This is a genomic window from Sphingomonas sp. (assembly GCF_039594485.1).
Classification (GTDB): Bacteria; Pseudomonadota; Alphaproteobacteria; order Sphingomonadales; family Sphingomonadaceae; genus Sphingomonas.
On record NZ_JBCNNI010000013.1, the window covers coordinates 1 to 55,273 of the forward strand.

At 67.8% G+C, this 55,273-nt stretch carries 63 protein-coding genes and 1 CRISPR repeat array (1 of these 64 cut by a window edge); of the genes, 29 read left to right on the plus strand and 34 right to left on the minus strand.

Annotation, left to right across the window (positions count from 1 at the left end; genetic code table 11):
* The 3 genes from ABDV78_RS08295 to ABDV78_RS08305 form a co-directional block, all read right to left on the minus strand.
* On the minus strand, window positions 1-663 hold a 663-nt coding region (locus tag ABDV78_RS08295), incomplete at its 3' end, for a hypothetical protein (protein ID WP_343526905.1).
* The gene (locus tag ABDV78_RS08300) at window positions 660-1,103 is read right to left on the minus strand and encodes a hypothetical protein (RefSeq protein WP_343526906.1); all 444 of its coding nucleotides are present in this window, start codon (window positions 1,101-1,103) and stop codon (window positions 660-662) included. The genes ABDV78_RS08295 and ABDV78_RS08300, both read right to left, overlap by 4 nt.
* A gap of 221 nt (window positions 1,104-1,324) precedes the next feature.
* On the minus strand, window positions 1,325-3,112 hold the full coding sequence (locus ABDV78_RS08305; RefSeq protein WP_343526907.1) for a phage minor head protein: 1,788 nt from the start codon (window positions 3,110-3,112) through the stop codon (window positions 1,325-1,327).
* Between the two features lie 38 nt (window positions 3,113-3,150).
* Between ABDV78_RS08305 and ABDV78_RS08310 the strand changes: the two genes are divergently transcribed.
* On the plus strand, window positions 3,151-3,693 hold the full coding sequence (locus ABDV78_RS08310; protein ID WP_343526908.1) for a hypothetical protein: 543 nt from the start codon (window positions 3,151-3,153) through the stop codon (window positions 3,691-3,693).
* Here ABDV78_RS08310 and ABDV78_RS08315 read toward each other — a convergent pair.
* From ABDV78_RS08315 to ABDV78_RS08410, 20 genes are all read right to left on the minus strand, one after another.
* Window positions 3,675-3,854 (minus strand): hypothetical protein, encoded by a 180-nt coding sequence (locus ABDV78_RS08315; RefSeq protein WP_343526909.1) that lies wholly within the window; start codon window positions 3,852-3,854, stop codon window positions 3,675-3,677. The two genes, ABDV78_RS08310 and ABDV78_RS08315, sit on opposite strands and share 19 nt — an antisense overlap.
* Entirely contained in the window at window positions 3,851-4,309 is a 459-nt protein-coding gene (locus ABDV78_RS08320) for a hypothetical protein (protein WP_343526910.1), read from the minus strand. Before ABDV78_RS08320 ends, ABDV78_RS08315 begins: the two co-directional genes overlap by 4 nt.
* Window positions 4,306-4,650 carry a hypothetical protein gene (locus ABDV78_RS08325; protein WP_343526911.1) on the minus strand — a complete coding sequence of 115 codons (345 nt, stop codon included), beginning with the start codon at window positions 4,648-4,650 and terminating at the stop codon, window positions 4,306-4,308. The genes ABDV78_RS08320 and ABDV78_RS08325 overlap by 4 nt, the downstream gene beginning before the upstream one ends.
* A gap of 2 nt (window positions 4,651-4,652) precedes the next feature.
* On the minus strand, window positions 4,653-4,826 hold the full coding sequence (locus ABDV78_RS08330) for a conjugal transfer protein TraR (protein WP_343526912.1): 174 nt from the start codon (window positions 4,824-4,826) through the stop codon (window positions 4,653-4,655).
* The gene (locus tag ABDV78_RS08335; RefSeq protein WP_343526913.1) at window positions 4,826-6,394 is read right to left on the minus strand and encodes a DUF935 family protein; all 1,569 of its coding nucleotides are present in this window, start codon (window positions 6,392-6,394) and stop codon (window positions 4,826-4,828) included. Before ABDV78_RS08335 ends, ABDV78_RS08330 begins: the two co-directional genes overlap by 1 nt.
* Window positions 6,394-8,028: a terminase family protein gene (locus tag ABDV78_RS08340; RefSeq protein ID WP_343526915.1), complete on the minus strand. Its 1,635-nt coding sequence runs from the start codon at window positions 8,026-8,028 to the stop codon at window positions 6,394-6,396. The genes ABDV78_RS08335 and ABDV78_RS08340 overlap by 1 nt, the downstream gene beginning before the upstream one ends.
* On the minus strand, window positions 8,025-8,600 hold the full coding sequence (locus tag ABDV78_RS08345) for a phage protein Gp27 family protein (protein ID WP_343526917.1): 576 nt from the start codon (window positions 8,598-8,600) through the stop codon (window positions 8,025-8,027). The genes ABDV78_RS08340 and ABDV78_RS08345 overlap by 4 nt, the downstream gene beginning before the upstream one ends.
* Window positions 8,600-8,890 carry a hypothetical protein gene (locus ABDV78_RS08350; RefSeq protein WP_343526918.1) on the minus strand — a complete coding sequence of 97 codons (291 nt, stop codon included), beginning with the start codon at window positions 8,888-8,890 and terminating at the stop codon, window positions 8,600-8,602. The genes ABDV78_RS08345 and ABDV78_RS08350 overlap by 1 nt, the downstream gene beginning before the upstream one ends.
* Window positions 8,887-9,171, minus strand: coding sequence for a hypothetical protein (locus tag ABDV78_RS08355; RefSeq protein ID WP_343526919.1), 285 nt, complete (start codon window positions 9,169-9,171; stop codon window positions 8,887-8,889). The genes ABDV78_RS08350 and ABDV78_RS08355 overlap by 4 nt, the downstream gene beginning before the upstream one ends.
* Window positions 9,172-9,309: 138 nt before the next feature.
* The gene (locus ABDV78_RS08360; protein ID WP_343526920.1) at window positions 9,310-9,819 is read right to left on the minus strand and encodes a hypothetical protein; all 510 of its coding nucleotides are present in this window, start codon (window positions 9,817-9,819) and stop codon (window positions 9,310-9,312) included.
* A complete protein-coding gene (locus tag ABDV78_RS08365; RefSeq protein ID WP_343526921.1) occupies window positions 9,812-10,435 on the minus strand; it encodes a regulatory protein GemA in 624 nt (207 codons plus the stop codon). Before ABDV78_RS08365 ends, ABDV78_RS08360 begins: the two co-directional genes overlap by 8 nt.
* Window positions 10,432-10,863 carry a hypothetical protein gene (locus ABDV78_RS08370; RefSeq protein WP_343526922.1) on the minus strand — a complete coding sequence of 144 codons (432 nt, stop codon included), beginning with the start codon at window positions 10,861-10,863 and terminating at the stop codon, window positions 10,432-10,434. The genes ABDV78_RS08365 and ABDV78_RS08370 overlap by 4 nt, the downstream gene beginning before the upstream one ends.
* Window positions 10,856-11,164, minus strand: a complete 309-nt coding sequence (locus ABDV78_RS08375) for a helix-turn-helix domain-containing protein (protein ID WP_343526923.1) — start codon at window positions 11,162-11,164, stop codon at window positions 10,856-10,858. Before ABDV78_RS08375 ends, ABDV78_RS08370 begins: the two co-directional genes overlap by 8 nt.
* Entirely contained in the window at window positions 11,161-11,433 is a 273-nt protein-coding gene (locus ABDV78_RS08380) for a hypothetical protein (RefSeq protein WP_343526925.1), read from the minus strand. The genes ABDV78_RS08375 and ABDV78_RS08380 overlap by 4 nt, the downstream gene beginning before the upstream one ends.
* Window positions 11,426-11,638, minus strand: coding sequence for a hypothetical protein (locus tag ABDV78_RS08385; RefSeq protein WP_343526926.1), 213 nt, complete (start codon window positions 11,636-11,638; stop codon window positions 11,426-11,428). Before ABDV78_RS08385 ends, ABDV78_RS08380 begins: the two co-directional genes overlap by 8 nt.
* A complete protein-coding gene (locus tag ABDV78_RS08390; protein WP_343526927.1) occupies window positions 11,635-11,922 on the minus strand; it encodes a hypothetical protein in 288 nt (95 codons plus the stop codon). Before ABDV78_RS08390 ends, ABDV78_RS08385 begins: the two co-directional genes overlap by 4 nt.
* On the minus strand, window positions 11,923-12,270 hold the full coding sequence (locus ABDV78_RS08395) for a hypothetical protein (RefSeq protein WP_343526928.1): 348 nt from the start codon (window positions 12,268-12,270) through the stop codon (window positions 11,923-11,925).
* A 38-nt stretch (window positions 12,271-12,308) separates the two neighbouring features.
* On the minus strand, window positions 12,309-12,950 hold the full coding sequence (locus tag ABDV78_RS08400; protein ID WP_343526929.1) for a hypothetical protein: 642 nt from the start codon (window positions 12,948-12,950) through the stop codon (window positions 12,309-12,311).
* A complete protein-coding gene (locus ABDV78_RS08405; RefSeq protein ID WP_343526930.1) occupies window positions 12,947-13,675 on the minus strand; it encodes an ATP-binding protein in 729 nt (242 codons plus the stop codon). Before ABDV78_RS08405 ends, ABDV78_RS08400 begins: the two co-directional genes overlap by 4 nt.
* Window positions 13,672-15,483 (minus strand): DDE-type integrase/transposase/recombinase, encoded by a 1,812-nt coding sequence (locus ABDV78_RS08410; RefSeq protein ID WP_343526931.1) that lies wholly within the window; start codon window positions 15,481-15,483, stop codon window positions 13,672-13,674. Before ABDV78_RS08410 ends, ABDV78_RS08405 begins: the two co-directional genes overlap by 4 nt.
* 398 nt (window positions 15,484-15,881) lie before the next feature.
* On the opposite strand from ABDV78_RS08410, the gene ABDV78_RS08415 reads away from it, so the two are divergent.
* The 14 genes from ABDV78_RS08415 (at window position 15,882) to ABDV78_RS08480 (ending at window position 24,305) form a co-directional block, all read left to right on the plus strand.
* Window positions 15,882-16,514 (plus strand): XRE family transcriptional regulator, encoded by a 633-nt coding sequence (locus ABDV78_RS08415; RefSeq protein ID WP_343526932.1) that lies wholly within the window; start codon window positions 15,882-15,884, stop codon window positions 16,512-16,514.
* Window positions 16,515-16,551: 37 nt separating this feature from the next.
* Window positions 16,552-17,868 carry a DUF6161 domain-containing protein gene (locus tag ABDV78_RS08420; protein WP_343526933.1) on the plus strand — a complete coding sequence of 439 codons (1,317 nt, stop codon included), beginning with the start codon at window positions 16,552-16,554 and terminating at the stop codon, window positions 17,866-17,868.
* Window positions 17,865-18,377: a hypothetical protein gene (locus tag ABDV78_RS08425; protein ID WP_343526934.1), complete on the plus strand. Its 513-nt coding sequence runs from the start codon at window positions 17,865-17,867 to the stop codon at window positions 18,375-18,377. Before ABDV78_RS08420 ends, ABDV78_RS08425 begins: the two co-directional genes overlap by 4 nt.
* On the plus strand, window positions 18,365-18,739 hold the full coding sequence (locus ABDV78_RS08430) for a thermonuclease family protein (RefSeq protein ID WP_343526935.1): 375 nt from the start codon (window positions 18,365-18,367) through the stop codon (window positions 18,737-18,739). The genes ABDV78_RS08425 and ABDV78_RS08430 overlap by 13 nt, the downstream gene beginning before the upstream one ends.
* Before the next feature lie 290 nt (window positions 18,740-19,029).
* Complete coding sequence (locus tag ABDV78_RS08435; RefSeq protein ID WP_343526936.1) at window positions 19,030-19,236, plus strand: hypothetical protein; 207 nt, start codon at window positions 19,030-19,032, stop codon at window positions 19,234-19,236.
* Complete coding sequence (locus ABDV78_RS08440) at window positions 19,236-19,523, plus strand: hypothetical protein (RefSeq protein ID WP_343526937.1); 288 nt, start codon at window positions 19,236-19,238, stop codon at window positions 19,521-19,523. The genes ABDV78_RS08435 and ABDV78_RS08440 overlap by 1 nt, the downstream gene beginning before the upstream one ends.
* Window positions 19,496-19,795, plus strand: a complete 300-nt coding sequence (locus tag ABDV78_RS08445) for a hypothetical protein (protein WP_343526939.1) — start codon at window positions 19,496-19,498, stop codon at window positions 19,793-19,795. The genes ABDV78_RS08440 and ABDV78_RS08445 overlap by 28 nt, the downstream gene beginning before the upstream one ends.
* Before the next feature lie 117 nt (window positions 19,796-19,912).
* Window positions 19,913-20,851 (plus strand): hypothetical protein, encoded by a 939-nt coding sequence (locus ABDV78_RS08450; RefSeq protein WP_343526940.1) that lies wholly within the window; start codon window positions 19,913-19,915, stop codon window positions 20,849-20,851.
* A gap of 44 nt (window positions 20,852-20,895) precedes the next feature.
* Complete coding sequence (locus ABDV78_RS08455) at window positions 20,896-21,276, plus strand: hypothetical protein (protein WP_343526941.1); 381 nt, start codon at window positions 20,896-20,898, stop codon at window positions 21,274-21,276.
* A gap of 46 nt (window positions 21,277-21,322) precedes the next feature.
* On the plus strand, window positions 21,323-22,255 hold the full coding sequence (locus ABDV78_RS08460) for a capsid protein (RefSeq protein WP_343526942.1): 933 nt from the start codon (window positions 21,323-21,325) through the stop codon (window positions 22,253-22,255).
* 54 nt (window positions 22,256-22,309) lie between these two features.
* Complete coding sequence (locus ABDV78_RS08465; protein ID WP_343526943.1) at window positions 22,310-22,684, plus strand: hypothetical protein; 375 nt, start codon at window positions 22,310-22,312, stop codon at window positions 22,682-22,684.
* Window positions 22,681-23,409, plus strand: coding sequence for a DUF1320 domain-containing protein (locus ABDV78_RS08470; RefSeq protein WP_343526944.1), 729 nt, complete (start codon window positions 22,681-22,683; stop codon window positions 23,407-23,409). The genes ABDV78_RS08465 and ABDV78_RS08470 overlap by 4 nt, the downstream gene beginning before the upstream one ends.
* The gene (locus tag ABDV78_RS08475) at window positions 23,409-23,894 is read left to right on the plus strand and encodes a phage virion morphogenesis protein (protein ID WP_343526945.1); all 486 of its coding nucleotides are present in this window, start codon (window positions 23,409-23,411) and stop codon (window positions 23,892-23,894) included. The genes ABDV78_RS08470 and ABDV78_RS08475 overlap by 1 nt, the downstream gene beginning before the upstream one ends.
* Window positions 23,895-24,305 (plus strand): hypothetical protein, encoded by a 411-nt coding sequence (locus ABDV78_RS08480; protein WP_343526946.1) that lies wholly within the window; start codon window positions 23,895-23,897, stop codon window positions 24,303-24,305.
* A gap of 11 nt (window positions 24,306-24,316) precedes the next feature.
* Here ABDV78_RS08480 and ABDV78_RS08485 read toward each other — a convergent pair whose 3' ends face one another.
* Window positions 24,317-25,714 carry an ATP-binding protein gene (locus tag ABDV78_RS08485; protein ID WP_343526947.1) on the minus strand — a complete coding sequence of 466 codons (1,398 nt, stop codon included), beginning with the start codon at window positions 25,712-25,714 and terminating at the stop codon, window positions 24,317-24,319.
* Window positions 25,715-25,841: 127 nt separating this feature from the next.
* Between ABDV78_RS08485 and ABDV78_RS08490 the strand changes: the two genes are divergently transcribed.
* From ABDV78_RS08490 to ABDV78_RS08555, 14 genes are all read left to right on the plus strand, one after another.
* Window positions 25,842-26,048, plus strand: coding sequence for a hypothetical protein (locus ABDV78_RS08490; protein WP_343526948.1), 207 nt, complete (start codon window positions 25,842-25,844; stop codon window positions 26,046-26,048).
* Window positions 26,049-26,051: 3 nt separating this feature from the next.
* A complete protein-coding gene (locus ABDV78_RS08495; RefSeq protein WP_343526949.1) occupies window positions 26,052-26,996 on the plus strand; it encodes a hypothetical protein in 945 nt (314 codons plus the stop codon).
* A 1-nt stretch (window position 26,997) separates the two neighbouring features.
* Window positions 26,998-27,450 carry a histidine kinase gene (locus ABDV78_RS08500; RefSeq protein WP_343526950.1) on the plus strand — a complete coding sequence of 151 codons (453 nt, stop codon included), beginning with the start codon at window positions 26,998-27,000 and terminating at the stop codon, window positions 27,448-27,450.
* Window positions 27,451-27,578: 128 nt separating this feature from the next.
* Entirely contained in the window at window positions 27,579-27,788 is a 210-nt protein-coding gene (locus ABDV78_RS08505; RefSeq protein WP_343526951.1) for a DUF1799 domain-containing protein, read from the plus strand.
* Between the two features lies 1 nt (window position 27,789).
* Window positions 27,790-31,884 (plus strand): hypothetical protein, encoded by a 4,095-nt coding sequence (locus ABDV78_RS08510; RefSeq protein WP_343526952.1) that lies wholly within the window; start codon window positions 27,790-27,792, stop codon window positions 31,882-31,884.
* Window positions 31,881-37,157 (plus strand): hypothetical protein, encoded by a 5,277-nt coding sequence (locus ABDV78_RS08515; RefSeq protein ID WP_343526953.1) that lies wholly within the window; start codon window positions 31,881-31,883, stop codon window positions 37,155-37,157. Before ABDV78_RS08510 ends, ABDV78_RS08515 begins: the two co-directional genes overlap by 4 nt.
* A 10-nt stretch (window positions 37,158-37,167) precedes the next feature.
* Window positions 37,168-37,707, plus strand: a complete 540-nt coding sequence (locus tag ABDV78_RS08520) for a hypothetical protein (protein WP_343526954.1) — start codon at window positions 37,168-37,170, stop codon at window positions 37,705-37,707.
* On the plus strand, window positions 37,700-37,960 hold the full coding sequence (locus ABDV78_RS08525; protein ID WP_343526955.1) for a hypothetical protein: 261 nt from the start codon (window positions 37,700-37,702) through the stop codon (window positions 37,958-37,960). Before ABDV78_RS08520 ends, ABDV78_RS08525 begins: the two co-directional genes overlap by 8 nt.
* Window positions 37,957-38,322: a hypothetical protein gene (locus ABDV78_RS08530; protein ID WP_343526956.1), complete on the plus strand. Its 366-nt coding sequence runs from the start codon at window positions 37,957-37,959 to the stop codon at window positions 38,320-38,322. Before ABDV78_RS08525 ends, ABDV78_RS08530 begins: the two co-directional genes overlap by 4 nt.
* A complete protein-coding gene (locus tag ABDV78_RS08535; protein ID WP_343526957.1) occupies window positions 38,322-39,050 on the plus strand; it encodes a hypothetical protein in 729 nt (242 codons plus the stop codon). Before ABDV78_RS08530 ends, ABDV78_RS08535 begins: the two co-directional genes overlap by 1 nt.
* 49 nt (window positions 39,051-39,099) lie before the next feature.
* Complete coding sequence (locus tag ABDV78_RS08540; RefSeq protein WP_343526958.1) at window positions 39,100-39,681, plus strand: glycosyl hydrolase 108 family protein; 582 nt, start codon at window positions 39,100-39,102, stop codon at window positions 39,679-39,681.
* Window positions 39,678-40,097: a hypothetical protein gene (locus ABDV78_RS08545; RefSeq protein ID WP_343526959.1), complete on the plus strand. Its 420-nt coding sequence runs from the start codon at window positions 39,678-39,680 to the stop codon at window positions 40,095-40,097. The genes ABDV78_RS08540 and ABDV78_RS08545 overlap by 4 nt, the downstream gene beginning before the upstream one ends.
* Before the next feature lie 8 nt (window positions 40,098-40,105).
* Window positions 40,106-40,456, plus strand: coding sequence for a hypothetical protein (locus ABDV78_RS08550; protein ID WP_343526960.1), 351 nt, complete (start codon window positions 40,106-40,108; stop codon window positions 40,454-40,456).
* Window positions 40,457-40,464: 8 nt separating this feature from the next.
* Window positions 40,465-40,647: a hypothetical protein gene (locus ABDV78_RS08555; RefSeq protein WP_343526961.1), complete on the plus strand. Its 183-nt coding sequence runs from the start codon at window positions 40,465-40,467 to the stop codon at window positions 40,645-40,647.
* Window positions 40,648-40,722: 75 nt separating this feature from the next.
* Window positions 40,723-43,069: a CRISPR direct-repeat array (repeat unit 29 nt; unit sequence GGGTCCATCCCCGCGAGCGCGGGGGAGCC).
* Window positions 43,070-43,129: 60 nt separating this feature from the next.
* Here ABDV78_RS08555 and cas2e read toward each other — a convergent pair.
* The 10 genes from cas2e to ABDV78_RS08605 form a co-directional block, all read right to left on the minus strand.
* On the minus strand, window positions 43,130-43,456 hold the full coding sequence (gene cas2e / locus ABDV78_RS08560; protein WP_343526962.1) for a type I-E CRISPR-associated endoribonuclease Cas2e: 327 nt from the start codon (window positions 43,454-43,456) through the stop codon (window positions 43,130-43,132).
* Window positions 43,447-44,388 carry a type I-E CRISPR-associated endonuclease Cas1e gene (gene cas1e, locus ABDV78_RS08565; protein WP_343526963.1) on the minus strand — a complete coding sequence of 314 codons (942 nt, stop codon included), beginning with the start codon at window positions 44,386-44,388 and terminating at the stop codon, window positions 43,447-43,449. The genes cas2e and cas1e overlap by 10 nt, the downstream gene beginning before the upstream one ends.
* Window positions 44,389-45,156 carry a type I-E CRISPR-associated protein Cas6/Cse3/CasE gene (locus ABDV78_RS08570; RefSeq protein WP_343526964.1) on the minus strand — a complete coding sequence of 256 codons (768 nt, stop codon included), beginning with the start codon at window positions 45,154-45,156 and terminating at the stop codon, window positions 44,389-44,391.
* The gene (cas5e, locus tag ABDV78_RS08575; protein WP_343526965.1) at window positions 45,153-45,887 is read right to left on the minus strand and encodes a type I-E CRISPR-associated protein Cas5/CasD; all 735 of its coding nucleotides are present in this window, start codon (window positions 45,885-45,887) and stop codon (window positions 45,153-45,155) included. Before cas5e ends, ABDV78_RS08570 begins: the two co-directional genes overlap by 4 nt.
* Complete coding sequence (gene cas7e / locus ABDV78_RS08580; RefSeq protein ID WP_343526967.1) at window positions 45,884-47,104, minus strand: type I-E CRISPR-associated protein Cas7/Cse4/CasC; 1,221 nt, start codon at window positions 47,102-47,104, stop codon at window positions 45,884-45,886. The genes cas5e and cas7e overlap by 4 nt, the downstream gene beginning before the upstream one ends.
* Window positions 47,094-47,654, minus strand: a complete 561-nt coding sequence (gene casB, locus ABDV78_RS08585) for a type I-E CRISPR-associated protein Cse2/CasB (RefSeq protein ID WP_343526968.1) — start codon at window positions 47,652-47,654, stop codon at window positions 47,094-47,096. Before casB ends, cas7e begins: the two co-directional genes overlap by 11 nt.
* The gene (gene casA / locus ABDV78_RS08590; RefSeq protein ID WP_343526969.1) at window positions 47,644-49,143 is read right to left on the minus strand and encodes a type I-E CRISPR-associated protein Cse1/CasA; all 1,500 of its coding nucleotides are present in this window, start codon (window positions 49,141-49,143) and stop codon (window positions 47,644-47,646) included. The genes casB and casA overlap by 11 nt, the downstream gene beginning before the upstream one ends.
* A 150-nt stretch (window positions 49,144-49,293) precedes the next feature.
* Window positions 49,294-51,153 carry a DUF1998 domain-containing protein gene (locus ABDV78_RS08595; protein WP_343526971.1) on the minus strand — a complete coding sequence of 620 codons (1,860 nt, stop codon included), beginning with the start codon at window positions 51,151-51,153 and terminating at the stop codon, window positions 49,294-49,296.
* The gene (gene drmA, locus ABDV78_RS08600; protein WP_343526972.1) at window positions 51,150-54,611 is read right to left on the minus strand and encodes a DISARM system helicase DrmA; all 3,462 of its coding nucleotides are present in this window, start codon (window positions 54,609-54,611) and stop codon (window positions 51,150-51,152) included. The genes ABDV78_RS08595 and drmA overlap by 4 nt, the downstream gene beginning before the upstream one ends.
* Window positions 54,608-55,273, minus strand: partial view of a DNA methyltransferase gene (locus ABDV78_RS08605; RefSeq protein WP_343526973.1) — the 3' end only. 3,267 nt of this gene lie beyond the right edge of the window; only the last 666 of its 3,933 coding nucleotides appear in the window; its start codon lies off the right edge, out of view — the gene reads right to left on this strand; it ends in the stop codon at window positions 54,608-54,610. The genes drmA and ABDV78_RS08605 overlap by 4 nt, the downstream gene beginning before the upstream one ends.

Sequence of the window (55,273 nt, forward strand, 5' to 3'; positions counted from 1 at the left end):
CACCGGGCCAGCAAAGCCATTCGAGGCGTACAGGGTCGAGCCCGATATCGCCCCGCCGGACCGCTCGCTTGACGAGGCGGCGGACTTCCATTTGCGCACCTCGGCGAACGCGGTCAGCGCCAGCGATCCGGGCGACGGGTTGCCACCCTGGGGACGCCGACCGCCGGACGGCGTCGTGATCGAATAGCGCAGCCACCGCGCGTCGGGCGATGGCGGCATCCACACCGCCGCAAAGCCGCCATCCGCCATGGTCGCGCTCGATCCGCCGCCGAAAAAGGTCAGCGGGGTCGCCGTCCCGCCGCCGCCGGACTGAGTGAACGCCACCGCCCAGTCGATGACATTGGCATTGCCGGGAGTCCGCTCCCGAGCGACCGCGCTGTTGGCGCTGGAGCCGGTCGACAGGGCGAAATTGGCGAACACGACCCACCCGCCATCGGGGAGCGGCGGTATCCACGCATCCACCGTCTCATTGAGCTGCGATGAGGACGGCGCGAAAAAGCCGCCCGCGACCGAAAAGCGCCACGGGGATGGCCCGAACACGAAGCGCTGCGACGCACCGCCCCCATGCGCGACCGGCGTCGGTGCGCCGACGACCTGGGCGGTCGCGACACCGGACAGCAGGGCGAGCGCGGCGAGGCCGATGCGGATCAGATGGGCGATCATTGCGGCACCCGCGACAGCGCGACATTGCAGCCCGCCGTCCCCGACAGCGAAACGTCGACGATCGCACCGCCGCCGAAAGACACGACGGTCCCGCCGCCGCTGTCCGCCGCCGTCTTGCTGACCATGCCAATCATCGTGACCCCGTCCGGCCCACGGTATCGGAGCGTGACCGTCCCATATGTCGTGCACCCCTGGGTCAGGACATAAGCCCCGCCGAACAGCGTCGCGGGACTCGAAGCCGTGTTGCCGGAGGCGAGCTGGAAGGCCTCGCGGCGCGGCTCGACCGATACGGTCCCACCGACCGGGAGCGGCGTGGCAGGCGTGACCGCCGTCGCGGGGCTACCGGGCGTGCCATAAGACAGCGCGTTTTGCGGCACGAACGCGCCAGGGGATGCCACCGGCTTGGACTGGGCGGCGGCGAGCGCAGGGGCAAGGAGCAACGCGACTCCCAGGGCCCTGGAATAGGAAGATGGTCTAGACACGGAAAACCTCCAGCTTGAGCGCCGGGGCCGTGCGGCGCATTTCCCCGCTTGTCGGGATGCGCTGGCGCACCTAAATAGGTGGCGCATTGCGCGTGACACGGTGAACCTGGCGGCCGTAGGACCGAAGCAATTCGGGATCGCTTGTGGGGGACAGCCAGACCCCACCGCGCAATGCACCCCTACCATATCGGCAAATCCAGGATCGCGGCCAGTTCCTCGGCCTGCAACACGCGCAGGGCGATAATCTGGAGCAGGCTGGTTTGCGGGCGCAGGCGGAGCATCATGGTCCGGCCACCGACCTTGCGGATCAGGACCGCATCCTGTCCGTCGCGCCGGATTTCGTCGGGCTCCTGGTTGAAGGATGCCAGATCGCCGATGTCCCCGATGATCGCGGGCAGATTGTCGCGCGCGATGCGGGCGATCCTGGAAGGTGCGCCCAGCAAGCGACGCAGATCGTTCGTCAGCGCCAGAGCGGGCGCTTCGCCCATCCGCTCCACCACCGCCGCAAAGCGATCCGATGCGACGAATGCCTCCAGCGCCGCTTGCGCCGCTGGAAGATCGGCTTTGGCCGCCTCTACCAGCGCCTGGATCGCCGTCCGCCCGTCCTTGCGGGTCGCCTCCGGCCCCAGCCGTTCCAGCGCGGCGGTCGCGGCGATGCCAGGGCCCGACATATCAGGCGTCTCGGACACGGTGGCCGCCCCGCCGATCCGCTTACCCGCCGCGATCTCGCGCGCCAGATTTCTCGCCTCGCCGACGCGGAAGCTCTGGAGGAACATGGCATCGCCCGACCCGGTGATCTTCACCACCGCACGCAGATAGCGATCGTCGACCTTCCACAGCACGATATGCTGATCGCGGTCCTGCATGATGTGGTCGGGCGCGGCACCGATGCCGGGCAATTCGCGATAATCGGCGACCGTCAGATCGGTATGCCCCTTGCTGCGGTCCGTCAGGCCGAGCTGCTTGGCGTAGCTGTCGCTCGACAGCACCACGACATGGTTTTTTGCGCCCAGGGCATTCCGAGCCTCGTCCCCCAGGACCATGATCGGAAAGACGCCGTTCGGCTCGGCCAGCGTTTCCAGGAACGCGTCCGACTTGACCAGATCGGTCAGCGTGTCGCGCGCCGCCTTGATGTCGAGCGGGGCCATCGCCTCCAGCGAGCGGGTCGCTTTCTCGGCCACCGCCTGCATACCGAACGCGCCGGGATTGTAGGCAAAGCCCGGACCGACGCCGACCGGCACCGCCTCGGGCTTGTCGGCCCCCTTGCGCCAGAACGTCCGCAAGCGACCGCCGACCTGCCCGTCCGCCGTCATCCATCCGATGCGCTCCAGCTCGGCGTCGGTCGTGACGCGATAGCCCAGGCGATCCAGGTCCGCTTGCGAAAGCTGGCGCACCGAACAGCGGCACCCCCAGTCATTGGGCGGGTAGAAGATCGCCCAGGCCGGATGGTCGACGGGCAGGATGATGCGGAACGGAAAGGCCGGGTCGCCGCCGCCCCAGCGCCGATGCAGCGGCCGGGTGCGATCGTCGCCGATCGACACGTACATCAGGTACGGCCGGACATCCTTCATCTCCTGGATGCGCTTCCACCGCCCGGCGGCGCGGCTGACCCGCAAATTGGTGTCGTAGATGGTGCGCAGGCGTCGGCCGCCGACGAAGACGGGGTCGGCGGTGCCGGTCAGCGCCTCTTTCTCGACCATCCCCCACCACCCGGCCTTTTGCAGATCGGGGACGAGGCCCGCCTTCCATTGCTCCAGCGTGCCGCCGTCGCGCATCACCTTGTCCAGCGACTGGCGGATGGTCGCCAGCAGGTCGAGGTTCGCGACCTTGGCGACGGTGAAGGCGCGGGCGTGGTCGGCCTGCCACATCTCCGTCCAGTGGACGGTCGGGCGGAGCTTGTCGCGCGCCTCGAATGCCGCCACCGTGTCGGTCGCGGGCAGGTTGATGGCGGCCCGGAGGGATGGCACCCCTGTCATGAACGAAAATTCCGGCTGGGAGTGTATTGATGATTACCCTTCGCGACGGGATCGTCGGTGCCTTCGCACTGATTGCCTTCAGTGCGCTTTCGATATCGGTCGCAGCCTATCTCGGTGATGTCGAAGCGGGCGACATACTGGGTTTTGAAGGTGCAATGGTTGGCGCAGCGGGTGCAGTTTGGGGCGCGCTGTACGTCGAAGGCCGGAAACGCCGTCTGGCCGCCTTGGAGGAACAGCGGCCAATACTCGACGCGCTTGCTGCTATGGATCAGGAACTGCGCCGTTTCAAAACGTGTGAACGCATGGATCGCGACATTTACGACATGATCCTTCGAGCAAGCCGCACGCTCGACAAAATCTATGGTTTTTTCCCACCGAAGACGCCTCAGATCATCTTCGCGAGGGAGCAGTACCGAAACGCCGAGGAGATGTTTTTCAGTGCGGTCGTCAACCATCAAACCACGATGATCCTTTACCCGGACCACCCTGTTCCTGAAAGCGTTACTATCGAGCTCAACGCATTGTTGTTTCAGCTTCTGCAACTGAAGATAGTTCACGCCAAAACCTCGTAAAATTCGATGTCGTGGGAATGGCCGGTCAGGGACCAGCGGCATCCGGTGCGGCCATCGGCAGGCCAGCCGCCGGGCACGCCGAAGCGATCGCCATTGCGCAGCGTGCCGGTGACGCGTTTGCCGGTGGCCTCGGGCGGGCAAAAGCCGGGGTTGCGCTTCACAGTCGCCCCTCGGCCTGGGCCTCGCGATATTCGTCGCGCGCGTCGGCCATGCGGGCCTGGAACCAGGTCCAGGCATAATCGGGGCCACGATCGCCGGTCGCCAGGAAGTAGAAGTGCAGCGCAATCACGCTGGAGCGCTTCAACTTCCCCGGCTCGGAATTGCGGTCGAGGAAGCGCCGCGCCTTGTCGAGCTGCGCCTCCATCTGCGCGGCCTGGTCGTCCCAGCGCTGGCGGACGGCGGCGCGCCGGTCCCAGCCGATCCGCCAGTAGCGGACCATGGCGCGCGGGCATTCGGGCGGCGGCCGGTCGCGGCTGGGCGCGACCCATCCCAGGGGCCGCCTGACCTCCGACGGATAGCTGTCGTCCAGGTCATTGATGCCGCGCCGGACCCAGGCGGCGGCGACTTCGTCCTGGTCGGGCTGGCGCTGGCGACGGGGCGGTGGGCGGCGCTTCACGGCTTCACCGTGTCGAGGAGGTCGCGGCCCGCCTGGGTCAGGCGGAGGAAGGGCATGGACTCGCTGTTGAGCGACCATGTCTTCAGCCCCAGTTGTTCGATCAGGGCGGGCCGGTCGCGCCCGCGTTGCATCAGCGATGCAATGCTGCGCCAGCGCACCCCGGTCCGCAGCACGTCGGGGACGTGGCGCGGCGAGGTCGGATGGACCGCCAGCATGGCGCGGCGCTGGGCGGGCGACAGCGCGGCCCAGCGCGCCCGGCGCTTGGCGTTGCAGGCCTCGCACGGGCAGCGATCTTTCGGCGGAATATGCGGGAGCGTGTCCCGGTCCCAGCGCGCGGCCATGGTCAGCGCCCGTCCCGGCAGGGCGCGCAGCGACCACCGACCAGGCGCGGCGAGGCCCAGCCGCATTCCCGGCATTCGCCGGCGACGCCCTTCGGCACCGGCTGGCGCGCGGCGTCGATCAGGCGCGACAGCGCGCGGTCGGCGATGGCGTTTGCCAGATCGACATCGTCGGCCATCAATGCGCCTCCGATCCGGTCAGCGCCTGGACCTGGGCGGCGAAGCTCGCGCGCGCCAGGCGTTCGGCCAGGCGCTCGGCCGCGTCATCGGCGGCGGCAGCCTCCAGCATGGCGATCGCGTCCTCGACCGTGTCCGCCGTGCGCAATTTGTCGACCAGCGGCGCGATCATCGCGGCGGCCGAGGCGGTCCAGCCCTCGTCCGCCATCGCCGCGTCCACCGCGTCGTCGATATCGTCGCGGTTCGCGCGGGCGGCGGGCTCGGCCAGCCCGATCGCGGCGTCGGCGGGGGCATCCTCGACCGGGGGCGCGTCGTCATTGGCGGGCGGTGGCGCGGGCGGCTGGGTCGTCTTGGGATCGGCGGGTGGCGGCGTGGTCGCACGGACATAGCCGTCGCCGTAGCGATCCTTGAAGCTCTCTTCGGTGCGGACCCAGCCCAGCTCGGCCAGCGCCTTGTCCGTCTCGGCCGCCGTCTTGAGGTCGTCTTCCTTCTCGACGATGCGCACGACCATCGGACTCGCGACATCCGGCCCGTAATTCAGGTCCGTCCACCACCGCGCCGGGCCGGAATTGAAGGTATCGGCGAGCAGGTCGGCGTCGGCCTTCACCACCTCCAGCTTGACGTCGGCATGGACCTGCCCCTGCGCCTTGGACGACCCGTTGTCCGTGGTCATCGTCTGCGACAGGATGATCTTGGCGATGCAGCCGTCCATGTACCGACACACGGCGGCGAAATCGGCCCCCGACTGGGCGAGCGTCAGCAGCTCGACATCCATCCCCGCCGGGATCGCGAAGCCGCTGTCGTTAGCGATCGCCTGGATCGCCATCAACAGCTTGTCGATGTCCTTCTGCGTGGATCCACGCGGATAGGTGCCCTTGGCGGTGGGGACCGAGAATTTATCGAGGTAGATATTCCAGAAGCGGACGCCGTTCCGCTTGAACTGGACCGGCCAGTAAAGCCATTCGGCCAGGCCCTCGCCATAAACCTGGTCGTCGTCGGTGCCGCCCGCGCGCACCACCCAGAATTTGCGATCGGGCAGCAATTCGCCCTGCGGCGCGGCGCGGGTGAGCAGGCGCAGCCGGTCGTCCTTGTCGAACCGGAAGCGGCGCGCATGGCGGACATGGATGGGGCGGCATTTCGGGCCCGGCACCCAGTCCAGCAGCCCGTCGAGCGAACCCCAGTTCAGCTCGCCCACCGAGATGCCGTAGAAGCTCGCCCACAGCATCTTTTCGGTGACGAGGTCCCAGCCGATCCGCTCCAGCGTCTCGGTCAGCGCCTCGGCCGCCTCGACCGAGCGAGGGTCGTTCTCGTCGCCGGGCAGCACGTCCCATTCGCGGCTGACCACCGCGCGGATCCGCTGTTCCATGCAGGACTTGACCTGATCGTCCTTGCGGATGCGCTCGTACACGCCCCAGTCGACCGCGCCCCACAAGCGGCGGTCGAGCGGCTGTTGCAGCTCCTGGACAAAGGGCCGCGTGATATCGCGGCCATCGCCGGTCGAGGCGATTTCGGTCGTCAGGTCCTTGGGAAGGGCCGCGACCTTGCCGCCCCGCTTGTTCTTCTTCGCCATCACCAATCCCCCGCGCGGCCGAAGTCGGCGCGCCGCCGGACCGTGCCGAAGCCGGTGTCCGTCTGTTCGTAATCGCCGCCCATTGACCGGGGCTGGTCGGCGGTGTGCGTCTCGACCGGCTGGACATCCTCGTCCGCCGCGCCGACCAGATTCATGACCGCGATCGCATAGTCGCCGTGGCGCTTGCCCTTCGCGCCGTCTTCCTTGCTGGCGACCCGGTCGACGATCTTGGGCACGCCGCGCACCAGCTTGACCTGTCGCAGGTCGTCCTTGATGCCCTCGTCGCGCGGGATCAGGATCGTCCGGTCCTCAAACCGGGCCTTCATGCGGGGCATCCGGGCGAGGTAGACGGCCTCGGTCGCCATCACGGCCTCGACCCGATCCGCCCCGTATTTTTCCTGCATATCCTCGGCGAGCTGTTGTCCGTTACCGCGCGCATCCATCTTGCCCGCCGCCCAGAGCGGCAACGCGTCGGAAAGCCAGCACAGGATCGCGAATTGCGCCCAGAAGGGCACATTACGCATCTCGATCCCGAGCCGGTTGTGCAGGACACAGGCCGCGTCCTCTTGCCCCGCCGCGATCGTGGACAAATCGTTGGTGCGGGCGAAGTCCTGCCCCCAGAAGCTGGGGCGGTGCGGGTCGAAGCGCGCTACGTGCGGGGCCAACTCGCGCTCGATCCACTCCGCCAGCCAGGCCTCGCGCCAGGTGCGAACTTCGGCGCGCAGATTGTCGCCGATCGGCGTTCCCGCAGTATCCGGCGCGATCAGCAGCCCGCCCGCGGTGTCCCATTCCTTGCCGAGCGTCAGGCGGACGACATGATGATCGGGCGACATACAGGCGTCGATCGTCGCGGCGGGCAGGTAAACACCCGACCCCTTCGACGGGATCACGTCCAGCTCTTCCTCGGCCGCATCGCCATAGGTCTTGCGGAGCTTTGCTTCCCAGGCGGCCTCGGCCTCCGGCGACCATTCCTTGCCGTTCACGAGGCAAATGCGCTGGTACAGCCCCTGCGCCAACGCATCCTTGAGCGTCAGGCGATAGACATAGCCCTCGCGCTTGCCCGCCCGAATGTCCTGAATAAGTTGGTTGAACGCATTGTCTTCGCCATTGTGGGTCGAGGTGACGACGACGCGCCCGCCCCACATGAGCATGGCGAGCGCCGCCTTCAGCAGCTCGTCCAGATCGTCGTGGAACGCGGCCTCGTCGATAATGATGAGGCCTTGCCGACCACGGATCGAGCGGGGGCGCGACGACAGCGCCACCACGGAATAGCCGGAAGGCAGGTCGATGCGCAGGGCCTTGATGCCCTTTTCCGACGCGTCGTCATAAAGGAACTCTTCGCCGCCGGGCGATGCGAGGTGGAACGCTTTGGTGAAATCGCCGCAGGACGTGATGAATTCACGCGCCATGTCCAGGCTGGTGCCGATATACATGACGTCCATCGCCCGTATCGCCGGCGCTGCGACCAGCACGCCGTCCGACGCAAAGCCGTAGGTGAAGCCGACACGCCGCGACTTTTCCCCGACGAACAGGTCATGCTGGTGCGACAGCGCGACCGCCTCGGCCTGATAGGACAGCAGGACAGAGGGGACAGTTTTCGGCGCGGCGTCAGGTGAAGGCGGTTTGAGCTTCACAGGCGGATGCCCAGGATACCGGCGCGGATCGCTTCCAGCGTCTCTTCGCTCGCGCCTGCGGATCGCCCGGCCTGGGTCGCGTCCTGAACGGCGCGTTCCCGCGTGCGGCGCGCCTCTTCCTCCCGGATTTTCGCCTCGCGCTCGATGTCGATCTTGGACGAGCTGGTTACGTCCTTGACCGCCTTTGCCAGTCGCGACAGCGCCAGCGTGTCGGGCGCGCCACCCCCTTCCTCGTCACCGTCACCGACCGCATCCTCTTCGGCGCTGGCGATGGGGATGATGGCGCGCATCATGACGCTGGTCATGAGCTGGTTCATCATTCGGACCTGATGATCGTCGGACTGACCGAACTCCTTGCCGAACGCCTGCGAAATGGTCTGGAGACGACGCTGTTGCTTTGCCAGCTCGGCAAAATCCTTGGCATAGCGACCCACAGCCGAGCGCGACCGCTCGGTGCCCAGGTCGCGGAGCAGCGCGCAAATGTCGTCGATCGTCTGGCCGCGCCCGATCGCGTCGTGAACGGCATCCAGGATGGCGGGCGGCAGGCTCTTGAGGGAGGATCGCCCGGCCATCACTCACCCGTCTTGTGGCGGTGGATGCCCTCGACCACGCTCAGGCCGCTGGCGACGTCGCGCCCGGCCGAGAGGATGCGGGCGACGACGAAGGGGCCCAGGCGCTCGGCGCGGACCAGCCCGGCCTCGGCCAGCCAGTCCAGCGACGCGGCGACATCCGCGCGCGCGATCCGGTGGCCCAGGCCGATCAGCAGCAGGTGCAGTTCATCGTCGTTATGCTCGCCGCCGATCTCCTCCAGCAGGTCGAGGATGGCGCGGCGGACGACGGCGGCGCGGGGTGGCGTCATCATTTGCGCAGCCCCTGTTCCAGCAGGGCCTGGAGATAGTCATTCGTGGTGCCGAGCTGGCGCTGGATCGATCCCACCCCGCTTTCCAGGCCACCCATGCGCTCGCGCATCAACGCCAGTTCCGTCTGAAGCTCGTGGCGGGTGGGCGGCGCTTTGCAGTCCAGCTCGACGACGTGCAGGCGCTGGGCATGGTCGATCAGCTTGGCGTCGGTCAGCGCGCATTTGGCGTCGATGCGCTGGCCCAAGGCACTTAGCTCGGTTTTCAGCGCGAACTGGTTACGCAACCAGAATACGGCGATGCCGATGAGTAGAGGCGTCAGAGTCGACGCGATGGGCCAGATGACCCCGATATATTCTTTCCAAAGCAACTGTCGGGTCCCCGTTGGCTCGCAAGCGGGAACGGGGTGACATGGGTGGCGGATTTATTCGGGATGCACTGGCGCAGGCGGCTCCGGCGAAGGCTCCGCAAACATTTCCAATTGTCGGCTGTCGACCGGCCGCCTCGGCACGAAGATGGGAGCGTCATCGGCCTCATTGGTCTGATTTGCAAGATGCGCGACATAGCGGCGGTTCGATCCGATCATCCGCGCCGCGTCGTTCTTGTTGAGCCTGCCCGCCCGCACGGCGGCGATGACCGGGGCGCGCCGGGCCCGCGCCAGGGCCTCGCGCCCGGTCGGGATTTCCAGCTTTTCGCGACCATAGACATGGGCGAGCTTCGCCACCGTCTCCAGCGGCAGTACGTCGATGAAAGGCGACTTCTCCGGTGCGATCGGCACATACACGTCCTGCCCGCCGAAACGGTCGACCAGTATCAGGACATGCTTGGCGCTGATGTGCGCGGCCATCTCCAGCATGAAGGGCGACCAGCCCCGACCGGGCTTCACATCGTCCGGGATGGGCAGGTCGGCCAGGCGCGGCAGGTCGTCAGTCATGGCACGGCCCCTCGCGCAGCATCCGGCCCAGGAAGCGGATCGCCTCGTCGGTCTGGCGATCGGTCCAGCGCTTGGGCGGCAGGTGCAGCCTTTCGCACAGGAAAGCATCGGCGGTATGGCCGCTGACCCGATTGCCGACCAGCAGCTTGGCCCAGATCGCATCGACGACCGCGCGGCGGTCCGCCTGGGCGCAGGGCGGGACGCTCCACGCGACGCCTTCGCGCGCGGCCCAGGCTTTCAGCGCCTCGATCACGGCGACCGCCGATTTGTGGTCGAGGAAGCGGAGCGCATCCACGCCCGTCTGGCGCTTGACCCAGGCATTGAGCGCGGCTTCCTCCGGCCGGTCGACGGCGCGGAGCCAGTAGAGCGACCACCACAACGCCCAGATTTTGCCGACATGCGCGCGGGTCGAGCCGACCGGCCGGTGGCTCCGGCCCGCGCCATCGCCCCGGATCGCGACCAGCACCTTGTCCATGTCGGCGACGGTCATGCCGGTCAGCGACGGCTTGCCGGTGACGCGAAGCTGGACCGCGCGGCGGTCGTCCTCGTCTAGCCCGGCGTCGCGGGCGGCGGCGAAGATGGCGCGGCGGCGCGCGGTCATGGGGTCGGCAGTCATGACCGCACCTCGGCCATGAGCGGGGATGCCAGATCGAGCGCGGTCCCGCACCGGCCGCACTGGGCCGTGCGCCGCCCGACCAGCCAGGCCGTGCCGCCGCACCCCGGACAGATCGTCGCAGGGCCATGATACAGCAGCACCCCGCCACGCGCCGACCGGACCGTGCCATCGGTCAGCGTGACGGGCATGACCAGCAGCGTGGCGCGGTCGCGGTGACGGGTGGTGCCGCCCCAGAACGCCTCGCCCGTTGCCAGGCAATAGGCATCCGGCCAGCGGCTGGTCAGGTATAGGGGTTCCGGCGGCGCGGGGTTGGTCCAGGGTGCCTGGACCATCGCCCGGTACTCGGTCTTGAAGCCCAGTGTTCCGTCGTACAGGAAAGGCCCAGGCGGGCAGTCGGCCAGCGTGACGCGGCCCAGCGGGTCAGTCATCGGTCTTGCCTCCAAAGGCGCGCAGCCGGTCGGTCAGGGCGCGGAAATCGGGGTGAAGGTCGCGGCGGGCCTTGGCGGCGCGCAGGGCGGTGTGGATGGCGGGATGCCCGCGCTCCATCACGCGGCCAATCGTCGGCAGGGAGGCGTCGGTCGCCTCCCGCATCGCCAGGATTGCGGCCTGCCGCGCGACGACCAGCGGCTTTGCCCGGCACTGGCGGCGCAGCTCGGCGACGGTGAACCCGGTCGCGATCGCGGCGGCGGCGAGGATCTCGCCGAGCTGGCGGTCCAGCGCGGCGGTCATTGCAGCGTTCCCCGAACCGCCAGCGGTTCGGTCGCGGTCATCACGTCCGCGACCAGCCCCAGCAGCCGGTCCAGCCCCGCCATCGACAGCGAGGCGACCAGCATCGTCCCGTCACTGTGCCGGAGCGACAGCGAGACGATCGCGTCGTCGCCCACCCCGTCGAAGCCGACCGCGATCCCGCCGACCTGCCCGGCCTGGGGCGCGGCGCGGTCCTGGGCGATGGCGGCGGTGAAGCCGCGCATCGGCACCATGCGAATGGTGTCATCCATGGGACCGCGCTTTCGCGGCCGGCTCGGCGCGCAATTCGTGGAGCTGGCGCAGCAGGTCGGACAGAGCGTAGCCGTCCTTCGCCGACAGGTGGACGACGACAGTCGTCGCCTTCGCCTTGCCGGTAAGGGTGCGGAAGCTGTCCACGCGGACATGCTCGCGGTCCCACATCACCGAGCGGAAGGGGCTTTCGTCGAGGCGGCTCATGACACCTGCCCCTCCACCATGCGGGCGACTTCGCCGGTCAGGCGGTGGCGCTGATGAGCGGCGAGCCGCCCCAGATCGAGCGCCTGTTTCTCGATCCCGTCGAACAGATCGCGCAGGACCAATCCGGCGACGGTCTGGGACGTGTCGACCTGACGGGCGTCCTCGGCGATCGCCGTCAGATTGCGGCGCATGATTTCCAGGTCGGCACGGCCGAGCGGCTTGTTCGCGGCGATCGCGGCGGACACGTCCGCGACCAGATTTTGCAGATCGGTTGCAAGCGTCATTCAATCCTCCTGTTCGTGGGGACGGTCGGTGTTGTTGGGGCACTCGGGGCAGGTCCGGGCGAACTGGGCGTGGAGCCAATTTTCCGATCGCTCCCGGCGGCGGTTCCGAATGCAGGTCTTGAGCGGCATCTGGCCGTAGAGCGGGCAGACCACCTCTTCCTCGGTCAGCGTGGCGCGGACGAGCTGCTCGGCCTCCGGGTATGATCCGGCATAGCTGCAATTGATAAGGCGGCTGACATAGCCGCCCGACTTGCCGAGCTGTTCAGCGACCATGCGCTGCGTGGTCCGGTCGCAGGCATCCGCCAGGACCAGCACCCAGGCGGGTGCGTCAACGCCCCATGCGGCCATCGCCTTGGTTCTGTTGTTATTAACGTTACCAATCATGGTTAACCTACCCCCCCGTCCGCAGAGGCGACCTTGGATTTTCTCCGAAGGGGGGCGACGCCCGGCGAGATATCGACGGTCCGGCCGCTGTTGTGGTCGATCAGAATCACCCTGGACGCCCCGCCAGGACGACGCGTCGTCGGGCAATGCGGACCCGTGTTGTGGTGGAGGCGGTATGTCGCGATCCGCCCGGAGGCCGTTGATCCAGGCGCCTGGATACGGACATATCCTGCCCGTCGCAGCGCATTGAGGTACGTCTCGACCGCCCGGTCCGTCGCCTCCGCCGCCATGCGCAGGGTCGGCACGTCGAAGGTCTTGAGCACGCGCATGGCGGTCCAGATGCGTTGCCGTGCGGTACGCTGCCGCATCCGGGCCTGACCATCTTCGGTCGGCCCGGAGGGCGGCGCGTCGGTCTGGGCGTCGGGGGCCAGCGCGAAGCGGAGCGGCTTGCCGGGATGGCGCACCACGGCCCCGCGCTTTTGCCAGCGCGACAGGGCCGCGTGCACCGCGTCGTAATCCACGCGGCATTCGGCCTGTAGCTCGGCGATGCTCCGGGGAGTCGAGGCGGACTGCAGCGCCTGCCACAACGGGCGGCTGATGACGACCGGGGCCCGGCCGGAGGAGGTGGCGGCGCTGGCCATCATGCGACCTTCCTGATGGGGATGTCGCCGGTCGAGAATGGCCGCGTGCCCCAGCCCGCGCGGTCGATCGCGGTCGCGCCGTCGTTGATCGCCTGGGCCTGCACGTCTTGCAGGTTGGTTACGATCCGGCGCGTCACCCCGCGCGTGGCGCGGACGATTGCCTCGACCAGATCGTCCGCCACCGCGACGCGTGGGCAGTAATAGTCGCGGAGCAGACAGGCATCGGCAATGCTGGAGGGCTGCGCGGGCGTGGCGACGAGAATCCGATTGTCGAAGCGCTCCCACTCTTTCAGCTTGGCGGGCAACGCTTCCTCGCCGATCAGCATGATGGGCACGCCGCCATGGTCGAGGATGTCGCGGATGATCTCGACATTCTTGCGATGCACGACATGGTCCGTCTCGTCGATGATGAGCGGCTGGGGCGCGACCTGGAGATGCTCGATGACCTGCCCGAGCACGTCGTCGGCCGTCCGCTTGATCCGGGTTATGCCCAGATCGGTGGCAATGGCGCGCAGCATGGACTTTTGCGTCCAGGTCGAGCGGGCGACGACATAGGCCGCGTTGAAACGCGCCGCGATCGTGGCGGCGGCGACCGACTTGCCATAGCCGGAGGGACCGTAGAGCAGGCCGAGGCGCGGACTGCCCAGCGGCGCTTCCTGGCAGCGAAGCATGGTCGCCAGTCCCAGCCGCATATTGGTAAGCTGGGCAGGTTCCTGAATGTGGGTCAAAGCGAACTCTCCTTGAGCGAAGGGGGTGTGGCGGCGGCGTTGCGCCGCGCGGCAAAGTCGGCCGTCAGCATCTTTTCGGCCCGATATTCGTGGGAGCTGGTGAAGACGCGGGCGCGGGAGAGCGCCTCGGGATTGACCGGCCGACCGGCGGCGTGATCGGCCATGATCCGGTCGGCCTCGGCCATGCGCTCTTCGAATGTGCGGGGCGCGCTGGTGGTGGGGGCCGGATACCGGACCTGGGCGATTTCGACGTCGGCCGGGCTGGGCAGCGCGGCGGGCGCGTCGGCGATGCTGGCGATGGTCGGGGTGACGTGTGGGGTCGTGCGGACCGGCAGCGCCACCAGCTTCCCCGCTTCCACGGCATCCCGACGAAGCACCGCGTTCCGCGCGTCCTCGTAAGAAAATTTCTTTTTCTTCTCTCGCAGCTCGGCACGCTGGGCGGCCATCAGCTTGGCCTGGTCGCGCCGCGCCTCGACGGCGAAATCCCGCTCGGACAGGCCGGAGCGCTCGGCGTTGACGGCGGTGCCGATGTACCGGCTGTCCTCGTCGAAGACGAACAGCGCGCCCAGGTCTTCCTCGTCGCGGCGCAGGATCACGGTGCACCCGACATGGGCGGCGAGCGGTGGGGTCCAGTAGCGCCCCTTCTTCCAGGTGATGCCGCGCTTGGTGACCTGCGCAGTGCCGACCAGCGCCGACAGCAGTAGCTTGAGCGTGCCCTCGTCGGGCGCGCCGCGTGCCGCGCGCGGCGAGTTGGTCCAGCGCGACATGGGCGACGCGCCCAGGCTCGAATGTGTGCGGACATGGTACACGCCGTCGAGCCAGTTGCTGATGATCGCCTGTAGCTCGTCGGCGGACAGCTCGGGCACGATGACCGGCCGCTTTGTTTCCTTGCGGGCGACCGCGCGAAGCCGCGCCGCCTCCGCTACATTGTGGCCGATATAGCCGCCCAGCAGCTCGGCCCGCTCGCGGGTGAAGGTGCCGAACATCCGCTCGACGAAAGGCTTTTTGTCGCCAGACGCGGGCGGCACCGGATCATGCGCAATGCCCAGCAGCTCGCAGGCGGTGCGCACCGTCGCGTTGATGTAGCCCGAGCCCTGGTCGGTGCGCAGCACCTCGGGCATGACGCCCCATGCGAGCATACAGGCGACCAGCGTCCGGCGGACCGACTGGGCGGACTCGCTGTCGACGACCAGATAGAAGGTCCGGCGCGACCAGACATCGACGATGCCCAGGATGGACTTGCGTCCCTCCTTGGTCATCACGTCGGCCTTGGTGGTGTCGATCTCCCAAATCTGGTGTGCATAGGACACGCCTGCATCCGCCCGGCCGAGCGCGACCCGGTATTTGCTCTTGAAGAGGTCCGGGTCGCGGAAGCTGGCGAGCAGCGCGGGCTTCGACGCCTCCAGCCTGGCGATGAAGCGGCGGACGGTGTGTACCGACGGCAGCGACGCAAAGCGGCTGTGCATCAGCTCCAGGATCGCGGTGGCCGACAGGTCACGCTCGGCCAGCCATGCCTCCACGGCGTCGGCCGCGTCGGGATTGCGGGTGAAGAAATCGGAGCCCTTGGGGCGACCGCGCTGCCCACCGACCGGCTGGGCAGCGGTGCGGTCGGCATAATCTCGCCGCGCCGCCTCTGGCAGGTCGGCGACGGCGAACAGACGACCGCCGCCTTGGCCTTGGCGCGTAATCCAGCGCCACTCGCCTCGGCTCGCGCGATTGGCGACTGCCGTCCGATTGGTCGGCAGGCCTTCCAGCTCCAGCGACGCGATCTCCAATGCCGACAGGTATTCACGGCCGAGGAGGGTCATGCCTGACCACCACCTGCCCCAGCGCGGTACATTTGTACCGGCTTGCTGAATCGGGTCTTTGGCGCGTAGTTATCGACAGGCTGCGGGCGAAGACGCTGACCGCTCCGACTGTAACGCGAAGGCCAGATTTGCATGGGATGTACGTCGAGGAATGATGCAATTACGCGCTCTGCCTGCGCTCGCGGGAGGGTGAGCGCCAGGCGTAATGCCGCACTTTGCAAGCCGTTACGCCGCGCCAGCTCGGTCAGAGTGACCCCGCGTTTGCGAACGGCCGCCTTGATGTCTTCGGGGTCCATATCCTGCGGTGGCACAAGCGTTACATCCGTTAGTTACAAATGTAACGTACATACGCAACAGTCGGCTCGTCAACGGTACATTTGTACCTTTGGAGATTTTTCGTGACGGGTTGGTCGCTGGCGGCGGGCGAGCGCCTGCGCGCGGCCGTCCGGGTTCAGGGCAATCAACAGGCGATTTGCGATCAGGTCGGCATCACCCGCACATCCCTGAACCGCTATTTCGCCGGGACCGATCCCGGCGACGAGCGGATCGAGCTTCTGGCAAAGGCGGTGGGCAAGACCGTCGCATATCTCGTGGGAACCGAGGTAGGCGCAGACGTTGTCTCCGTCCCGATCCACGACGTTCTGGTCGCGGCGGGCGCTGGCAAGGTCACGGACCGCCTGGGCGCGCCCATCGGTCAGTGGGTGTTCGACCGCCCCTGGTTCGAGGCGAATTTCCTGGGCGTCGGTAAAGTCATGATGGTCCGGGTGTCCGGCGACAGCCAGGAGCCGGAATTGAGCGACGGCGACCTCGTCGCGGTAGACATCGACAAGCCCCGCTTGCGCGAGGGGATGCACGTCGTTCGCCTAGACGATTTGCTGATGATCAAGCGCATTCAGGTCGAGGGCCGGGTAGTCCGTCTGGTTAGCCGCAACCCGCTCTATGACCCGGTGACGGTCGATCTATCCGAACCGGATGTTGATGCGCGATTTGAAGTGGTCGGGCGCGCTATCTGGGCGAGCAAGATGCTGTGAGGCGATCAGCCTAAAATATATGACGGGGGGGTAACAGTTGCATCGGATCGTTTTCGCACCGGACAAGGGCGGCATTCATCAATTCGATACGCTGGGGGAAGCTAGGTTCTGGGTCGATAATGAGCTCGTAGCCTTCAACGAGCTATTTGCTCAAGTCGCTGCTGCGCAATATCTGCCCGAATTCAATACCATGCAGCGTGAATGGGCCAGGATTGCACGTGCGGTTGAACCACGGCCGCATGAAGACAGTAATTCCTCCCAGGTTGTGGCGGGGGACGCGGCTATGGTTGCGTCATCTCCCGCCGCACAAGTCCTTCACGGCATCGGTGAACAGCTGGGCGACATCGCTTTACGTGGCGCACTCTATGCCGCTGACGTGCCGGTAAAGGACCTTGACTGGTCACGACAGGAAACGTTGGCTGGAATTCAACTGTACCAACTCGAAATCGCGAAATATCGCCGGGCCAGCAACAATCCAATACCGCCTGAATTGCGGGGTGCCGTCGCTGAATTTCGAGACGAGCTCGACAATCTTCGCGGACGGATTTCCAGCGCAAGTGCGGATGCCTCGAAGAGCGCGGCGCTAGCCAGCGCTGGGGCGAAGTCGACGGAAGAGGCGTTGCAGAACATCGCGCAAGGTGTGGAAAAGACATCGGCCGAACTGATGGCGAGCATCCGCGAGACGGAAGCCCGACTCGAGTCGATGGCCGCCGCCAGCCAGTCGGAACTCGCGCGTCACGACAGTCAGGCACAAACATTCGTCACCGAAACGCGAAAGCGCGTGGACGATTGGATCGAGGCGCAGACCGAGGCCGTTCGACTGACCGCACCTGTGGAACTCTGGGCACAACGCGCCACGAACCATCAAACAGCGACTCGAACGCTCGGCATCATCGCGTTGGTCGCGGGAGCTATCGGTACGATCCTGACGCCGTTCATTTCCTGGGGCGCCTTCGATAGTGCGCATTGGTTGTTGTCCGACGCCGTGGAAAAGGGCTCGGGCAAGGCGACGCAGGCGGTGGCTGCGGGCATCCGTCAGACCCTCCATTTCGAGCTGATCTTTACCGGGACTGCGACGCTGTTCTGGCTGACGATGTTCTTCTGGCTCATGCGCATCGTGGTGCGCAGATACTCGGCCGAGCAGCGTCTAGCGGTCGACGCAAGCGGCCGGGCGGCGATGGCGCAAACTTATCTGGGGCTCATTATGGAAAGTGCGGCTGGCGAGACGGAGCGCCCGATCGTGCTGGAGGCCCTGTTTCGTCCGGTCGTGGAGGCGGGCAGAGGAGAGGATGGACCGCCAGCTACCTCTCTTGCGTCGATCGTGGCGGCCATCGTGGCGGGGAAGAGCGGATGAGGGCCGTTACCTTCTCCCTGTTGGCAGCCATGCTAGCCCTTTGCAGCGATGCTGATGCCTGGAGTCGCGGCGATTCTATCTCACCGGATTTGGCGGCGTGTGAACTGCATGTTCGTTCCAGCCTGCCTGCCGATACCGGATATCGCCGGATCGACGTGACTCGCGAGGACACCGTTCCCATGACCTATGCCCAATTTCGACAGCAAGCCGGTGCGTCTGCGTCGGTGCAGGGTCTGGGCGAGGCGGAGGAACTGCGCGACCTTGCCGACGAGTTGGCGGCCAAGGCCGGTCGCCTTTCCCTTCGTCGCATGGTCCTGACCTACCAACTCGATGGCGAGGCGCGGCCTCGGCAGCAGGTCTGCGCATTCCGTCTGTCCGAAGGGCAGTTGCAGGACGCCAAGACGCTGAACGCCAACGCCACGTCGAGGACGGCCGAGGCGATCGATTTCCTCGCCGATCGCGGGAAATGGGCGCGCCAGTCCCGGCCAGAGCACTCATGCTGTCTCTGATCGCGCTGGCCGCCGCCGCCCAGGCGCTGACCTGCACGCCGATCGCCGTCGACGGCGACACGCTGCGCTGCGGCCGGGAGCGGATACGCCTGCTGGCGATCGATGCGCCGGAGATGCCCGGCCATTGTCGGCGGGGGCGCAGGTGCGTCACGGGCGATCCCTTTGCCAGTCGCGACTCGCTGGCCGCTGCCCTGCGCCCGCCCTTTACGATCCGGCGTGTCGGCTTCGACCATTATGGCCGGTCATTGGCGGTGGTCAGCGGGGCGCGAGGCGACCTTTCATGCTGGCAATTGCGGGCGCGACGCGTGCGCTATCGGGGGGACTGGGACAATCTCCACCTGGTCGGCGACCAATGTCGATAAGAGCCGGGCGCGTCGTGGTCTGGATCGAGGTGGCGGTCTTCGGTCTTGTAATGGCGATCCATGTCGTGCCGCCGATCGTCGCCTGGGTGCGAACGCTTCTGGCGTAAAGCGGCGCGAGGGCGCTTTTCCGCCGCTTCGGCCATCATCCCCCGGCAACCTGAGCCCGATCCCATTCAGCGGCCCTGTGCGGGGCGTACACGGCCTGTTCCAGAATGGGCGGCAGGTGCCGTCTGGACAAGCCAGCCCCACTTGATCCATGTTCATGTTCTGTTCTTATGGGAGTCAGAACATTGAAGGAGGATTTCGGGTCGTGGCTGATCGCGCAGCATCAGCGTGACGATTGGGTGGGGCTCTTCGCATTTTACCTGCGCCGCGACGGGGCGTTCCCGCGTGGGGCCGATCCAGAGGGGGTTCGCGCGTATCTGGCCGCGACGGGCGCGGGGCCGGATGCGATCGATATGCTGAATACCGCCGCGCTGGAATGGGGGCGCGCGTGATGCGCCGGGCGGCCTTGGGGGAGGCGGTCCAAGACCCACTGATCTATCCGACCGATGCCAATCCGCGCTGGCGGCTGCGGGTGTTCGACAAATGCTGGCCGTGGCGGGCGACCAGGAGCGAGGCGCTTCGTGACGCGCTTCTCAGCCGGAATGCCCGGCGATGCTCCGAGGACAATGTGACGTATCTCGATGCGGTGGCGGCGATCCAGCGTGATCCGCCTCATTACAGCGACCAATTGAAAATGAGGATGAGGCGTTCATGCAGCGCGTCAAACACAACGATCTGAAATACCATGTGGCCAGCGCCATTCGGGCGCGCGGCAAGATTAGGATCAAGGATTACACTAACGACCTGAAGTCGCCGATGGATCAGGTCGTGGATCATCTGGCCGAGGTCGCCCTGGAACAGGTCTTCGCCCATGACGCCGTGGTCATTCGCCCGGATCATGGCGGGCCTGTTCCCGGAAGCACTGTCCGAAACTATCCCGGAAAATGGGACGAAAGCGAACCTTGGCCCGAAGCCTTCGGTCCCAAGCCCACGTGCCCCGAAGACATCTAGCCCCTTGCGCCGCGCCGCCGCCTGGACCTATCAGGCGGCGGCGGGCCTGACGCCCACCATTGTCGGATGCGCCAGCGCAGGCCGACAGCATAGCCGCCCATGCCTATCCCGGCGGGCATGGCACCGCCCCCGATCAAAATCCTGCGCCCCGGCACCTTCACCGACATTCACGGGACGAAGGTCACTTTCGCGCAATCCGACCTGGACGACCTGATCGCATCCTATGACGCGGCGAGCGATCCCGCGCCGATCGTCGTCGGTCATCCCAAGATCAATGCGCCGGCCTTTGGCTGGATCGGCTCGCTGGCGATGGAAGACGGCGTCCTCGTGGCGCACCCGTCCGAGGTCGCGCCCGCCTTCGCCGAGGCGGTCGATGCCGGGCATTACCGCAAGATTTCGCCCCAGCTCTATCCGCCGTCGAGCCCCGCCAATCCCAAGCCGGGCCACTGGTATCTCCAGCATGTCGGCTTCCTGGGCGGCGCAGCTCCGGCGATCAAAGGGCTGGGGACGGTCGCCTTTGCCGACGCCCCCGTGGGCGTCGTGACCCTTTCCATCGACGAGGACAGCATGACCATCGAAACGACCACCCCGCCGGACGCGGTTGCGTTCGCGGAGCGCGAAGCCGCGCTCGCCGAGCGCGAGAATGCGATCAAGGCGCGGGAAGCCGACCAGGCCCAGCGTGAACAGGCCGCCCGCCACGCGGAGCATGTCGCCTTTGCCGAGGGGCTGATCGCCGATGTGAAGCTGGCCCCGGCGGGCAAGGACAAGGTCGTCGGCCTGCTCGATCTGCTCGACGCCAGCCAGCCGGTCGCGTTCGGCGAGGGCGACGCGAACAGCATGACGCCGCTCGCCGCTTTCAAGTCGCTGTTCGACGGCGCGCAGCCGGTCGTCGCGCTGGGCGAGGCCGCGCCCGCCGACAAGAAGCCCGGCGACGCGCCCAAGCCGACCGACATCGCCCGCCGCGCCCAGGCCTATGCCGAAAAGCAGCGCCAGGCGGGCAAGCCGATCACGACGCAGGCGGCCGTCCGCTACGTCACCGCCAATCCCGACGCCTGACCGGCGCGGGCTTCCCAGACACGACACCACAGGAGCTTTAGACCATGGCTGGCCGGACTGACGGACTGACCAAGAATTTCCGCGCCGGGGCGGCGATCGCCCCGTATCTGATCCTCAAGTTCGGCGCGGACGACCAGACGCTGGTCCCCGCGACCGGCCCGACCGACGACCTGATCGCGACCAATGTCGAATTGCCTGTGGTCCAGGGCGAGCGCTTCGACGCGGCGATCGGCGGCCTGCCCGAGGTTCGCTACGGCGGCCCGATCGGTCGCGGTCGCCCCATCACCTCGGACGCCCAGGGCCGCGCGGTCGAGGCCGCCCCGGCGGCGGGCGTGCGCGTGCGCATCATCGGCTTTTCGATGGCGACCGGCGTCCTCGGCGATGTCCTCGCCTACCGGCCCGCACCCGGCTTCATGACCGGCTGACGCTGGCCCTTCACCCCCGTTTCAATTCTCTTTCAGGACGCTTTCCATGGCCCAGTCGCCTTATCCGATCGATCCCGACCTCACCGCGATCGCCATCGCCTACAAGAACCAGAGCTACATCGCCGATATCGTGCTGCCGCGCATCACCGTGGGGAAGCAGAACTTCACGTTCATGCAGTACGGCATCGACACGTTCTTCAACACGCCCGAAACCCTGATCGGCCGACGCGGGCAGGCGAACCAGGTCACGATGGAGGGCGTCGAAATCCCCGACGTCACCGAAGACCACGGCCTGGAGTCGCCGGTTCCCCAGGCCGACGTCGCCAACGTCGACGAGCGTTACGACCCGCTGGGCAATGCGGCGGCGCTGACGTCGGAGCTGATCGAGATTCGCCGGGAAATCCGGGCGGCGTCGATCATCTTCAACCCGGCGACCTACGACCCGGCCCTGCGCGTCACGCTGGCCTCGACCGACGTGCTGGACAATCCGAACACCGACACCGTCGCACTGATTTCGGACGCGCTCGACAAGCCGCTCCTGCGGCCGAACCAGATGACCTTCGGCCAGCGCGGCTGGACGAAGTTCCGCCGCAACGCGGGCGTGGTGAAGGCCATTCGCGGCACGAGCGGCGGCGGTCTCGTCACCCGGCAAGAAGTGGCCGAGCTGTTCGAGGTCAACGAGGTGGTCGTCGGCCAGGCGTTCGGCAACCAGGCGCGCAAGGGTCAGGTGGCCCAGCTTTCGCGCCTGTGGGGCAACCATCTGGCGCTGACCTACAAGGCTCCGGTCCTGTCGCGCGAGGTTCCGACCTTCGCGGGCACCTTCACCTGGGGCGAGCGCGTGGCGTCGCAGCGCGAGCTGAAGCCGGGCGAAATGGGCCTGCGCGGCGGCACTGCGGTGCTGGTCGGCGAGAGCGTCAAGGAACGCGTGATCGCCGGACAGGCGGGCTATTTCTTCGAAAACGCCTTCTCGGCGAACTGATCCCCAGGCGCGGGCGGCACCGCGTCCGCCCGTGTCCAACCCCCCGGACCCATCATGAGCTACCCCTACAAAGTCGCACGGACCGTCATCTTCCAGGGCGAGGAATACGCCCCCGGCAAACCGATCCGCTTCGACATGGACGATCGCGACGAGAAAAAGGCCTTCGACGGCCTGCTCGCCAGCACGGCGATCCTGGACGACCCGGTATTTGCCGAGAATATCCAGCTTCGCGAACAGGCCGCCGCCCAGGCAAGCGGCGGTGCGCAGAGCCCGCCGCCATCCTCCGACGACGCCCAGACGGTTGCCCTGTCCAAACTGCGCAAGCCCGAACTGCTCGAACTGGCGGCGAAGGAACAGGTGGAGCTGCCGCAGGATGCCAGCGTCCAGCAGATCGTCGCCGCCATCGAGGCGAAGCGTGCGGCGGCATGATCGCCACCATCATCAAGCAGCCGGGCGAGACACTTCGCCCGGCTGTCGCCTTTTTCGGGAACGCTTCGATCGCCGCGATCCAAGGCGTAACCGTCATCGCACGGGGCCTCGTGCCGGGTGCCGTCGCGCTCGTCGCCAGCGCCACGCTGGTGGGCGGCGTGGTCACGCTGGCGCTGTCCGGCGGCAGCGATGGCGAGCGGTACGCCGTCACGATCCGGGCCGATGATGCACACGGCCAGACGCTGGAGAGCGAAACCGAAGTCGTCCTGATCGAGTCGACCTGGGCAACGCCGGACGGCGGCGCGGGCTGGCTGTCGATCGCCGCGCTGGTCAAGCGCTTCACCCTGGACGAGGTCGTCCGCATGACTGATGCGGACGGCTCCGGCCGGATCGACCGCGACCTGCTGATCGGCGCATTGGTCGACGCGCAGGCGATCGCCGAGGCGCATATCGCCAGCCGCTACGCCCTGCCGCTGGCGACGGTGCCACGCATCCTGGAAATGGCGGTCGGCGACCTCGCCCGCGCCCGGCTCTATCCGCGCGGCGCGCCGGAGGGGATCGCAGACCAGGCCAAGGCGGCGATGGCGCTGCTCGTCCGCATCCAGGAGGGCAAGGCGACGCTCGGCCTGCCCGCCGCCGCCGTCCCGGCCGAAGCGGTCAGCGATACGCCGATCGTCATCGCCCCCGGCCGCCGCGCCTATCCCACCGGCCTGGACGACTATTGATGGTCGATATCGCCATCACCATCCGCGAGGACGTCACCGCCGCCATGAACCGGCTGGCGGCGGACGGCACCGACATGACGCCCGCCATGAAGGATATCGCCGGACACCTCGCCGACACGACGCGCGAGCGGTTCGAGACCGAGACCGATCCCACTGGCAAGAAGTGGACACCGTCGCACCGCGTGATCGAGCATGGCGGCAAGACGCTGACCCTGTCCGGTGACCTGGGCAATTCGATCACCGAGGACTGGGGCAAGGACTTCGCGGCGGCCGGGCCGGAGCGATCGGGCGGCGCTGGAGTCTATGCGCTGATCCACCAGACCGGCGGCAAGATTCGTCCGCGCGAAAAAAAGGCGCTGTCGTTCGGCGGCCGGATCGTGGCGAAGGTCATCATCCCGGCCCGCCCTTATGTCGGCTTTAACGACGTGAATGCCGATTACGCCATCGGTGCACTGGCACGCCATCTGGGCTTTGGAGCCGTTTAAATGCTGACCCTGACCCCTATCGTCGCCGTGTTGCGGACCGGCTTCAAATCGGTCGACGGCGTCTTGGAAGCGCCTTCCCAATCCGACTTGCCCCGCGCACTCCCCGCACTGTTCGTCGTCCCCGCCGCCGATGCCGCCGAGCCGAACACGCTGTCCGGAAAGCGTGACCAGCGGGTGACGTTCGACTTCTCGGTCCTTGTCACCGTCGCAGCCAGAGCTGCCCAGGGACAGGTTTCCGACGAGCTGAAGGCGGTGGAGGACCGGGTGATCGAGCTTGTCGTCGGCTGGACCCACCCGGATGCGTCGGGGCCGGTCGATTATGTCGGCGGTCGGTTGGCCAATGTCAGTGCGGGCAGCGTGACGTGGGAGGTGCGGTTGCGATGTGCGTATCGGCTTCGCAAGGAGCGATAAGCTACCAGTTCCTACTCTTCATTTTGTGCCTTTCGCGCAGATTGGGCCCTGATTGCGTTTGTCCCGAGCTTGAGCAACTCGCCCATAAACGAAGTTTGCTGAGCATCGCCCTCTGCCTCAAACATTGGAACGCCGTAGGCTTCAGCTATAAGCCAGAACATGTCTAAGCCCTGGAGCGCGAACTTGACGGAAGGTTGTTCAACATCGGCGAATTGACCCACAGGTTTAAACGATTCCGGGTTTGATCCTGGACGTGAAACGACCCGGCCATCCATCATCATCGGCACACCATGCTTTTCGTATTCTCTGAGGATCGCGGGTGAATCCAGAAAGGGAGTGCTTCGCCAAACGTTCAGAAGGACCGCCTTGCAGTGATATCCATGAACCCATCCCGCGCGCTCTAAAAGTGCCCCCTGTAGGTTGGCGGCAGCCATCAAAATATTGAGAACGAAATTCAAATCGACAACTTTGGGGTTTGGATAATTTTTCTGCTCGAAAATATCGCAAAATTGATCCGTATGGTGATAGCCGATCAGGCTGTTTCGGAGGTGATAAAGATGGCTGGGGGTGTGGAGGGTCATCGGAATGATGAGTTCGCTAACTAAGTCGCGCCGCAATCGATAGGTCAAGCCTAGATTGCGGGGGTTGTTTTCACGAAGCTGTCGACCAACGAAACCGTTAGCCGATGTGTATACAGTGTCGAAGGGAACGGCATAGGCTTCCGTTTCTTCGGCCTTCAATATTTTGCGGACTTCTGAATAAGGGGCATCAAGCCATGCATCCCGATCGCCCCAGAGATCGGCAACCATCAATAATCGAATATAAGGCAAATCACTTTCAATTTTGGAAAATTCCGGGTCGCGTTCGACCCACTCCTCATATTCTTTCCTGATTAAATCGGAGCGACGCCAAAGCTGATCCAAGACGAAGCGATCATTCTCCGGCTTTGGCTCTGATCCGTCTGCCACCCTTCGATAAATCTGGCCGCTTTTGTGGACATACGGAGAGTTCGGCCCCTTGGGGACATAGACACAAATCACCGCGTGGTCAGCGGCAAGTCCAATCTCTAGGTTTGGACCCCAAATCGCTCGAACCTCATAGTGTGGTGACGGATTAATGGAATTTGCAACTGACTGACGAAGGCGTTGCAGTGCCGCATCCACGTCCACTTTCGGAATTCCTGGGAACTCACCTGCGACCGCATCTTGTTTCGATTTTTCCGCAATGCCGTAGAATAGCCAACCTCCATGCGTATTTGCAAAGGCAGATACCGATTTGGCCATAGTATCAGCTTTTGATGCTTCTCGTTTGTATTCAACATACCAGCCCTCGGACGCCGACTGGAGCGACACGAGATCTGCGGCTTCTAACTCCTCGAACGGCCTTTGAAATGGATTGTAGCGCGGCATACGGAAGTCCTCCGTTCAAGATCACTCACGCAATCATAATTGTTTACAGCGTCTGCGCCAGCGCCCCCCGCGCGCGCGCGCGAAAGCGGGTCTGACTGTCGGCACAATCCGGCAGAAGGACCGACCGATGGCCGCTGGCCCCAAGACAACCCAGGCTGATGCCACCAAGCCCCGCCCGGTCGACGAGACCGGGCGGACGCTCGACCAATGGGACCTTCCCGTGTCGGGCCCCGCGCGCCTGAAGGCGCTGGGCGGCAAGCCCGACCCCGCGCTGGAGGTCGCCGCCGAGGCTGCACCCGCGCAGCCCCCCGTCACCACCACCGACAAGGACTGATCCATGGTCGACGCCGTCAAAGTCCTCTTCTTCAAGAAAGAGGCGATCTACGCCACCGATGCCGCGCCCACGGGGGCGGCCAATGCGGCCCTGACCCGCAACTTCACCGCCAAGCCGGTGGTCGTCGATCGCATCCAGCGCAATCTGGACCGGCCGGTACGCGGCAGCTCCAAGGATGGTCCCTCGAACGAGCGCCAGACCTATGGCTACGAACTGGAGCTGGCGGGCTCGGGTGCGGCCGGGACCGCGCCTCCGTGGATGGAGCATTTGGAGGCGTGCGGCATGGCCGCGCCCGTCCTGACCGCCAACACCAGCGCCGTGCAGCGCTTCGCGCCGATCGGCGCGCTCCTGTCGTCGGCGACCGCCTATCACTGGCACGGCAACCAGAAGCGTATCGGCCTGGGCGGGCGTGGCACGTTCGGCTGGGATTTCACCGCCGGGCAATATCCGTTCATCAAGCTCGATATGACCGCGCTGCTCCCCGCCGCCGGGGCGATCACCGACGCCAATGTCGGTGCGGTCGCATTCGACCAGTGGAAAGACCCGGTCGAGGTCAACACGGCGAACACCGACTTCCTCCTGGGCGGGTTCGCGCTCAACCTCCAGACCTTCTCGGGCGAGGCCAATGCGGCGATCGCGGCCGTCAATCTGGTCGGCGCGAACTACATCAATCGCGGCAACCATGCGCTGACCTGTCGCGTGGTCGGCGAGTGCCCGACGATCGGGGCGAAGGACTATTTCACCACCCTGCGCAAGGGCGATGAAATCCCCGTGCAACTCGATCACGGCACGGTCGCGGGCAATATCGTCCAGTTCAAGTCGGACCATCTGCAAATCACCGACATCGAGCTGACCGAGAATGGCGACACCAACACCCTGATGATTTCGATCACGGGGAAGCTGAACGTCGGCACCACGCCCGACGACCTCATCATCACGGCGAAGTGACATGACCCAGCCCATCTACCGCATCGTCGCCCAGCCCCGCGCCTGGACCCCCGTCACCTTCCCGTGCGTGATGGAAGACGGGACCGTGCAGACCTTCACGATCGAGATGCGCTTCCGCCTCCTCAAGGTGGACGCCGCTGGCGCGTTCATTTCCGAGGTGGTCCGCGCCCAGGAACTGGAGGGCCAGAGCGGGGCCGATCAGGCGCAGCTTTACACGGAGCTGGTCGCCCAGATTGCGACCGACTGGCGCGGCGTTCACGCGGAGAACGGCGACCCGATGCGCTTCGACGTGCCCGAGACGTGGCTGACCGATCTGGACGAGAACGGCAAGCGCAAGCCGCTGGCCGCGCCCAACCTCCGGTCGCTGATGAACGAGGGCGGGATGTTCATTCATATCTTCGACGCCTTCCGCGCCTGCCTCGCCGGTCAGCCCAAGACCCGCGCGGGAAACTGAAAGCCGTCGCGACCGCCTGGGCCAAGGGTCGCGGCGGCGGGAAACCGGCCGAGGATGCGGCGACCGACAGCGCCACCGCCGCGATCGCCGCTATCGAGGCGCGGCGCGCGGCCGGACGGCGCGACGATGTGGTGGAGATCGGGCCGGACGAGGTCGATGTCGTCACGCTGTTCATGTCGCTGACCACGCAGTGGCGGTTTCACGGCATGGGAGGGCGGCTGGGCCTAATCAACGAAGCCGTTCGCCCCACGGCGAAAAACCTGTCGATCGCGATGACGACGGACTTGTTCCTGGACCTGCAAATGATGGAGCGCGCGGCCTTGGTCGCGCTGGCATGATATGAGTCGCGACCTGATCGTTTCCGTCCGGCTGAAAGCCGATGGCACCGGCCTTGTCGGCGCGGCCAAGGAAGGCGCGGCGGCGATCGCCGGGATCGGCACCGCCGCCGGGGGTGCGACGGCACAGGCCCGCGCGCTGGTCACCGCGATTGGCGAGGCGTCGCGGGCGGCGGGGATCACGACGACCGCGCGTGAGGCGTCGGTCGCGCTGGAGGGCACCGGCCGCGCGGCGATCACGGCGGGCGGCTCGGCCAAACAGGCCGCCGCCGCGATGGGGCAGCTTACCGACCAGTCACGCGGCGCAGCGGCGGGCGCGGACGAACTGGTCGCCGCCGCCGGTCGCGTCGCGCGCGCGCATACCGCCACCACCGCCAAGGCGGCCGAGGCCGCGCGTGCCGCTTCCGATCTGGCGCGGGCCGAGCGCGACGCCGCGCGCGAAGCGGTGACGGCGGCCGAGGCGCGGCTCGCCCAGGCCAAAGGCCGCGTCGAGCTGACCCCGGACAATCCGACCATCACCCTGTCGCCGGGCGGCGGCTCACGCGCGGCGGGCGATGCCCAGGCGATCGCCGATGCCAGCGCGGAGCTTGCCCAGGCGCGCAAGCGTGCCGAGCGGGCGGAACAGACCTATTCCCAGTCGCTGCGGGACAGCACGGCAGCGTCCACCGCCGCCAGCGCCGCCGTGTCCACACTGGCGACCCAGTCCCAGGCCAGCGCCAGCGGCGCGGGCCAGTTGGCCGAAGCGCTGGAGCGCAGCGGCGGCGCGGCAGGCAGCACCGCCCAGGCGGCCCAGGCGCTGGCCGATGCGTCCGCCACCGCGTCGGATGCCGCGCGCCAGCAGGCGACCGCGACCGATCAGGCGACCGAGGCCGCCGAGGGCTCGACCCGCGCCACCACGACCCAGAGCCAGGCGCGCGGCGCGGCGGCGCGCGAGGCGGCCGAACTGACGGCGGCCGAGGCGCGGCTGGCGTCGGCGACCACCGAGACGGAGCGCGAGGAAGCCGCCGCCGCAATCGCCGCGATCAAGCTCGCCCAGGCGCAGCGGGAAGCTGCCCGTCGCACGGCCGAGGCGGAGGCGGAGTCGCGCCGCAATGCCTTCGCGGTCCGCAACATGGGCCAGCAATTCGGCGATTTCGGGTTGCAGGCGATCACGACCGGCGACGTGGTCCGCTCCTTCACCCAGCAAATGGGGCAGATGGGCTATGCCATGTCGGAAATGTCCGGCACGGCGGGCAAGGTCGGCGCATTCCTGACCGGCCCCTGGGGCATCGCCCTGACCGTCGGCGCGGCGGTCATCCTGCCGTTCATCGAAAATCTGTTCAAGGCCGAGGAAGCGGCGGAGGCCGCCAAGATCGGCGCGGACGGGCTCGCCGAAGCGCAGAACGTGCTGGGTGGCATGTTCGACCTGACCTCGGGCAAGCTGAAGAAACAGAATGACCTTCTGATCCTGAATGCCCGGCTGACGGCGCTCAACCTGCGCGGCACGGCGGCGAAGGAACGGGCCAACGCGCGCGAGACGTTCGAGAATGCGGATGGCATCTCCACCGCCGGACGGGTGCGTGGCGCGCTGGAGGGGCGTGGCCCGGCGGGCTATCTGGCCGGGGCGATCGCCGGGTCGGACCGGGCACAACAGAACGCCCGCAATCTGCGCGGGGTGGTCAGCGACCTAGAGGCCGGACGCACATCGGCGGCGGATGTCCTGCGCGTCACCGACAAATTCGACTTCACCGGCCTGAAAATCACGCGCCAGCAATTCCAGCAGGCGATCATCGACCGTGCGGCATCGGGCGCGAAGGAGAAGATCGCCGACCTGATCGACCAGTCGCTGGACGACGGCAAGCTGGCGGAAGGGCTCCGGCGCGAGGCGCGGGGCAAGAAGCCCCCGAAGCCGAAAAGCACCGAGGCGCGCGACGAGTTCGGCCGCGACGCCGCCGCGCGGATCGCGGGCATCACCGATGCATTCGACCGGACCCCGCCCGCCGTGCGCCAGGCCAACGCCGCCGTACGCCAGCTCGACGACATCATGGACGATCTGGCGCGCAAGAAGCCGCCGGGCTTCAAGGACCTGATTGCCCAGGCCCAGCAAGCCAAGGATGTGGTGCGCGACGGATTGAATCGTCCGATCGCCGATTTCGTCGAGCGCCAGGGCGAGTCATTTGCGGTGGGCCAGCTCATGCTCGGGGGGCACCGCGCCCAGGCCGAGGCGTTGCGGACAATCCAGCAACTGGAGCGCCAGCGCGGGCCGTTGACGGAAGCGCAAAAGGACGCGGTCCTCGCCACGACCCAGGCGCTGATGACGCAGGACCGCCAGCTCGAACGCATGGCGCAGCGACAGCGGATCTACCTTGCCGGGCTTCAGGACATTCGGGGCCTCCTGACCGCGACCATCTCGGGCGATAGCGGCATTGACAAGCTGCCCGAACGGCTGATGCAGTCGTTCAACCGCGTGTCGGCGGACAGGATCGTCGAAAGCCTGTTCGGCGACCTGTTCCAGCAGCTTGAGGACCAGATTACCGGGACCAGCGTCGTGGAGGATGCCTCTGCGCGCATGGCCCAGGCCGTCGATATCGTCACTGCCCGCACCGGACAGGCAAGCACGGCACTGGACACGCTGGCCCGCGCCGCCACCGGCGCGGCCCATGCCGTGCAGAATGGGCCCCAGGCCCGTGCACCGGGCGCGGTTCCGGCCGGGAGCGATGCCCCGCCCGGTGGCGATATCGTCGTCACCGCCCCGCGTCGTGGCATTCGCAGTCCACAGGAGCTGTTCTCCACCGCGATCGGCGGCATCGCGACCAAGGTCACGGGCCTTTTCACCAATCCAGAAACGGCGTCCAAGATCGGCCAGAGCCTGGGCAAGTTCGCGGGCAAGGGACTGGCGGGCGCTTTCGAGGGACAGGCGGCGGCCTCCATCGCCGGACTGGTCGGGATCAAGACCAACCAGACCGGCAGCGCGATCGGCGGCATGATCGGCGGTCTGACCGGCATCCCCGGCGCTGGCGCGGCGCTGGGGCTGATCGGCGGGCTGGTCGGCAACCTGTTCAACAAGCCCAAATCCGGCAGCGCGACGATCAGCTCGGTCGATGGCGCGGCCTCGCTGCGCGGTGACGGCAAGATCACCGAGGCGCTGTCGGGGACCGCCAAGTCGGTCCAGTCCGGTATCCAGAAGATCGCGGACACGCTGGGGGCCGATGTCGGATCGTTCAACGTCTCGATCGGCAAGCGTGAGGATTATTACCGCGTCGATGGCGGCGGCAGCGACCGCGTGTCCGCCAAGCATCCGGGATCGGGCCTGCTCTACAACGGCAAGGACGAGTCCGCCGCGATCGAGATCGCGATCCGCGACGCGATCGCCGATGGCGCGGTCAAGGTCACGGGCGCGGTTGCAAAGGCGCTGCAATCCTCGTCCTCGCTCGACAAGGCGGTGGCCGAGGCGGTGAAGGTCCAGGCGCTGGAGCGATTGCTGGGCGGGCTGACCGGCCAGCTCAAGAGCGTGTTCGACACGTTCGACCGGACGGCGGCCGACCGGGTGCGGATCGCCAAGACCTACGGCCTGGACCTGCTCCAGGTCGAAAAGCTGAATGCGACCGAGCGGGCCAAGCTCCTGGAGGATACGCTCAAGTCGCGGGTCGGCAGTCTGAAGGATCTGCTGACCAGCCTGTCCTCGGGCGACCTGTTCGAGGGCTCGGCCGTCGATCGGCGCCAGACCCTGCTGAAGGACATCGCCAGCGCGCGCGCCGATGCCGAGGCGGGCAAGGATGGCGCGGCCGACAAGATGGCGGAGCTGTACCGCCAATTGCTGACCACGTCGAAGGAAGCCTTCGGCACGGGCGGCGACGAATATGCCGCCGATCGCAAGTCGGCCGCCGAGGCCGCCCGCGCGATCGTCGACCTGGAAACCAACCGCGTGAACAGCGCGGCGGGGGTCGCGGCGGCGCAGACCAGCGCGATCGAGACGGGCAACGCCCTGTCGGCGAAGATGCTGGAGGCGGCCGAGGCCCAGACCGACTTGCTCCAGGAGCTGGTCGACCAAGGCAGGTCGAGAACGGGCGGTAGCGTCTCGCCCAATCTCGGCCTGGTCGCACGGGATTACGCACAATGAAGACGGTCATCGTCGAGGCGCGCCCCAGCGATGCGACCGGCCAGCCGGTGGATATCCGCCTCGCTGGCGGCGGGCGCGGGCATTATCTGTTCAAGGACCAATCCGACTGGCGCGCGGGCGTCATCAGCCTGCCGCGTATCCAATCGTCGCTCGGCTTCGGCAAGGACGGCTTTACCGGGGGGGCGGTGGCCCAGGCCAGCGCTATCGGCTTTTCGCCTGCGCAGGCTTCGACCCGTGCGCTGATCGCCGGGCTGGTCTGGAACGATGCCCCGATCACGGTATCGGTCAGCGACGACGAGGCGGCCGACCCGTCCTTCCAGGCGCGACTGGCGGGCACGGTCGCAGGCTATTCGATCAGCGCCGGGCGCTTCGTCTTCACCCTGTCCGACATGGCGGGCCGCCTGGGCGAGCCGCTGGTCAAGGACAGCTTTGCCGGGACCGGCGGCATCGAGGGCGACGCGGCGGCCAAGGGGCGCGTCAAGCGCCGGAGCTGGGGCCGGTGCTGGAATGTCGAGGGCCGCGTCCTTCTCGCCGCGTACAATATCTATGAGTTCGGCGATCCGGCGCGCCAGCTCGGCGCGTTCGATGCGGTCAAGGACAAGGGCCGCCCGGTCACGATCGTCACCGTCGCCTGGGCGGGATCGATCGCCGCGACGCTGGACGCGTTGAAAGCCGCCCAGGCCCCGGAAGGGGGATGCGCTGCCGCCCCCTCCATCGCCTGTGTCAAATTCTGGACCCAGCCGTCGACGCTGACCGCCGACCTGCGCGGCGAACTGGGCACCGGCTATGTCGAGCATGTGCCGGGCATCGCCGCCGCCATTTCGGCGGCGGCCGAAGGGCCGAGCGTGGACGGACTGGCGGCGCTGGCCGCGCTTCGCCCCGATCCGGCCGGGCTCCACGCCGACGACGCCAGCGAGACGCCCGCGCAGATGCTGGACCGGCTGACCCTGCGCGCCTCGCTGTCCTGGGGCGTGACCGCCGACAAGCGCATCGCGCTCCGCCCCATTGCCTTTGCCGATCCGGTCGAGACGGTCCGGTTCCAGGATGTCGAGCGCCGCGCGGCCTATGCGCCGGTCGCGAACGTCAAGGTGGGGTTCCAGAAGAACCACCGCGTCCATACCGATGCGGAGATCAGCGCCGCCGTGCTGGCCGGCGATGTCGTCTATCCCAACGGTCAGACCGTCACCGACCTCCAGCCTGCCCAGCCAGGCGCGGACGTGACCGGGCAGAACAAGGCGGCGGATACCGCCGCCGTCGCCGGTCGCCCGGCCGGACAGGTAACGGGCGGGATCGATGCCAATGCCGCCGCGATCGTCACGGCGAATGCGGACATTGCCGCCGCGCGCACGTCGCTTTCCAGCGATATTGCCGCCGCGCGGGACGAGACGAGCAAGGTCCGCTCCGACCTGTCGGCCGCCGTGTCGGATGTGCAGGGCCAGGCCGCCACGGCGCGCAGCGAGGCGGCGGCGGTCGCGTCCAATCTCTCCGCCGAGGTGGACCGGGCCAAGGGCGCGGAAGGCACGCTGACCACCAAGGTCCAGACGGCGCAGGGCCGCGCCGATGCGGCGTACAGCGCCGTCACGGACGAGACGGTCAATCGCGCGGCGGCCGACAGCGCGATCACAGGCCGAGTGGCGACGACCGAGGCGCAGCTTCGTGGCGACCAGGACAGTGTGATTGCAGCACGGGTCCGCGACGAGGCGGCGACCCGTGCCACTGCCGACAGTGCCGCCGCGTCACGGACCGGCGCGGTCGAGTCCCGCGTCGGGCGGGTCGAGGGCTTCTCAGGCGGCGATTTGGTGCGCAAGGGCACCTTTGCCGACGGACTGCCCGGCGACTGGCCGACCGGCGCGTATGACAGCCGTGTCTTCCGCCCCGCCGATGTGGGGCAGCCCGCCCCGCCGAGCGGCGGCTATATCTATCTCATGCGCGGCCACCGCGACGCCTTTGAGGGTGACGGGTGGATCGAGGGCGCATGGGGCGATCGGCGCTTGCGCGTCACCGGCTATGCGTCGGGCGAGTTTTCCGCCGCTAATTCGGCGGCGGGTGTGATGGTTCGGTTTGCCGACGGGACATTCACATGGGTCGGGGTGCGCGCCGCTAAGGCGCGGACACCCGGCTATAGCCGCTTCGATGAAGTCCTCACGATCCCGACCGGCGCGACCGCCATTCGTCCATGGCTCCAGAACGACGGCAATCCCGGCGACACGGCTAATGAGGTGCGACTGCACAGCCTGAGCATCCGCGATGCGACCCAGGCCGAGGCGGTAGGCGCGCGGATCACGGACGAGGCGGCGACCCGTGCCGCGCAGGACAGCGCCATCGCGGGGCGAGTCTCGTCGACCGAAGCCCAACTTCGCGGTGACCAAGACAGCGTGATCGCGGCCCGTATCACCGACGAAGCGACGACGCGTGCTAGCCAGGACAGTGCACTGGCGGGCCGAGCGACCAGCCTAGAGTCGAGCTACGGCAAGCTGTCCGACAGCGTTAACGGGGCGATCTTCCCAGGCTTCGAGCGCAAGTCAGATGTCTGGGGCGTCGATACCAGTTGGACCGGCCGCAATGCCGGCATCTATTGGGAGAACGGCGTCAAGGGCGCAGGGCTCGGCTGGCAGACGCCCGCTGGTGGCAATCACTGGTTGTACATGGACACGCCCGCCGGCTTCATCCGGGCGGTGAAGGGGCGCAAGTATCGCGCTGGTTTCTTCATTTGGCAGTGGAACGCACCGAACGGCTTCGGCGGCAACCCGCGCGTCTATTGGGAAGGGTTTAATCAGGACCGGACCGTCGCCGAGTTTCTGGGCTTCACCAAGAACGCGCCGGAGTCGACGCGCGCCTATTATGCGGCTATCCCGGACGGCGGTTTTCACTGCTACGCCACCGATTTCTATTTCGACGACGACCAAACCGCCTACCCGAACCGGGTGTGGCTGCGCCCGCGCATTAACGTCGACAACATGCCGGGGAACTCCGGTTATCAGATTTCGGGCTGGTTCTTTCGTGAGATCACGGACGACGTCCAGACGAACGCCCGTATCACCGACGAAGCGACGACCCGCGCCAATCAGGACAGCGCGATCGCCGGCCGAGTTTCGACGACCGAGGCGCAGCTTCGCGGTGACCAGGACAGCACGATCGCCGCGCGCATCCGCGACGAGGCGACGACGCGCGCCAGCCAGGACAGTGCGGCCGCCGCTCGTGCCAGTGCGCTGGAGGCACGTTCCAGTGGTGCGGGCAACCTGCTTAGCAACAGCGCTTTTGCAGGGAGCAGTTACGCCGGCTGGACGCCTTACGGCCCGATGCAGGGCTACAGCGTCAACGAGGCGGGTGACTATTGGCGGCCGAACGGGGAGAACGTCATCGGCCATCACTCGACCACGGACATTGGTGCGACCGGCATGGGGGCGGGCGGCGGTTGGTACAGTGATCCCGTCCCCGTCATTGCCGGTCGGTTCTACCAGTTCTACGCTTTCCTTGCCGCCCACCGCGCGATTGCGGTCGAATTGATGCTCGAGTTCCTGGGGGTCGATAATCAGGTAATCCAGACGTTTTATTCTGGCGGAATACAGGTGAATACTGGTGGTCGTACTGCGGCCAGTTGGTCACAGCGGGGCTGGATGGCCGTCGAAGCCCCCAGTGGCGCAGCGGCTGCGCGGTTCACTATTTCCAAGTGGGGCACCGTCCAGGGCGAGTCGAACAGTTACCTTTGGATTTGGCGACCCTATGTTGGCGAAGCACGTCAGGGGCAGAGCGAATGGAATCCCTACGGTCCAGCATCGGGGCGGACGACGACTGATGTAGCGTTCGCGCGAATATCGGACGAGGCCACCACCCGCGTCAATAATGACAGCGCGCTCGCCGGGCGCACCTCGTCGCTAGAGTCGAATTACGCTGCGGTTCGGGCCGACCTTAACAACTGGAACAGCGACCGTTACCAAGACTATTTGCGCGTAGATGCCCGCGTCTCATCGGAGGAAGCGACGCGGTCGAGCGCCGTTGCGGCGTTGGCGAGCCGCACCTCGTCGCTGGAGGCCAATTATGGCGGCGCGACGGGCGGTAATCTGGCCGGGCGCGGGACGTTCAAAGACAGCTCTGTCAGCGGCTGGCCGGATTGGCCCGGTGCCAGCTTTGGTGGCGACACCGGCATGCCAGCCAATCCGGGATATCCGGCCTTTGCCCGTTTCGTCATCCGCGACACGCTTGGGCAAAGCATCCGCCGCGACTGGCGCGGTCGCAGGCTGCGCGTGCGGGCGCTGTTGACGGCGGTCGAAACCGGCCACCCGATCGGGGCGGGCTTCTTCGTCATCAACACCAACGGCCAAGTTCTCGACTATGTGGTCAATTATGTCCCGGCCGGGCAGGGCTGGACTTGGGTCGACTACGAGTACACCTGCCCCGACACCGCGATCGAAATCCGGCCATGGCTCCAGATTGACGGCTTTGACAATTTCGGTGCGGGCATTGTCAGCTATTATGAGCTGACTGACGTCACCGACCGGCGGTATGCCGACGCGAAGGTCTCGGACGAGGCGGCGACCCGTGCCGCTGCCGATAGCGCGATTTCCAGCCGGGTCAGCTCGACCGAGGCACGGGCCGGGAATCTGGAGGCGCGGACCAATGTCGTCGAGACGAGCGCGGCCAACTCGGCCACGAAGCTCGCATCCGCCCGCCTGGAATTTTCGGCGGTCACATCGGGCGGCCGGGCGGCGCTCATCCTGCGATCGGACAATAATAGCGGGGGGGCCGTCGACCTGATCGGCGACCTGCGCGTGTCGGGTGACGTGGTGGTGGACGGCACGTTCAAGCCCATGAAATTCGACAAGTCGAGCATGTCCAAGGAAGGACAATCGAGCTGGAGCGGCAACGTCACGCCCGGGGCAGGCAAGTCGCAATCGGTGCCCTGGAGCCTGGGGCTGGGGACCGTCTCGCCAATGGGCCGCTTCATCTGGGAATATGCCGCCAGTGTCGTCACCAACGCGGGGCAGCGGGAGGCCACGACGTACAACGGCAAGCCGCTCTACACTTATTATCGGGACGATGGCGGCCTGACCGTCCGCTGCACCGACGCTCAGGGCAATGTCTATAATCCCCGCCCGCAAGGGTCGAGCATGGTCCTCGCGTCCAGCGCGTTCGACGCCACCTTCAACGCGATCATCAGTCGCGGGGATTACGACACGGGGATCGTGTCGGACGGTGACTATTACACGCGGACCGTGAGCGCCGACTACACCGTCACCGACATCCGCCTCAAAGCGACGTGGGTCGCGATCTAGGAAAATGACCATGGAATTTTGGATCGTCTATGACATCGAGACGGGCGCGGAGCTGTACGCGGGCAGCGGCAGCACCGGCACCGCCGCTTATCAGACGGTGCCCGAAGGGGCCGCGCTGATCGTCGTGCCGCAAGCCGTCGTCGCGACGAACCCCCGCGACCTGGACGCGCTGCGCGCTGCTCTGATCGTCGGCGTCGATGCTACGGCCGAGGACGTGCGCCAGCGCATCCTGACACCGGGCGCGGGACAGGCTCTGGCCTATTCGATGAAGCTGGCCGAGGCGCGAATGGTCCTGTCGGGTGGGGATGATCCCACGCCCTTCCTGACCGCCGAGGCCGAGGCGCGCGGGATCACCGTCGCCGAACTGGCGGGACAGGTGGCCGACGCTGCCGCCCGCTGGGCTCAGGCGGGGGCCGCGATCGAGGCCGCCCGCGCCCGCGCCAAGCGCGCTCTTTTCCAGGCCGCGACGCTGGGCGGCCTGATCCAGGCTGCGCGCGTCGCGTGGCCGGACGTCACCACCAGCGAAAAGGACGATGAACGCCATGGCTGATTATACCCCCGAACAGGTGGCCGAGGCCGCCAAGATTTCCGCCTGGGCGGCCGAGAAGGCGCGGGCCGAGGACGAGGCTCGCCGGGCCGCCTATCGCAACGCCCTGCGCCCGATCGTGACCGATGCGACCTATGCGGCGGTCAGAAGTGACCTGCGCGATCTGGTCGCCACCACGACGGCCGACGGCAATCTGTCGATGCACGTCGCCGCCATCCTGGCGGCCATGGATCGCCTGGCGGCGGAACCGCTGTGACCGACGCGCCCGTCGCCGCCGGTTACGCGGCCCAGCTCAAAGCGGCGCAGCGCGAGTTGCCGGTCGCCACGGCGGCGGCGGCGCGTTTCCCCAAGGGGCGGACGATCGCGTCCGCCTCGCCCTTCGCGACCGAGGCCGGGGCGCAGGCCGAGGGTGCGCGTCTGGCCGCGTTCTATGGCTATCCGCTGGTCGAGGATGTCGCGATCGTCGCGGGCGCGCGGGCGGACTTGCAAGGCCGTTGCATCGCCGCTGACTGCCGCCGCCTGGATTACAAGCCCGGCGACCTCGTGTTCGTGATCGGCGCGCAGGAGCTGGACAACGGCACGACCTCGCTGACCGTGCTGAAACGCGTGGGGGCCTGATGCTTTCGATCGTTCATCCCATCGCCTTCACCGTGGACCAGGCGCGATCGTCGGCGGGGACGGGCCATGCCAATCTGGCGACGCCGTCGCCGCGCGAGGCGTTCGCGGCAGCAGCCGCCCAGACGACCATCGTCCTCGACCTCGGCACGGCCCAGGCGATCGACCGTGTCGTCCTGGGCTTCACCACCGCCAGCGCGGGCGATGGCTTTTCGGTCGTGCCGGGCCTGGACGGGGCGGCGGTGGCAGGCGTCTTCGCGCACAGCTATCGCCGTGCCCCCGTCCTTCGCCACGGGCTTTGCGTGCTGCCCGCGCCGGTCGTCACCCGCTATGTCCAGCTTCGCGTCAATGCCGCCGCGCCGATCAGCGCCGGGGTCGCGGTCGTCGGGCAGGCGATGCGATCGGCATATGAATATGGCTCGGGCCGCCCGCTGGTCGATACCGGCCGGTCCGACCGGCTCTGGTCTGGCGGTTTCGGTGGCGAGGGCGGCGCGGTCGCGGGCGGCTATGCCTGGACGATGGTCGACCTGTCGGACGAACTGCGCGACCGGCTGTACGCCATGCAGCTCGACCTGGGCACGACCGGCGATTTCCTCGTGATTGAGGACGAGGCCGCGACGGACGGCTTGAACGAGCGCATCCACTGGGGAAGGCTGCCAAAGCTGGAGACGTTCGAGCGCCAGGCGGACGGCACGTCCAAGCTGCCCATGGCGATCGGGGATTGGGCCTGATGCGCCAGCGCACCCCGACGCGGCGCTGACGCATCGCCTATCGTCGGGCATGGCTACCCTTTCACCCTTTGAAGAGTCCGCCGCCCACACGCTCGGCATCGAGGGCGGTTTCAGCGATCATCCGTCCGACCGGGGCGGTAAGACCCAATGGGGCATCACCGAGGCCGTGGCGCGCGCTGATGGCTATACCGGTCCGATGGCCGGCCTGCCCAAGGCGCGCGCGCTGGCGATCTATCGCCGCCTTTACTGGGATCGCATCGGCCTGGACTGGATCGCCGCCGTCGATCGCGACACCGCCGCCGAGCTTTTCGACACTGCCGTCAACATGGGCGTGTCGGTCGCGGTCACCTTCCTCCAGCGGGTGCTGAATGCCTTGAATCGCCAGGGCCGCGATTACCCGGACCTCAAGGTCGACGGCAGCGCCGGGCCAGCCACTGCCACGGCCCTGCGCGCCCTGATCGCGCGGCGGGGCATCGTCGGCCGCAATGCCGTCCTGACCTATCTCAACGCGCTCCAGGGCGCGCGCTATGTCGAGCTGGCCGAGGCGCGCGCCGCCAATGAGGATTTCGTGCTGGGCTGGGCTCAGCGCGTCGCTTTCACCTTTCCCCTCACCATCAGGAAGGCCGCATGACCCCGCCCCTGCGCGACAACGGTTCCCCCTCGCCATTCGAGGCCGGGACGCATGAGGCGGTGGGCTTGCCCCCGCCGATCACCTTCGATCCGGCGCTGGCCGAGGGGCTTCGCCTGGGCGGCGACCTGGGCGGCCTGGACACGCTCGACCTGGGGCCGGGCGCGCCGCCGTGGATGACGGCGCTGGCCCGCTCGATCCGGCCGCTTTGCGTCGGCGCGTTGATGGCGATCCCGACGCTTGGTGCATTCTCGGTCGGGCTGGTCGCGATCGTCTCGCCCCGAGCCGCCGCTGCCATGGTGGCGGCATCGACTGCCTTTCTGGCGGGCATCCCGACCGACATCGTCGTCCTGATCGGGACGCTGGCGTCGGGCTACGGACTGGCGAAGTCGGTCGAGCGGTTGCGGGGTGGCAGGTGAAAAGCGCTATGGAAAGACTGCTCCTCGCTGTGCCGGTGGCGATGGTGGTCGCGGCGCTGATCGGCATCGCCGCCTTGCCAGGATGCGCCACCACTCGGCGCGATCGGCTGGCCGATGAACAGGCCGCGCTGTCGATCGAGCTGGCCTATCAGGCGACGGCGATTGCCGCGCTGGCGGCGATCCATAGCGATGCACTCAACGCCCAGCAAAAGCGGTGCGTCGCCGTCCTCGACCAACAGGCGTTCCGCCAGGTCAAGGCGGCGCGAGATGCCTATGACCATCATGACTCTGTCTTCCTGTCCCAGGTCGCTACGGCGCGGGAGGCGATCACGACCCTACTTATTCGGCGAGGATGCTGACTATGGACTTGGCGACGATCCTGAAGGCGATCGAAATCGTCGGCGCTTTAACGCCTGCTGCAATGCGGTTGTACGAGGGTTTCATGGCTGTTCTTGGCGATGGCGATCAGGCCGAGTTGGCGGCGCTCTATGCCGCTGCGCGGGACCGATCCGATCGCTTGCACGATCAGGTTCAGGCAGCGGCGCGCTGAATTATTGCTCGTTTGCCTGAATTTTTGCTCGAAATTTTTGCTCGGCTACAGGGACGGATCGGCGTCGAGCCGGGTGGGTCCATCCCCGCGAGCGCGGGGGAGCCGACCTTCGGACTGACAACCGGATGCCGGATCTGGGTCCATCCCCGCGAGCGCGGGGGAGCCCGCTGAACGGATTGTCATGCTGGGCTACGATAAGGTCCATCCCCGCGAGCGCGGGGGAGCCCTGGATTGTCCAGTACATCGGCCGCGAAATCCGGGTCCATCCCCGCGAGCGCGGGGGAGCCGATCAGGAACTGCGACCAGTCCCCGAAATACAGGGTCCATCCCCGCGAGCGCGGGGGAGCCCGCTCCAGAACGATCGGTCGATCGAGGATCAGGGGTCCATCCCCGCGAGCGCGGGGGAGCCCGTGGATGATCACCGACCAGCTGGCCGACGCGAGGTCCATCCCCGCGAGCGCGGGGGAGCCTTAACTTTTTCAGCAGCATCAATGAGCGAAACGGGTCCATCCCCGCGAGCGCGGGGGAGCCCGAGATAGAGCTTGGCAAGCGGCGCGAGGACGCGGTCCATCCCCGCGAGCGCGGGGGAGCCGAATATGTCCGGACGGACGTGGACGTGTCGAAGGGTCCATCCCCGCGAGCGCGGGGGAGCCTTGTCGAAAAGCGCATCGCCGACCAGAGCGAAGGGTCCATCCCCGCGAGCGCGGGGGAGCCTGAAACACCTCGCCATCGAGGAGCGCGATGGCGGGTCCATCCCCGCGAGCGCGGGGGAGCCATCATCCGCGGTAATCCCAACCTCTCCGGGTGGGGTCCATCCCCGCGAGCGCGGGGGAGCCTGTTCGGTGTCCACTTCCGGAAGCTCGACCGCGGGTCCATCCCCGCGAGCGCGGGGGAGCCAGGTCCGGGAAATCAGCCGCACCGGCGACACGGGGTCCATCCCCGCGAGCGCGGGGGAGCCTCGACGCTCTTAGGGCGCTCTGGCGCCGATATGGGTCCATCCCCGCGAGCGCGGGGGAGCCCAATGGCGCTATCCGCATTGGCGCGGGTGGTCGGGTCCATCCCCGCGAGCGCGGGGGAGCCGTGGTTGACCGAGGCGCGGCTTAGCGACTTCCGGGTCCATCCCCGCGAGCGCGGGGGAGCCGCGTCGGCGCGGCGGCTGTCGCCGCCAGGGCGGGGTCCATCCCCGCGAGCGCGGGGGAGCCTCATCGAACCTTCGCGGTCGATCCGGCAGGAAGGGTCCATCCCCGCGAGCGCGGGGGAGCCCCGTCCGTGACCTGAAAAACCGACGGCAGGAAGGGTCCATCCCCGCGAGCGCGGGGGAGCCTGGTACAGCGAGGCCGTGGTCGCATCGACATACGGTCCATCCCCGCGAGCGCGGGGGAGCCGGATACCGGAGGGCGTCATCTTCCAGCGGTACGGGTCCATCCCCGCGAGCGCGGGGGAGCCGTGAACCGGAAGCCGAGCCCGACCATCGTCGCGGGTCCATCCCCGCGAGCGCGGGGGAGCCCTGACACGCTGATCCGCCAAACGACGATGACGGGGTCCATCCCCGCGAGCGCGGGGGAGCCGACGGCGCGCTCGAAGTCCAGGGCGCGGGATCGGGTCCATCCCCGCGAGCGCGGGGGAGCCGTCACCCCCCGACGCCAGCCCGGCCTCCATCTGGGTCCATCCCCGCGAGCGCGGGGGAGCCTTCCAGAGGAAGTGATCGCGATAGCCCATGAAGGGTCCATCCCCGCGAGCGCGGGGGAGCCGATCCTCATTTCCTGATCCCCCGGAGCTGATCGGGTCCATCCCCGCGAGCGCGGGGGAGCCGCAGCGTTCCCGTACTGAGCCAGCGCAGTCTTGGGTCCATCCCCGCGAGCGCGGGGGAGCCTCCAGCGCATAGCGCAGCGCGTCGACAAGATGGGGTCCATCCCCGCGAGCGCGGGGGAGCCAACGTCGAACTCCCTAACTGGGCAGGCGAACTGGGTCCATCCCCGCGAGCGCGGGGGAGCCGTCCGTCTCAGCCTTGCGGATCGCCCGGTTCAGGGTCCATCCCCGCGAGCGCGGGGGAGCCCGTTCACAGATGCATCTCCTGTTCGATGACGCGGGTCCATCCCCGCGAGCGCGGGGGAGCCCGGCTGACGGTCTTGCACGGCCGGAAATACTTGGGTCCATCCCCGCGAGCGCGGGGGAGCCGTGACGGCATCCAAGAGATCGGCCGGGTTGCTGGGTCCATCCCCGCGAGCGCGGGGGAGCCTGGGGAACCCATGCTTGCGGAGGTAGCTGATGGGGTCCATCCCCGCGAGCGCGGGGGAGCCTATTCATTTCGGTTGCTCCGTTGTGTCAGCAGGGGTCCATCCCCGCGAGCGCGGGGGAGCCTGAGCGCTATCTGGGCAACTGGCTTCAGTATCGGGTCCATCCCCGCGAGCGCGGGGGAGCCTCTGCGGGCTAGCTGACTGATTTCATTCACAATGTCAAAGACGCGCCGCAGGATGATCGGTCAGGGTGGCCGCTCGGTGGCGTTTCGGGCGGATAGGGCGCGGCGGACCAGGAGGATGCCGTCATGCGCGATGACGTCCTTGGGTGGTTCGCCCAGCGTCATCAGGCCCAAGCCGCCGGCTGCTGCCGGTTCGGCCCAGCATATCACGATGCTGCCCCGTCGCAGCCGCGCGTGCCATTCCTCGACCACGGTCCAGATCCGGCCGCGCACCCCGGCGCTCATGCGCGGTTGGGCATAGACGCCCGGTGCCAGCTCGAGCATCGCGGAGCCCAGGAAACCCCGATAGCGATCCTCGACGTCGCGCGTGATCACCACGGTCAGCGGCATGCGTCGCCGTCCCCCTTCGCCGGTTCCCCGGCGGATCCTCCGGCACCGGGCGCACCGTCGCCCAGCGTCGATCCGGGCATCAACAAGGTCTTGATCCGATCGATCATGCCGGGAATGACCGCGCGTTGCCGGAACAGCAGGGCTGCGCGTTTGCGGACCAGCCGTTCGATCGGTGCCGCCCCCCGAGATCGGGCCTCGCGCACCGCGCCGAAAGCGATGTCGAGCAGCACGTCGTGGCGATAGAGATCGGCGATATCGAGGACGAAGCTCTGGCCGGAATCCTCGTGGACGAAGCCCAGTTGCGGGATCGCGCCGGTCGCCGCCACCGCGACGCTGGCCGCCGCGGTCATCGCCGACCCGGCATGGTTGATGGCCTGGTTCGCCAGATCGCCCGCCTCGGGATTCTCGCGATCATAGCGGCGGCCGTTCCAGGTGACGCCGTGACGCTCGGCGGCCAGGACATAGGCGCGCTTGATCCGGGCCCCCTCCTGCCCGCGCAGCACGGCGATGTCGCGGGTCCGCACGATCTCGCCGAAGCGCATCGCGTACATGGCGCGCGCGGTCTCCATGCGTTGCTTGGGGTCGGCCCAGCGGCGGACCTGCGCGCGCGCCAGGGCCGAACTGTCGGGCATCAGGGGCGGTGCGGTATAGAAACGGACCGCGCCGTCCCCGATCGCCGCCAGGGCGCAGCCATGCCGCGCAAGCAGCCGCAGCGCGTCATGCGTCACGCTGGAGCCGGGGCCGAGCAACACGATGGAGATGGCGTGATAGGGGATTTGATAGTCGCCCGCCTCCAGCGCCCCGCCGCCCGCCGTCACGAAGCGCAGGCAGCCATCCTCCACTTCCAGGCGCCCGCGATCCAGCCATACCAGTCCCTGGCGGTCGGCGTGCGGGATCCGCGCGCGTTCCAGACCAAGGCGGCCGGACAGCATCTAGCCGGCGCGCCCCGCCGGGGAGAGCAGCAGCATGCCGTAGCCAAAGGCGGCATGGCGCCCGACCCCGCGCGACAGGATCGTGGCAAAGGCGTCGGGATCGGCGATGGTCAGCGTTCCCGCCATCACCGCATCGGGGCCTTCGACCGCATGGGTTCGGCCGCTGCCCGCGCCATGGGTGCTGCGCCGGGTGCGCGCGCGGCGGAAGAGCCGAAGGGTGGCGGAGTCCAGCGTCGCGGCATCGGCCAGCCGCGACCGGAGCCATTGTGTATAGACCGCCTCGCGATCGACGGAACTGGCATCACCGCCTTGCGCGACGGCACGTTCGCAGGCGCTGACATAGGCGTCGATCTCGCCGGCCTTGGGTTGCCAGGCATCCTTGCGTTCGGCGCGATCCGCACGAACGGTCTTGCCGAAACGGACCACGGGGCGCACCCGGACCTCGAAGCCGTAGCGGGCACCGCCGCGCCAGGTCTGGGGCATCGGCTGAATCTGCGGTGCGGCGAACAGGTCGGTCAGCAGGTCTTCGACGGTGGGGAGTGCACTCGCCTCCTCCAGCATCGAGCGGTCGGCCGTATAGCCCAGCAGGTGGGGGCCGCGCTGATGCTCGGGCAGGTAGCGGAACGGACGCGGTGCCGCCTCGCCGAAGCGCGCCGCCAGCGCGGCGTGCAGCGCATAGCCGCCGTCATCGTCGCCCAGCCGTCGCGCTGCCGCAAAGACTGCCAGCGCCTGTGGGTTCACGCCCATCCTGACGAGATGCAGGGTCACGCGCTCGCCTCCGGCCGGCCCAGCCGGGCGTGGATCACCCGGCGAAGGCCCGCATGGACCCCGGCGGGCCAGTGGCGTTCGTCGGTCAGTTCGTCTTCGCGCGGGGCGGTGACGATTGCGGCCCCGTTCGGCTCGTCAAACGGCCACTGGGCGCGCGGCGTGTCCGCTTCGGGCGGCGTGTCGATCAGCGCCATCCCCGCGACGAGCGCGTCGGGGATGGTGTCGGCCTCGACGATGGCGAGCAGCAGGGGGCGTGACGGGACGAAGGGCTTGCGGCCGATGAACAGGGGGCGTTCGGGCCGGGTGAGCGCGGCGGCCAGCGCATCCAGGTCGGGGGCTTCCGTCGCACGTTCCAATCGACACGCGACCAGCACGCGCGCATCGGCATCCATGTCGCGATACCGGATATGCGGCGATTTATAGGTATCGGCGCCGCCCGCGCGGCCCTCGACCCGGCCGCGCGTGGTCCAGCCCCGGTCATTGGCTTCCAGCTTTGCGGTCTGGAACTCGCGCTGGCGCTGACCTTCGACCATGCGCGCCGATCCGATCGCCAGTCGCGCCTGCAAGGCCCCTTGCGCCTCGGCATCATGCCGTTCCCAGCCCAGCGCATTGGCGAACAGGCCCGCCAGCATCGACTTGGCGGGAAAGTCGCGCACCACGCCATAGGCATCGACCAGATCGCCGCCAAAGCTCATCAACGGCGCGTCGAGGTCCAGCAGCAAATGCCTCACGGCCGGGCCCGCGCATCGCGGACCAGCGACCCGGCCCAGTCGGCGAGTTCGCGCAGTGATCCATCGGCGATGGCGGGAAGCGCCAGGTCGGGCAGGGCGGCGTGACGCCGGACCTCGCCGGTCTCGTACATCCGGTCCATCGCGGCCAGATGGTCGTGCAGCTTGCCCGCCGCGCGGTTCCCCAGTGACCGGTTGGACTTCCGGTCGGCCAGCGCGACCGCATCGCGAAATGCATTGGCCAATGTGCGCGGCTGGCGGTCGCCTGCCTCGACCAGCACCAGTTCGGCGCGGCTATAGGGCGCGGTCGATCCCTTCTTGGCCCCGGGTGAGACCTCCGCGACCAGATGGATCAGATGCTCGACCACCTGCGCGGCGAGCGCCCGGTCGTGATCGCCCGCCCAGTCGGCGCGCGCACAGCCCGTCAGGTTGGACACCAGCAGCGGTATGTCGACCACGACATAGCCATAATAGAGGCCCGAGGTCAGTTCGGTGTCGAACACCCCCGCCGCCCCCGCATCATCGCCCTGTTCGCGGTCGTGCAGATCGTCGACGACGGTGAAATAATCCAGTTCGGCCTGTTCCTCATGCACGGTGAAGGCATGGGCGACATGGATCGCGGCGTCACGATTGGCGCGGGTGTCGCTGGTCACCATCCGCCCGAACAGTGCGGCCTCCAGCGAGGCGGCCAGCACATTCTGGTCGCGCAACTGGTTGAGATTGTTCTTCTGCTCCTTGACCCAGATGTCCGCCGCCGCCTTGATACCCGCGGCGCTGCCGCTCTCCGACAACAGCCGTTCCGCCTCTTCGCGGAGCCAGTTGATCTCCGGGCGGCCGAACAACAGCGCCTGGCGTTGCTGCTTGTCCTTGGCGTTCTTGCCATAGAATTTGGCGAGGAAGGCGTCCTCGACCGCATCGACCATATCCGCGTCGAACCGCGCGCGTAGCGGCCCCGTCACCTCGCGTTCGATCACGATCTTGGACCGAAGCCCCTCCACCCCGGCCTGTCTGGCCAGTTCATGCAGGCCGTGGCGGTCATCGGCCATCCGCCAGTGGCGTTTCAGGCATTGCGAAGAGATCCGCGTCCGCGTCGCGTTGCCGAAGGGCAGGCGCTTGGCGAGCCCGGCATCATCGCGGTTCAGCAGCGCGCCCGGCCAGGCGGCGAGGAAATGGATCTGGATGAACCTGGGCACCACGTCGCCGGTCGTTTCAGTCGTCACTCGAAGTCCCCTCGTCGGACCGCGCTTTGGCGGCATAATAGTCCTGGGCGATGCGGATGCGCGCGGCCTCGGCCTGGCCCGGATCAAGGCCGATCAGGTCGAACAGCGTCCGCAGATTGACCGGCGCCTGGCCGCGCTGAGCAAGCATCCGTATCGCGCGAATGGCCTGTGCGGCCAGCGCGTCCCCGCGCGCCGAGGTCAGGCGCATCAGCCGGTTTTCGGACAGGCCGATCTCGTGCAGCGCGCTGCCCAGCCTCCGTCCGGCGGCATGGGGCTGAACCCCGCCCGTGCCCGACAGCAGTGCGGCACAATGGGCGAACAGCCGCCAGGGCGCGAACTTCTCCGGCACGATCGGGATGGTGATGCCCGCACGGTGCATCATCTCGATGACGATCCCGTCCGCTTCATGGCGGCCGGTCAGGTACAGGCGGCGCAACTGCGCGCGCTGGCCGGTCGACAGATACGCGATCTGTCCCGCGATCGAATCGACCGGATGCTTGCGTTCGGGCTTGGCCTCCGGCGAGGCCTCCGGGCGCGCGTCACTCGGCATGCTGCACCTCGTTCATCCATTTCCCCATCTGCCCATCCAGAAAAGAGCGTGCCCGCGCGCGGGCGCGGATGCGCCGGACCTCGGTGCGCGGCGCGGCGTCGGCGGCGTCTTCAAACACTTCGCCCGCGATCGCGCGCAGCCGGGCGCGCCAGGCCAGCCGGTGATTGCCCGCATCCCCCGCCGCCTCGGCCCAGAAGGGCGCGTCGAAGAATTCGGCGTCGACCACATGGTCGAACCGGTCGAGCCAGCGATCCGTCTTCTTCCTGGCGGGATCGTCGTCGAACCGCGCCTTGTCCGGGCCGCCCTGGACGAGCGAGATCAGCGCACGGCGCAGCCGCTTGCCCGCTTCGCCCGCTTCCCGCGCCCGCTCTCCGGCGACCGCGCCGATCCGGTCGAGCGGGGCCTCTTCATAGGCGCCGATCGTCTCCCATCGGCTGACGCGGACATGGCGGCGATGCAGCCCCTCCGTCTTGCCCTGTCCGCGCACCAGCGCGGCGGCGACGATCGACAGTCCCTCGCGCTCGTCCGTCTCGCGCGGTTCCGCCAGCAAAGGGCGGACGATCTTGGCCGGGTCGAGCAGGGTCGCCATCTGGCGGTAGCCGAACCCCGCTCCGGTCGGTGTATGGCTCGACGACCCATCGGCCTTGACCGGCGCCCATGGATCGCGCGTGATGCCCTTCAGGTCGGCGGCGGCGACCCGTGCGCATTTCGATCCCGCCGTGCACGCTTCGATCGCGCCGGCCATGGTGCGTTGCAACCGGACCCGGCGACAGACCTCCACATAGAGTTCGTCCAGTTCTCCGTAATTGAGCGACGCGGTGCCATCCCAGGGCACGGTCCACAGCAAGGCCGTCCCGCCGCGCCGGTCCGGCCGGGCGCGGGCATCCTCGACAAGCCGCAGGACGTCGCGCCGAAACGCCGGAGCCGCGCCCCCGCCGGGCCGCACGCCCAGTGTCATGCGGCTCGCAAAGCCGCCATTCATCCGCGACACGCCATAATTGCCGGCCCCCAGGAACCCCTCGGTCGTCTGGAGCGTGACCAGCGCGAACAGCCAGTCCTGATCGCTCGCGCCGATCATCCGTTCGGGCTTCACGTCGTGATTCTTGGCGGTCACCAGCATGTCGAGCGCATCGGGCGTCGCCAGCCGGTTCTTATACGCGGCCCGGTCGGTCGCGGCGACGATGGGGGGTTGCAGCAGGGCGGGCTTCGACCAGTCCTCGACCACCAACTCCCATGCCTCGCCACCGGGATGGTCGGGCGTCAGGCCGATCAGCAGGTCGCGCCATGCAGCCTCGCTGTCGGGCAACGCATCGAGCCCCGACCGGATCAGCGCCAAGGCGGCAAGCTGCACGGTAAAGGCGTGCCACGGCTCCCGCTGATGCGGCCGCAGCGCCGGGAAGCTCCACGCCTCACCCCGCGCCAACGCCGCAAAGGTCGCGAACAGGTCGCTGGAATGATCGCGGTTTCGCTCGTCCCGCCATTCGATCATGCACCACCTCCCATGACCATCAATAAACTTGGCTTCTTGCACGACGTCAATCGGCGACGAGGCACCTGCAGGGCAAATATTTCGAGGCTTCCCGGATCGATTGCATCCGATTTGAATATTGATTTGGCGACATTTGCCCTTTCGCGATTGTTACTCAAACAACCCGGTCCCGCCCGCCAGCACCGTCTGAGCGGTCAGCGCGCGGTCGAGATACAGATTGCGTGCCTCGCAACTCGTCTCCGCGACCAGCAGGCAGCTATGGCAGGCCGCGCCGCTCAGGGCGCGTTCGTCGGCATGGGTATCGGGATCATGCTCGGCACAGATGGGGTCGCCGCTGCACAATGCCAGACGGTCCAGCGCCCGTTCGGCGATCGCCCCCAGCCGGGGCAGCACGGCGACCAGGCCGCCCAGCGTGCCCTGCGATCCGCTCGACGCGGTGTAGAGGAGCAGGCCGAACCGCTCCCCCTCGTCATCGACGATGGCATAGAGCCGTTCCTTGAGCGCGGTCGCGGGATAGCCGCAATCGAGCGCGATCTCGTTCATCAGCGCATGAGAGAAGCCGTGCATCGCGTAATAGGCCAGTCCCGGAAAGCGCAGGCGGTCGCCATAATATTGGTCCGCGCGCCACCGTTCCCATCCGCGCAGCAACGCCTCGCCCTGCGCCATCACGGCCGGGCGCGACAGCCAGGCGCGGATCACCTGCGCGTCGAAGCGCAGGAAGATGCCCTCTCCGCGATGCTCGACGGCGGGCAGCCATTCCAGCTCGGTCGCCAGCGCCGCGCCCTCGACCGCCAGATAGAGTTCCTCCAGATCCCCGTCGATCGCGGTCGGCGCGGCCTCGAACCGGGTGAAGCCATAGAGGCAGGCCACCTCGCGCAGCCGGTGCACCGCCACCGCCGAGGCGATCGGGGCCAGCCGTGCGCGTTCGCCGTCCCACTCGGCGCGGGTCAGGGTGCGGGCGTGCAGCCGGGCATCGGGCGTGTCCGCGCCGATCTGCGCCAGGCCGGAGGCGAGCAGGTCGAACTCGGCGACCTTGGGGGCCTTGGCCAGCGTCTGATGCCCGGCATGGCGGAGCTGCGCGATCCGCGCGACGATCTCGGCGTCGCTCCATCCCGACAGGGCGGCGCGCAGCGAGGGGTTGGAACGGCGGGCGATCGCCATCTCCGCCTCGGTCGTCACCCAGTCGATCGCGTCCATATGCGCCTCCACCAGCCGCGACAGTTCGTCCTCGGCGGCAGGCAGCGAGATGACGGTCAGGACTTGCGGGAAATAGGCGTTGGTGGCGGTGCGGGTGAGGAAGCGAAGCTGTTCGCCGCACGCGCCCGGCTCCGGGGTGCGCAGCCAGGGGCGCTGGCCACGACAGGGACCGAGCAGGCCGGTGGCCTGGGCATCGCGCAGCGAAAGCGCGGCACCGCAGCCGCAGACGACACGGGTCGATGCCGGGTCGCCCGATGTGCCGCGCTCCTCCAGCCATAGCGGCTGGGTGCAGCGCCCCTCCATGCCGATATGGACGACCTGGGGCCAGTGGATGTCCTGCAAATGCCCCTTGCGGCACCCGGCGACGAAGCGGATCGGCGTCACCGCGATGCGGCGGCCGTCATCGTCGATGAAATCGGCCCGCCCGCGCGGATCGAGGTCGCGCCAGCGGACCAGCCGACGGCGGCGCCATTCGCCCGCCTCCTCGGCGTCGCGGGCGACGAACCAGGCGGGAAAGATGCGCGCCTCGATCCCCGGCGGCTCGGCGGTGCCGGTGCGCGCCTCATCATCGGCGGGCGGCGTGCGGAGCGACAGCCGCGCGTCGTCCGCCAGCCGCCCGTTGCCGCGCAGCAGCGTTTCCAGCACCGACGTCGCGCGCGGTTCGTGGATGGGATGCCAACTGCCGCGCTCGCGCATATGCCACAGGTCCAACCCGCCGATGACCACCGACCGGGTCGGCAAGTCGACCATCGCACCGGGGCCGAAGGCGGTGATGAGCTGCGACTGGCGCAGCGTGACGCGCTTGGTGCTCATGCCATATCTCCTGCGCCGCTCACCCGTTCGCCACCGGGCCCGCGCGGCTTGACGAGGACGCCGGGCTCAACGTCGCGCATGCTCCATCCGGCCTGGAAGCGACGGTGGCCGGCCGATAGCTGGTCGAGCGAGGGATCGAGCGGCGGGTGGAGCAGGCGGTGCGGGCGATCCTCATAGGTGAAGCGGCCACCGGCGGCGGTCTGGTCGGCGGCGATTGTGATCCAGTCGTCGAGCAACCCTTCGATCAGCGCGGCCAGTGCCTCGCGTCCCCCGGCGATCTCGGCGGGCGCGCGCTCGACCAGATGCCGGACGACCGCCATGCGCGTCGCGGGCCGGTTCGCCAGCGCATCGACGGCCGAGGCGGCGGTGAGCGCGGGGTCGAGATGCCGTGCAATCGCCACCACCACCGCCGCCAGCGACCGATCGAGCGCGCGCGGCGACCAGGGCGTCACGCTGGTCGCCTCGACCGCGCGGTAGAAGGTGTCGTGGAAATGGCCGAACTGCTCGAAATGCATCCGGTCACGCGGGCGGTGGACGTTGAGCACGACGATGACCAGTCCGGGGCGGCTCGGATTGCGCCCGACACGGCTGGTCGCCTGGATATATTCCGCCGCCGTCTTGGGCTGTCCCTGCACCAGCATCAGGCCTAGCCGGTCGATGTCGAGCCCAACCGAGATCATGTTGGTCGCCAGGGCCACGTCGACGGCCATGTCTCCCGACTGCTCGCCGTCGAAATCGGTCTCCAGTCGTCTCTTGGCGGCGGCGACCTGATCGGTCGACACGCGCGAGGTCAGCTCCACCGGCTCGCCCAGCCGGCGGTCGGCGAACGGCCGGTCGGCGGGTTCCAGTCGTCGGCGTCGCGTGCCGTATTGCGCCAGCCGTGCGGCGACCTCGTCCTCCACGATCCGCCGCGCCCCGCCCAGTTCGCGCAGCGCGTTGAAATAGCAGAGCGCGGTGCGATAGGCGTCGGCCTCGTCGCCGTCGTCCGCCAGGGCCTGGGCCGCGCCGAGCAGCGCAACGAGCGCCTGGAGGAACACCAGCTTCGGCCCACGCCCCGCCGCCGCCAGCCCGACATACCAGCGGGCGGGATCGGTCGCGTTCTCGGCCTGGGTCCGCGCGAAGAAGCTGTTGCGGCGGTCGAGCCCCGGTGGTGGGAAGATGCGTGTCTCGTCCCGGTCGAACAGCGCGCGGATCTGGTCATGCGCGCGGCGGACGGTGGCGGTGGAGGCGATGATCTTGGGCCGCACCCGCTGTCCATCGACTTCGCGGGTCGCCAGCCTGTCGATCGCCGCCTCGTACAGTCCGGCGACGGTGCCGAGCGGACCGGAGATGAGGTGAAGTTCGTCCTGCACGATCAGATCGGGCGGATCGAGCCGGTGGCCATTGCCCAGCGAACGGCCCATGCCCGGCTCCGCCGCGCCATAGAAGCCGATTGCGTCGGCGCGGTCGACATGACCGAAGAACGCGCCGGCCGGGCCGTTCCAGGGCAGGCTGGCGAACTTGTCGACCGTGGCGATCAGAAAGGCGGGGAGGCGGCGATAAATGGCCTCGTCCACCGTCACCACCGGCAGCGCGCGGTCGCCCGTGAAGGGGCAGGTCAGGTTGACGCAGCGCAACTCCAGATTGGTCGGCGCATCCGCATTGGGGACGCAGGTGAAGCTCTGCGGGGTGAAGGCGGTGCCGCACCAGGGACAGGCCTTGATCGGGGCGGGCGCGCGCGAATCGCGGCCGCTGGTATAGGCGCGGACGCGCTTGACGGCGGTGCCGTCGGCCCTGTCCCCTCGACGGCCCAGCCGATTGGGACTCGCGTCGGAGCCGACCCACAGCCCGATCTCGATCGGCCAGTCACCGAGCAGGGGCCGCCCCGCCTCGTCGCGATGGTCGGGGCCCTCGCGCAGCAACTCCAGCGCGCAGACCAGCCCCGCTGCCCGCCCGAGCTGGTCGAGCGTCAGCAGCCGCAGCGTATAGCGCATGATGACCGAGACGCCCGCGCCCAGCAGCCCGCTCGCCCCCAGTCGTCGCAGCGCGATGGTGAAGGCGGCGAGGCCCAGATACGCCTCGGTCTTGCCGCCGCCGGTGGGGAAGAACAGCAGGTCGGCGATGTCGCGATCCGGGTGGCGGCGATCGGCCATGCCCGACAGGTTCAGGAGGATGAAGGCAAGCTGGAAAGGGCGCCAGGCGGGCGTCGTGTCGGTCGGACGCCGGGCGCGGGTGGCGTCGGCGACGGCGCGGTTGGCGATCTCGAATGCGGTGCGCACCCGCGCGTCCTCGGCCAGCAGCGCGATGCCCGCCGCGATCCGTTCCCGCGCCTCCTCCTGCGCGGCGATCAGCGCTTCGGCGGTGCGGACGCGCTGGGCGGCGTCCGCGACATCGGGCGCGGCACAGGCCGAACGCTGCGCGGCGGTCCAGCGGTCATAATGGGCGACCAGCGGGGCCAGCGCGCTGCGCAGGCCCGTGCCGTCGTCGCGCGCCAGCCCGGCCAGCCGGTCCATGCCGAAGCAGACATCCGGCACGGGAGCCGCGACGGTCCGCTCGACGGCGGCACGGGGCAGGTGGGTGGTGTGGACGCACCGCACGACGCCGTCCTCATCGACGACATGCTCCGTGGCACAGCCCAGCCCGGCGGCATAGGCGGCGCTGTCGCGATAATGAAGGTCGGCCAGCTGGTCGTCCCAATCGTCGCGCGCGATCCGCGACAGGTCATGCTGCGCGAAAAAGCCGCTCTCGCAGGCGAGCGACAGTCGCACCTGATAGGCATAAGCGAGGTCCCGGTAATGCGAGGGCGGCTCCAGCCGCTTGTTGACCAGGAACACGGTGACGACCTGAACCGCGCGCTCCCGCCCATCGGCCAGCCGCAGCGCGAAGGGCCGCGCCCGCACCGCCAGTTCCAGCGCGCCGCCGGGGCGCGCGGTGGCGGCGGTGCCGGGCAGCGGGCAGTGCGCGATCCCCCCATCGGCCGAGGGCAGCGACAGCGTGACCGCGTGCTGCCGCGCCACCCGCCGCCAGGTGACGGGCGTGCCATGGGGCTCGCCGCCGGTTTCCAGCATGTCGGGGGGCAGTGGCGGTTCGGGCACATAATCGCCCCAGCTCAGCGCGACGTCGAGCGTTCGGACCTGCGCGTCGACCATGGTCGACAGCCCGATCGAACTGGGCAGGAAGCGACGGCGCGCCGGCGATGCGTCGGGCGGGTCATTGTCACCCGCCGCACCGCCCGCCCCGAACGCCTCGACATCGGACACCAGGCCGTCAATCTCCTCCCACGCGGCGTCGGGTTCCATCTCGGGTTCGATGGTCAGTTCGCCCGAGGGCGCGATGAAGCCCGACAGATACCAGCGCGACGGGCTCTCGCCGGCGGGCAGGCGTTCGGCGGCAAGATCGGCGTCCTCCGCCTCGCACGGCCCGATCAGGTTGCGCCGCAGTCGCCGCACCATCTCCGCCCGCACCCCGTCCGCGTTCACAGCATCCGCTCCATCGTCGCGCGTTCCTCGTTGAGTTTGAGCAGGCGGGCCAGCACCGCGTCGCGAAAGGCGGCGGGCCAGAACAACCGACCCTGATAGCGATGGTCGTCCTCGCTCTCGGCATCGAGGAAGACCGGCGCGGCCGCCTTCGCCAGATCGTCCCAGCCATAGGCGGCGAGGACCGCGCGATCCATGGCATGGTGGAGCGCACGCAGCGTCGCGATATCGGGGGCGGTGTCGGCGGCGCGGTGGAAGCGGTTATAGGTCGGCGTCATCCCCTGATCCCGCGCGATCATCAGGGCGGCGCGGTGATCGTGATAGGCTTGGCCCGCGGCTTCGAGCATGGGGGCGTCGTCATGGCCGGGGGGCAGGGGGAAGGTTTCGAAACAGTCGGATGGCGTGTAGCGGAGGTCATCCTTCATGGATGATGCGAAGGAACGAGCCCAGACTTCGTGCACACGGGATTGCAGCGTGGCGAAGGTTGCGTGCGTATCGAAAGCGAAGATCGCCGTCGTGTGGGAAAATACTGCGTCTGATCCACGACGCGCAAAGCAGACATGCGGTGTCGCGCCGCAATTAATGGCCAGAATGTGCTGAAGCGGCTGTATCGTCCGATACATTTCTTGCCGTGACCGAAGGAAGCGCCACCAAAGCCGCCGACC

Bases quoted from the DNA above. Each gene is read 5' to 3' on its own strand.
- ABDV78_RS08360 (WP_343526920.1), bottom strand. From the start codon at position 9,819: ATGACTGACGACCTGCCGCGCCTGGCCGACCTGCCCATCCCGGACGAT.
- ABDV78_RS08550 (WP_343526960.1), top strand. From the start codon at position 40,106: ATGGAAAGACTGCTCCTCGCTGTGCCGGTGGCGATGGTGGTCGCGGCG.
- cas1e (WP_343526963.1), bottom strand. From the start codon at position 44,388: ATGCTGTCCGGCCGCCTTGGTCTGGAACGCGCGCGGATCCCGCACGCC.
- ABDV78_RS08400 (WP_343526929.1), bottom strand. From the start codon at position 12,950: ATGATGGCCAGCGCCGCCACCTCCTCCGGCCGGGCCCCGGTCGTCATC.
- ABDV78_RS08535 (WP_343526957.1), top strand. From the start codon at position 38,322: ATGCTTTCGATCGTTCATCCCATCGCCTTCACCGTGGACCAGGCGCGA.
- ABDV78_RS08425 (WP_343526934.1), top strand. From the start codon at position 17,865: ATGAGGGCCGTTACCTTCTCCCTGTTGGCAGCCATGCTAGCCCTTTGC.
- ABDV78_RS08380 (WP_343526925.1), bottom strand. From the start codon at position 11,433: ATGGATGACACCATTCGCATGGTGCCGATGCGCGGCTTCACCGCCGCC.
- ABDV78_RS08395 (WP_343526928.1), bottom strand. From the start codon at position 12,270: ATGGCCGCATGGGGCGTTGACGCACCCGCCTGGGTGCTGGTCCTGGCG.
- ABDV78_RS08495 (WP_343526949.1), top strand. From the start codon at position 26,052: ATGGTCGACGCCGTCAAAGTCCTCTTCTTCAAGAAAGAGGCGATCTAC.
- ABDV78_RS08390 (WP_343526927.1), bottom strand. From the start codon at position 11,922: ATGACGCTTGCAACCGATCTGCAAAATCTGGTCGCGGACGTGTCCGCC.
- ABDV78_RS08430 (WP_343526935.1), top strand. From the start codon at position 18,365: ATGCTGTCTCTGATCGCGCTGGCCGCCGCCGCCCAGGCGCTGACCTGC.
- ABDV78_RS08450 (WP_343526940.1), top strand. From the start codon at position 19,913: ATGGCACCGCCCCCGATCAAAATCCTGCGCCCCGGCACCTTCACCGAC.
- ABDV78_RS08485 (WP_343526947.1), bottom strand. From the start codon at position 25,714: ATGCCGCGCTACAATCCATTTCAAAGGCCGTTCGAGGAGTTAGAAGCC.
- ABDV78_RS08470 (WP_343526944.1), top strand. From the start codon at position 22,681: ATGATCGCCACCATCATCAAGCAGCCGGGCGAGACACTTCGCCCGGCT.
- casA (WP_343526969.1), bottom strand. From the start codon at position 49,143: ATGATCGAATGGCGGGACGAGCGAAACCGCGATCATTCCAGCGACCTG.
- ABDV78_RS08475 (WP_343526945.1), top strand. From the start codon at position 23,409: ATGGTCGATATCGCCATCACCATCCGCGAGGACGTCACCGCCGCCATG.
- ABDV78_RS08465 (WP_343526943.1), top strand. From the start codon at position 22,310: ATGAGCTACCCCTACAAAGTCGCACGGACCGTCATCTTCCAGGGCGAG.
- ABDV78_RS08440 (WP_343526937.1), top strand. From the start codon at position 19,236: ATGCGCCGGGCGGCCTTGGGGGAGGCGGTCCAAGACCCACTGATCTAT.
- ABDV78_RS08410 (WP_343526931.1), bottom strand. From the start codon at position 15,483: ATGACCCTCCTCGGCCGTGAATACCTGTCGGCATTGGAGATCGCGTCG.
- ABDV78_RS08345 (WP_343526917.1), bottom strand. From the start codon at position 8,600: ATGGCCGGGCGATCCTCCCTCAAGAGCCTGCCGCCCGCCATCCTGGAT.
- ABDV78_RS08480 (WP_343526946.1), top strand. From the start codon at position 23,895: ATGCTGACCCTGACCCCTATCGTCGCCGTGTTGCGGACCGGCTTCAAA.
- casB (WP_343526968.1), bottom strand. From the start codon at position 47,654: ATGCCGAGTGACGCGCGCCCGGAGGCCTCGCCGGAGGCCAAGCCCGAA.
- ABDV78_RS08520 (WP_343526954.1), top strand. From the start codon at position 37,168: ATGGAATTTTGGATCGTCTATGACATCGAGACGGGCGCGGAGCTGTAC.
- ABDV78_RS08525 (WP_343526955.1), top strand. From the start codon at position 37,700: ATGGCTGATTATACCCCCGAACAGGTGGCCGAGGCCGCCAAGATTTCC.
- ABDV78_RS08335 (WP_343526913.1), bottom strand. From the start codon at position 6,394: ATGGCGAAGAAGAACAAGCGGGGCGGCAAGGTCGCGGCCCTTCCCAAG.
- ABDV78_RS08540 (WP_343526958.1), top strand. From the start codon at position 39,100: ATGGCTACCCTTTCACCCTTTGAAGAGTCCGCCGCCCACACGCTCGGC.
- ABDV78_RS08510 (WP_343526952.1), top strand. From the start codon at position 27,790: ATGAGTCGCGACCTGATCGTTTCCGTCCGGCTGAAAGCCGATGGCACC.
- ABDV78_RS08365 (WP_343526921.1), bottom strand. From the start codon at position 10,435: ATGACTGCCGACCCCATGACCGCGCGCCGCCGCGCCATCTTCGCCGCC.
- ABDV78_RS08455 (WP_343526941.1), top strand. From the start codon at position 20,896: ATGGCTGGCCGGACTGACGGACTGACCAAGAATTTCCGCGCCGGGGCG.
- ABDV78_RS08490 (WP_343526948.1), top strand. From the start codon at position 25,842: ATGGCCGCTGGCCCCAAGACAACCCAGGCTGATGCCACCAAGCCCCGC.
- ABDV78_RS08370 (WP_343526922.1), bottom strand. From the start codon at position 10,863: ATGACTGACCCGCTGGGCCGCGTCACGCTGGCCGACTGCCCGCCTGGG.
- ABDV78_RS08515 (WP_343526953.1), top strand. From the start codon at position 31,881: ATGAAGACGGTCATCGTCGAGGCGCGCCCCAGCGATGCGACCGGCCAG.
- ABDV78_RS08350 (WP_343526918.1), bottom strand. From the start codon at position 8,890: ATGATGACGCCACCCCGCGCCGCCGTCGTCCGCCGCGCCATCCTCGAC.
- ABDV78_RS08310 (WP_343526908.1), top strand. From the start codon at position 3,151: ATGATTACCCTTCGCGACGGGATCGTCGGTGCCTTCGCACTGATTGCC.
- cas2e (WP_343526962.1), bottom strand. From the start codon at position 43,456: ATGCCGCTGACCGTGGTGATCACGCGCGACGTCGAGGATCGCTATCGG.
- ABDV78_RS08460 (WP_343526942.1), top strand. From the start codon at position 21,323: ATGGCCCAGTCGCCTTATCCGATCGATCCCGACCTCACCGCGATCGCC.
- ABDV78_RS08325 (WP_343526911.1), bottom strand. From the start codon at position 4,650: ATGGCCGCGCGCTGGGACCGGGACACGCTCCCGCATATTCCGCCGAAA.
- ABDV78_RS08375 (WP_343526923.1), bottom strand. From the start codon at position 11,164: ATGACCGCCGCGCTGGACCGCCAGCTCGGCGAGATCCTCGCCGCCGCC.
- ABDV78_RS08445 (WP_343526939.1), top strand. From the start codon at position 19,496: ATGCAGCGCGTCAAACACAACGATCTGAAATACCATGTGGCCAGCGCC.
- ABDV78_RS08595 (WP_343526971.1), bottom strand. From the start codon at position 51,153: ATGAGCACCAAGCGCGTCACGCTGCGCCAGTCGCAGCTCATCACCGCC.
- ABDV78_RS08545 (WP_343526959.1), top strand. From the start codon at position 39,678: ATGACCCCGCCCCTGCGCGACAACGGTTCCCCCTCGCCATTCGAGGCC.
- ABDV78_RS08500 (WP_343526950.1), top strand. From the start codon at position 26,998: ATGACCCAGCCCATCTACCGCATCGTCGCCCAGCCCCGCGCCTGGACC.
- ABDV78_RS08330 (WP_343526912.1), bottom strand. From the start codon at position 4,826: ATGGCCGACGATGTCGATCTGGCAAACGCCATCGCCGACCGCGCGCTG.
- ABDV78_RS08385 (WP_343526926.1), bottom strand. From the start codon at position 11,638: ATGAGCCGCCTCGACGAAAGCCCCTTCCGCTCGGTGATGTGGGACCGC.